The organism is Synechococcus sp. UW179B, from assembly GCF_900474245.1.
In the GTDB taxonomy this organism is placed as follows: domain Bacteria; phylum Cyanobacteriota; class Cyanobacteriia; order PCC-6307; family Cyanobiaceae; genus Synechococcus_C.
In genome coordinates this window covers 56946-112184 of record NZ_UCNZ01000009.1, presented here as the reverse complement: position 1 = coordinate 112184, position 55239 = coordinate 56946, and the positions used below count along the sequence as shown (strand labels likewise).

The 55239-nt window shown below is 56.0% G+C and carries 64 protein-coding genes and 3 tRNA genes (2 of these 67 running past the window's edge); 42 read left to right on the top strand and 25 right to left on the bottom strand.

Annotated elements, in window-relative coordinates:
* Both DXY38_RS05205 and DXY38_RS05200 read right to left on the bottom strand, forming a co-directional pair.
* Positions 1-70: the 5' end (the start) of a bifunctional pantoate--beta-alanine ligase/(d)CMP kinase gene (locus tag DXY38_RS05205; RefSeq protein ID WP_244279017.1), read on the bottom strand. It extends 1415 nt beyond the left edge of the window; only the first 70 of its 1485 coding nucleotides appear in the window; its start codon is at positions 68-70; its stop codon lies off the left edge, out of view.
* A gap of 62 nt (positions 71-132) precedes the next feature.
* On the bottom strand, positions 133-642 hold the full coding sequence (locus DXY38_RS05200; protein WP_115070731.1) for a septal ring lytic transglycosylase RlpA family protein: 510 nt from the start codon (positions 640-642) through the stop codon (positions 133-135).
* Between the two features lie 337 nt (positions 643-979).
* Here DXY38_RS05200 and purM point away from each other — a divergent pair, with 337 nt between their 5' ends.
* The gene (gene purM / locus DXY38_RS05195; protein WP_115070730.1) at positions 980-2020 is read left to right on the top strand and encodes a phosphoribosylformylglycinamidine cyclo-ligase; all 1041 of its coding nucleotides are present in this window, start codon (positions 980-982) and stop codon (positions 2018-2020) included.
* Between the two features lie 137 nt (positions 2021-2157).
* A complete protein-coding gene (locus tag DXY38_RS05190; protein WP_115070729.1) occupies positions 2158-2784 on the top strand; it encodes a 2-hydroxyacyl-CoA dehydratase in 627 nt (208 codons plus the stop codon).
* Here DXY38_RS05190 and DXY38_RS05185 read toward each other — a convergent pair.
* A complete protein-coding gene (locus DXY38_RS05185; RefSeq protein WP_115070728.1) occupies positions 2772-3731 on the bottom strand; it encodes an aldo/keto reductase in 960 nt (319 codons plus the stop codon). The two genes, DXY38_RS05190 and DXY38_RS05185, sit on opposite strands and share 13 nt — an antisense overlap.
* Positions 3732-3780: 49 nt before the next feature.
* Here DXY38_RS05185 and DXY38_RS05180 point away from each other — a divergent pair, with 49 nt between their 5' ends.
* Complete coding sequence (locus DXY38_RS05180) at positions 3781-3960, top strand: hypothetical protein (RefSeq protein WP_115070727.1); 180 nt, start codon at positions 3781-3783, stop codon at positions 3958-3960.
* 22 nt (positions 3961-3982) lie between these two features.
* Complete coding sequence (locus DXY38_RS05175; protein WP_115070786.1) at positions 3983-4492, top strand: hypothetical protein; 510 nt, start codon at positions 3983-3985, stop codon at positions 4490-4492.
* Positions 4493-4579: 87 nt separating this feature from the next.
* Here DXY38_RS05175 and DXY38_RS05170 read toward each other — a convergent pair whose 3' ends face one another.
* Entirely contained in the window at positions 4580-5323 is a 744-nt protein-coding gene (locus DXY38_RS05170) for an ion transporter (RefSeq protein ID WP_244279016.1), read from the bottom strand.
* A gap of 752 nt (positions 5324-6075) precedes the next feature.
* On the opposite strand from DXY38_RS05170, the gene DXY38_RS05165 reads away from it, so the two are divergent.
* Complete coding sequence (locus DXY38_RS05165) at positions 6076-7494, top strand: hypothetical protein (protein WP_244279015.1); 1419 nt, start codon at positions 6076-6078, stop codon at positions 7492-7494.
* A 233-nt stretch (positions 7495-7727) separates the two neighbouring features.
* Here DXY38_RS05165 and DXY38_RS05160 read toward each other — a convergent pair whose 3' ends face one another.
* The 4 genes from DXY38_RS05160 to DXY38_RS05135 form a co-directional block, all read right to left on the bottom strand.
* The gene (locus DXY38_RS05160; protein ID WP_115070726.1) at positions 7728-8261 is read right to left on the bottom strand and encodes a hypothetical protein; all 534 of its coding nucleotides are present in this window, start codon (positions 8259-8261) and stop codon (positions 7728-7730) included.
* Positions 8261-8668: a hypothetical protein gene (locus tag DXY38_RS05155; RefSeq protein WP_136988030.1), complete on the bottom strand. Its 408-nt coding sequence runs from the start codon at positions 8666-8668 to the stop codon at positions 8261-8263. The genes DXY38_RS05160 and DXY38_RS05155 overlap by 1 nt, the downstream gene beginning before the upstream one ends.
* Positions 8669-9969: 1301 nt before the next feature.
* Positions 9970-10152, bottom strand: coding sequence for a hypothetical protein (locus DXY38_RS05140; protein ID WP_115070723.1), 183 nt, complete (start codon positions 10150-10152; stop codon positions 9970-9972).
* Positions 10146-10814, bottom strand: coding sequence for a recombinase family protein (locus DXY38_RS05135; protein WP_115070722.1), 669 nt, complete (start codon positions 10812-10814; stop codon positions 10146-10148). Before DXY38_RS05135 ends, DXY38_RS05140 begins: the two co-directional genes overlap by 7 nt.
* Positions 10815-10985: 171 nt before the next feature.
* On the opposite strand from DXY38_RS05135, the gene DXY38_RS05130 reads away from it, so the two are divergent.
* Both DXY38_RS05130 and DXY38_RS05125 read left to right on the top strand, forming a co-directional pair.
* Positions 10986-11231, top strand: a complete 246-nt coding sequence (locus DXY38_RS05130; RefSeq protein WP_115070721.1) for a DUF1651 domain-containing protein — start codon at positions 10986-10988, stop codon at positions 11229-11231.
* 276 nt (positions 11232-11507) lie between these two features.
* Positions 11508-11891: a hypothetical protein gene (locus tag DXY38_RS05125; RefSeq protein WP_136988027.1), complete on the top strand. Its 384-nt coding sequence runs from the start codon at positions 11508-11510 to the stop codon at positions 11889-11891.
* Positions 11892-12022: 131 nt separating this feature from the next.
* On the opposite strand, the gene DXY38_RS05120 is transcribed toward DXY38_RS05125, so the two are convergent.
* On the bottom strand, positions 12023-13144 hold the full coding sequence (locus tag DXY38_RS05120; protein ID WP_115070719.1) for a sulfotransferase family 2 domain-containing protein: 1122 nt from the start codon (positions 13142-13144) through the stop codon (positions 12023-12025).
* 346 nt (positions 13145-13490) lie between these two features.
* Here DXY38_RS05120 and DXY38_RS05115 point away from each other — a divergent pair, with 346 nt between their 5' ends.
* Positions 13491-14246, top strand: a complete 756-nt coding sequence (locus DXY38_RS05115) for a DNA N-6-adenine-methyltransferase (RefSeq protein ID WP_115070718.1) — start codon at positions 13491-13493, stop codon at positions 14244-14246.
* A 183-nt stretch (positions 14247-14429) separates the two neighbouring features.
* Here DXY38_RS05115 and DXY38_RS05110 read toward each other — a convergent pair.
* Positions 14430-14500: transfer RNA gene (locus tag DXY38_RS05110), tRNA-Cys, on the bottom strand.
* 54 nt (positions 14501-14554) lie between these two features.
* Here DXY38_RS05110 and DXY38_RS05105 point away from each other — a divergent pair.
* Entirely contained in the window at positions 14555-15784 is a 1230-nt protein-coding gene (locus DXY38_RS05105) for a lipid-A-disaccharide synthase-related protein (RefSeq protein WP_115070783.1), read from the top strand.
* Between the two features lie 20 nt (positions 15785-15804).
* Entirely contained in the window at positions 15805-16074 is a 270-nt protein-coding gene (locus DXY38_RS05100; protein WP_115070717.1) for a hypothetical protein, read from the top strand.
* A 35-nt stretch (positions 16075-16109) separates the two neighbouring features.
* Here DXY38_RS05100 and DXY38_RS05095 read toward each other — a convergent pair whose 3' ends face one another.
* A complete protein-coding gene (locus DXY38_RS05095) occupies positions 16110-16754 on the bottom strand; it encodes a ribonuclease D (RefSeq protein WP_115070782.1) in 645 nt (214 codons plus the stop codon).
* 126 nt (positions 16755-16880) lie between these two features.
* Between DXY38_RS05095 and DXY38_RS05090 the strand changes: the two genes are divergently transcribed.
* The 3 genes from DXY38_RS05090 to DXY38_RS05080 are packed head-to-tail and all read left to right on the top strand — an operon-like array spanning position 16881 to position 18755.
* On the top strand, positions 16881-17264 hold the full coding sequence (locus DXY38_RS05090; RefSeq protein ID WP_115070716.1) for a PadR family transcriptional regulator: 384 nt from the start codon (positions 16881-16883) through the stop codon (positions 17262-17264).
* A 31-nt stretch (positions 17265-17295) separates the two neighbouring features.
* Entirely contained in the window at positions 17296-17850 is a 555-nt protein-coding gene (locus DXY38_RS05085; protein ID WP_115070715.1) for a cofactor assembly of complex C subunit B, read from the top strand.
* A 5-nt stretch (positions 17851-17855) separates the two neighbouring features.
* Complete coding sequence (locus DXY38_RS05080) at positions 17856-18755, top strand: N-acetylmuramoyl-L-alanine amidase (protein WP_115070714.1); 900 nt, start codon at positions 17856-17858, stop codon at positions 18753-18755.
* Here DXY38_RS05080 and hemF read toward each other — a convergent pair.
* Positions 18682-19767, bottom strand: a complete 1086-nt coding sequence (gene hemF, locus DXY38_RS05075) for an oxygen-dependent coproporphyrinogen oxidase (RefSeq protein WP_115070713.1) — start codon at positions 19765-19767, stop codon at positions 18682-18684. The genes DXY38_RS05080 and hemF overlap by 74 nt on opposite strands.
* 114 nt (positions 19768-19881) lie before the next feature.
* On the opposite strand from hemF, the gene DXY38_RS05070 reads away from it, so the two are divergent.
* From DXY38_RS05070 to DXY38_RS05035, 8 genes are all read left to right on the top strand, one after another.
* The gene (locus DXY38_RS05070; protein ID WP_115070712.1) at positions 19882-20958 is read left to right on the top strand and encodes an Mrp/NBP35 family ATP-binding protein; all 1077 of its coding nucleotides are present in this window, start codon (positions 19882-19884) and stop codon (positions 20956-20958) included.
* A 2-nt stretch (positions 20959-20960) separates the two neighbouring features.
* The gene (gene rodA / locus DXY38_RS05065; RefSeq protein ID WP_170952859.1) at positions 20961-22232 is read left to right on the top strand and encodes a rod shape-determining protein RodA; all 1272 of its coding nucleotides are present in this window, start codon (positions 20961-20963) and stop codon (positions 22230-22232) included.
* A gap of 7 nt (positions 22233-22239) precedes the next feature.
* Positions 22240-23649 carry a sensor histidine kinase KdpD gene (locus DXY38_RS05060; RefSeq protein WP_115070711.1) on the top strand — a complete coding sequence of 470 codons (1410 nt, stop codon included), beginning with the start codon at positions 22240-22242 and terminating at the stop codon, positions 23647-23649.
* 93 nt (positions 23650-23742) lie between these two features.
* Positions 23743-24174, top strand: a complete 432-nt coding sequence (locus DXY38_RS05055) for a photosystem I reaction center subunit II PsaD (protein ID WP_038014855.1) — start codon at positions 23743-23745, stop codon at positions 24172-24174.
* Between the two features lie 47 nt (positions 24175-24221).
* Entirely contained in the window at positions 24222-25754 is a 1533-nt protein-coding gene (locus DXY38_RS05050) for an anthranilate synthase component I family protein (RefSeq protein WP_115070710.1), read from the top strand.
* Complete coding sequence (gene gshA, locus DXY38_RS05045; RefSeq protein WP_115070709.1) at positions 25751-26896, top strand: glutamate--cysteine ligase; 1146 nt, start codon at positions 25751-25753, stop codon at positions 26894-26896. Before DXY38_RS05050 ends, gshA begins: the two co-directional genes overlap by 4 nt.
* Positions 26893-29904 (top strand): phosphoenolpyruvate carboxylase, encoded by a 3012-nt coding sequence (gene ppc / locus DXY38_RS05040; protein ID WP_170952858.1) that lies wholly within the window; start codon positions 26893-26895, stop codon positions 29902-29904. Before gshA ends, ppc begins: the two co-directional genes overlap by 4 nt.
* On the top strand, positions 29905-30366 hold the full coding sequence (locus DXY38_RS05035) for an N-acetyltransferase (RefSeq protein ID WP_115070707.1): 462 nt from the start codon (positions 29905-29907) through the stop codon (positions 30364-30366). It abuts the gene before it with no gap.
* Between the two features lie 21 nt (positions 30367-30387).
* On the opposite strand, the gene DXY38_RS05030 is transcribed toward DXY38_RS05035, so the two are convergent.
* Positions 30388-30461 (bottom strand) — tRNA-Arg (locus DXY38_RS05030).
* A 104-nt stretch (positions 30462-30565) separates the two neighbouring features.
* Between DXY38_RS05030 and recF the strand changes: the two genes are divergently transcribed.
* Together recF and speD are read left to right on the top strand one after the other, a co-directional pair.
* Positions 30566-31663 (top strand): DNA replication/repair protein RecF, encoded by a 1098-nt coding sequence (gene recF / locus DXY38_RS05025; protein WP_244279020.1) that lies wholly within the window; start codon positions 30566-30568, stop codon positions 31661-31663.
* A 30-nt stretch (positions 31664-31693) separates the two neighbouring features.
* Positions 31694-32200 carry an adenosylmethionine decarboxylase gene (gene speD, locus DXY38_RS05020; RefSeq protein WP_115070705.1) on the top strand — a complete coding sequence of 169 codons (507 nt, stop codon included), beginning with the start codon at positions 31694-31696 and terminating at the stop codon, positions 32198-32200.
* Between the two features lie 15 nt (positions 32201-32215).
* On the opposite strand, the gene DXY38_RS05015 is transcribed toward speD, so the two are convergent.
* Entirely contained in the window at positions 32216-33610 is a 1395-nt protein-coding gene (locus tag DXY38_RS05015) for a glutamate decarboxylase (RefSeq protein WP_115070704.1), read from the bottom strand.
* A gap of 79 nt (positions 33611-33689) precedes the next feature.
* A complete protein-coding gene (gene larE / locus DXY38_RS05010; protein ID WP_115070780.1) occupies positions 33690-34517 on the bottom strand; it encodes an ATP-dependent sacrificial sulfur transferase LarE in 828 nt (275 codons plus the stop codon).
* A gap of 72 nt (positions 34518-34589) precedes the next feature.
* Here larE and DXY38_RS05005 point away from each other — a divergent pair, with 72 nt between their 5' ends.
* A complete protein-coding gene (locus DXY38_RS05005) occupies positions 34590-35783 on the top strand; it encodes a cob(I)yrinic acid a,c-diamide adenosyltransferase (RefSeq protein ID WP_006854843.1) in 1194 nt (397 codons plus the stop codon).
* 6 nt (positions 35784-35789) lie between these two features.
* Here DXY38_RS05005 and moeB read toward each other — a convergent pair whose 3' ends face one another.
* Both moeB and DXY38_RS04995 read right to left on the bottom strand, forming a co-directional pair.
* Positions 35790-36953, bottom strand: a complete 1164-nt coding sequence (gene moeB, locus DXY38_RS05000) for a molybdopterin-synthase adenylyltransferase MoeB (protein WP_115070703.1) — start codon at positions 36951-36953, stop codon at positions 35790-35792.
* Positions 36946-37410: a M67 family metallopeptidase gene (locus tag DXY38_RS04995; RefSeq protein ID WP_244279014.1), complete on the bottom strand. Its 465-nt coding sequence runs from the start codon at positions 37408-37410 to the stop codon at positions 36946-36948. Before DXY38_RS04995 ends, moeB begins: the two co-directional genes overlap by 8 nt.
* Positions 37411-37499: 89 nt before the next feature.
* Between DXY38_RS04995 and DXY38_RS04990 the strand changes: the two genes are divergently transcribed.
* Positions 37500-37886 (top strand): CAAD domain-containing protein, encoded by a 387-nt coding sequence (locus DXY38_RS04990; RefSeq protein ID WP_006854840.1) that lies wholly within the window; start codon positions 37500-37502, stop codon positions 37884-37886.
* A gap of 24 nt (positions 37887-37910) precedes the next feature.
* On the opposite strand, the gene DXY38_RS04985 is transcribed toward DXY38_RS04990, so the two are convergent.
* A complete protein-coding gene (locus tag DXY38_RS04985) occupies positions 37911-38783 on the bottom strand; it encodes a fructosamine kinase family protein (RefSeq protein WP_115070701.1) in 873 nt (290 codons plus the stop codon).
* 36 nt (positions 38784-38819) lie between these two features.
* Here DXY38_RS04985 and crtD point away from each other — a divergent pair, with 36 nt between their 5' ends.
* Positions 38820-40349 carry a C-3',4' desaturase CrtD gene (gene crtD, locus DXY38_RS04980; protein WP_115070700.1) on the top strand — a complete coding sequence of 510 codons (1530 nt, stop codon included), beginning with the start codon at positions 38820-38822 and terminating at the stop codon, positions 40347-40349.
* Positions 40350-40358: 9 nt separating this feature from the next.
* Here crtD and DXY38_RS04975 read toward each other — a convergent pair whose 3' ends face one another.
* A complete protein-coding gene (locus tag DXY38_RS04975) occupies positions 40359-41255 on the bottom strand; it encodes a prephenate/arogenate dehydrogenase (RefSeq protein ID WP_371410989.1) in 897 nt (298 codons plus the stop codon).
* A 66-nt stretch (positions 41256-41321) separates the two neighbouring features.
* Here DXY38_RS04975 and DXY38_RS04970 point away from each other — a divergent pair, with 66 nt between their 5' ends.
* The 3 genes from DXY38_RS04970 (at position 41322) to DXY38_RS04960 (ending at position 43497) form a co-directional block, all read left to right on the top strand.
* Positions 41322-42776 carry a helicase gene (locus DXY38_RS04970; RefSeq protein ID WP_115070699.1) on the top strand — a complete coding sequence of 485 codons (1455 nt, stop codon included), beginning with the start codon at positions 41322-41324 and terminating at the stop codon, positions 42774-42776.
* A 41-nt stretch (positions 42777-42817) separates the two neighbouring features.
* Positions 42818-43057 (top strand): DUF2839 domain-containing protein, encoded by a 240-nt coding sequence (locus tag DXY38_RS04965; RefSeq protein WP_115070698.1) that lies wholly within the window; start codon positions 42818-42820, stop codon positions 43055-43057.
* Between the two features lie 89 nt (positions 43058-43146).
* Complete coding sequence (locus tag DXY38_RS04960; RefSeq protein WP_115070697.1) at positions 43147-43497, top strand: DUF1815 family protein; 351 nt, start codon at positions 43147-43149, stop codon at positions 43495-43497.
* Here the strand turns inward: DXY38_RS04960 and recA are convergent.
* The 6 genes from recA to DXY38_RS04930 form a co-directional block, all read right to left on the bottom strand.
* The gene (gene recA, locus DXY38_RS04955) at positions 43494-44642 is read right to left on the bottom strand and encodes a recombinase RecA (RefSeq protein WP_006854833.1); all 1149 of its coding nucleotides are present in this window, start codon (positions 44640-44642) and stop codon (positions 43494-43496) included. The two genes, DXY38_RS04960 and recA, sit on opposite strands and share 4 nt — an antisense overlap.
* A gap of 153 nt (positions 44643-44795) precedes the next feature.
* Positions 44796-45560, bottom strand: coding sequence for an HAD family hydrolase (locus DXY38_RS04950; RefSeq protein ID WP_115070696.1), 765 nt, complete (start codon positions 45558-45560; stop codon positions 44796-44798).
* 16 nt (positions 45561-45576) lie between these two features.
* Positions 45577-45648, bottom strand: a tRNA-Gln gene (locus DXY38_RS04945).
* A 107-nt stretch (positions 45649-45755) separates the two neighbouring features.
* Entirely contained in the window at positions 45756-47387 is a 1632-nt protein-coding gene (locus DXY38_RS04940; RefSeq protein WP_115070695.1) for an AAA family ATPase, read from the bottom strand.
* A 66-nt stretch (positions 47388-47453) separates the two neighbouring features.
* Positions 47454-48485 (bottom strand): LdpA C-terminal domain-containing domain, encoded by a 1032-nt coding sequence (locus tag DXY38_RS04935; RefSeq protein ID WP_115070694.1) that lies wholly within the window; start codon positions 48483-48485, stop codon positions 47454-47456.
* Between the two features lie 8 nt (positions 48486-48493).
* On the bottom strand, positions 48494-48955 hold the full coding sequence (locus DXY38_RS04930; protein WP_006854829.1) for an NAD(P)H-quinone oxidoreductase subunit N: 462 nt from the start codon (positions 48953-48955) through the stop codon (positions 48494-48496).
* A 389-nt stretch (positions 48956-49344) separates the two neighbouring features.
* Between DXY38_RS04930 and rplC the strand changes: the two genes are divergently transcribed.
* The 13 genes in view from rplC to rplE are tightly spaced (at most 49 nt apart) and all read left to right on the top strand, a layout consistent with a single transcriptional unit that may run on beyond the window.
* The gene (rplC, locus tag DXY38_RS04925; protein ID WP_115070693.1) at positions 49345-50001 is read left to right on the top strand and encodes a 50S ribosomal protein L3; all 657 of its coding nucleotides are present in this window, start codon (positions 49345-49347) and stop codon (positions 49999-50001) included.
* The gene (gene rplD, locus DXY38_RS04920) at positions 50001-50636 is read left to right on the top strand and encodes a 50S ribosomal protein L4 (RefSeq protein ID WP_115070692.1); all 636 of its coding nucleotides are present in this window, start codon (positions 50001-50003) and stop codon (positions 50634-50636) included. The genes rplC and rplD overlap by 1 nt, the downstream gene beginning before the upstream one ends.
* Entirely contained in the window at positions 50629-50931 is a 303-nt protein-coding gene (locus DXY38_RS04915; RefSeq protein WP_006854826.1) for a 50S ribosomal protein L23, read from the top strand. Before rplD ends, DXY38_RS04915 begins: the two co-directional genes overlap by 8 nt.
* 15 nt (positions 50932-50946) lie before the next feature.
* The gene (gene rplB / locus DXY38_RS04910) at positions 50947-51810 is read left to right on the top strand and encodes a 50S ribosomal protein L2 (RefSeq protein ID WP_006854825.1); all 864 of its coding nucleotides are present in this window, start codon (positions 50947-50949) and stop codon (positions 51808-51810) included.
* A 35-nt stretch (positions 51811-51845) separates the two neighbouring features.
* Entirely contained in the window at positions 51846-52121 is a 276-nt protein-coding gene (gene rpsS / locus DXY38_RS04905) for a 30S ribosomal protein S19 (RefSeq protein WP_006854824.1), read from the top strand.
* A gap of 4 nt (positions 52122-52125) precedes the next feature.
* Positions 52126-52491, top strand: coding sequence for a 50S ribosomal protein L22 (gene rplV, locus DXY38_RS04900; RefSeq protein WP_115070691.1), 366 nt, complete (start codon positions 52126-52128; stop codon positions 52489-52491).
* A 21-nt stretch (positions 52492-52512) separates the two neighbouring features.
* Positions 52513-53244 (top strand): 30S ribosomal protein S3, encoded by a 732-nt coding sequence (gene rpsC / locus DXY38_RS04895; protein WP_006854822.1) that lies wholly within the window; start codon positions 52513-52515, stop codon positions 53242-53244.
* A gap of 16 nt (positions 53245-53260) precedes the next feature.
* Positions 53261-53728, top strand: coding sequence for a 50S ribosomal protein L16 (gene rplP, locus DXY38_RS04890; RefSeq protein ID WP_006854821.1), 468 nt, complete (start codon positions 53261-53263; stop codon positions 53726-53728).
* Between the two features lie 2 nt (positions 53729-53730).
* Positions 53731-53940, top strand: a complete 210-nt coding sequence (gene rpmC / locus DXY38_RS04885; RefSeq protein ID WP_006854820.1) for a 50S ribosomal protein L29 — start codon at positions 53731-53733, stop codon at positions 53938-53940.
* A 19-nt stretch (positions 53941-53959) separates the two neighbouring features.
* Entirely contained in the window at positions 53960-54226 is a 267-nt protein-coding gene (gene rpsQ, locus DXY38_RS04880) for a 30S ribosomal protein S17 (RefSeq protein WP_006854819.1), read from the top strand.
* Positions 54223-54588, top strand: a complete 366-nt coding sequence (rplN, locus tag DXY38_RS04875) for a 50S ribosomal protein L14 (RefSeq protein WP_006854818.1) — start codon at positions 54223-54225, stop codon at positions 54586-54588. The genes rpsQ and rplN overlap by 4 nt, the downstream gene beginning before the upstream one ends.
* A 1-nt stretch (position 54589) precedes the next feature.
* Entirely contained in the window at positions 54590-54946 is a 357-nt protein-coding gene (gene rplX / locus DXY38_RS04870; RefSeq protein ID WP_115070690.1) for a 50S ribosomal protein L24, read from the top strand.
* A 49-nt stretch (positions 54947-54995) separates the two neighbouring features.
* Positions 54996-55239, top strand: partial view of a 50S ribosomal protein L5 gene (rplE, locus tag DXY38_RS04865; RefSeq protein ID WP_006854816.1) — the beginning only. The gene runs 296 nt beyond the window's last position; only the first 244 of its 540 coding nucleotides appear in the window; its start codon is at positions 54996-54998; its stop codon lies off the right edge, out of view.

Below are 55239 nucleotides of genomic sequence, written 5' to 3'. Positions count from 1 at the left end.
AGCGGGAGGCCGCCGCAATCAGGCTTGCGTGGCCGTGATGAAGCCCCCCCATCGTTGGGACAAAATGCACGTTGGCGTCACAGGATTGACGCCAACGTTGAAGTTCATGCAGGGATTGACAAACCTGAATGCTCAGCGGAGCACCTCGAGGCGCACTTGAGCAATGCCGCTTGACACCAACCCAAGGTGCTGAGCGGCGCCATGGGCGATATCGATGACGCGATGGCCACTGAATGGGCCCCTGTCATTGATTCGAACGATCGTTTCTTTGCCGTTTCTGAGATTCGTCACCTTCACTTTCGTTCCAAAAGGCAACGTGCGATGCGCTGCGGTCATGGTTCCTGGCCTGAACACCTCTCCATTGGCGGTGCGATTGCCAAAAAAGCCAGGTCCGTACCAACTGGCTTCTCCCGTTGAGGTGGAAACAACCAACGTTTTGGCAGGTTTCGGCGGAGCGACGACAGGGGGAGGTGCCACCGCCGGGGTTGTTGGAGCAGAGGCCTGAACGGACTCCGAGCTCAAGGGTTCGAAAGGGTCGTAGAGATCAAGGGTGGGTACATCGCGCGCCAACACTGGAAACAGGGCAAAGCCTGTAGCGAAGAGCCCAGTGGCGAGCGTTGCTAAGGGGAAAGATCGGTGCATGCAAGTCGATGGTTCGGACTTCTTAGAGCGACCCTTGCCCGAAAACAAAGCGGAAAAGGTCGTCTGGTCCGAACGATCTCTCGTTTCAAACTTTGAGCAAGCTAAAAACCTTTTTCAATCTTGCTCAGGAACGCTGAGACATCTCGCTTGGACGAAATCGTTGACGCAACCCTGAGATCTCACACCCGCACAGGGCTGCACAACACAACAGAACGAATAACGCATTAGGGAGCCTGATCTCAGAGAAAAGCCACACTCATCAATGGCTCGGACGATCTCAGATCAGGCACAGCACGAGCCATGAAAGAGGAGGATCATTGCAGTGAAGCATTTTTGAATGGACTACAAAACCGCTGGGGTCGATGTGGAGGCGGGGCGCGCCTTCGTCAACAGAATCCGCAAGAGCGTGGAAGCCACGCACCGGCCAGAGGTCGTAGGCGGACTCGGTGGTTTTGGCGGCCTGATGCGCCTTCCCGCAGGACTCAAGAAACCCCTGTTGGTGTCAGGGACTGACGGCGTTGGCACCAAGCTTGAACTCGCTCAAGACCATGGCCGGCATCACGACGTGGGGATCGACCTTGTCGCCATGTGCGTCAACGACGTGATCACCAGTGGGGCAGAACCCCTCTTTTTCCTCGACTACATGGCCACTGGAGCTTTGAGCCCTGAAGCGATGGCCACGGTGGTGGAGGGCATTGCCGAGGGATGTCGCATGAGTGGCTGCGCTTTGTTGGGTGGTGAAACCGCTGAAATGCCAGGGTTCTATCCACCAGGGCGTTACGACCTAGCAGGCTTCTGCGTCGCTGTTGTTGAAGAAGAGCAGCTGATCGACGGGCGGCAGATCCGCGCGGGCGATCGCATTCTGGGCATTGCCAGCAGCGGCATTCACAGCAATGGCTTCAGCCTGGTGCGCAGGGTGCTCACCCAAGCTGGCGCCAATGCTGAAACCAGATTCGGTCCCGACGATCAACCTCTGATCGAGACCTTGCTCACCCCCACACAGCTCTATGGACGTCTTGTGAAAACCCTGCTCGAAGCAGGAACACCCCTTCACGGAATGGCTCACATCACAGGAGGCGGGCTTCCAGAAAACCTGCCTCGTTGCCTACCGAACGGTTTACAAGCAAGCGTGGACCCTTCGAGCTGGGTACGCCCGGCTGTCTATGACTGGCTGCAATCCCATGGCGACATCCCCGAACGAGACCTCTGGCATACCTTTAATCTCGGCATTGGTTACTGCTTAATCGTCCCCGAGGAAGGGGTTGCGGTCGCTGAGAAAGCATGCGAATCGCAGGGGCTTCAGGCCTGGGCCATCGGACGGATCGAACGTTCAACAGGCGGGGATGGAAACGGACCCGTGTTGGGACTTCCAACATGAATTCAGCCCCCTATTCGATAGAAGACGTCAGCTCATAAAACTGGCTGCGCTCTCAAACCCATTTGGGGTATGAATCGTTAGTGTTGTTATGGCACTTCGGCATTTGCCGCAGCAGAGCGTTAAATCTTTAACTAGAAATGGCTTTCGATAGAATTCAGAGAACGACCCGTAGACGATCTTCTGCTGGTCCTACGCCTCCACGGAGGCCCCTAGGCGGGAATTATGACCGTGAATCAAACCATCGACAAGGGGCCAGGCCTACTTTTCTAGCCCTCAAAGATCATGGAAAGGTCTTTGTGGCCGATATGCCCTTCCTGTCGGACGGACAACTCGCGAACATCACCAAAGAAGCTGCTGAAGTTCTCGAGAGCCTCGAGCGCAGGATTGTTGAACTTGAAGAGATTGCGGATCAGCCAATTGCCGACCGCGACACCCTGATTAAGGCCTGCACCAAGCGAGACGTGACCCATCGTTTCCTTCGTGCCATTGAAGAGGAGCAACAGCAGCGCCGTGAAAACCCAGCTGTCCTAAGCGCTGCAGGGGAGTCCCTACCGAGAACATTTCTTGAAATCGCCCGGCATCGTCTGCCAGGAGCCACATTCGATTCTCTTCTTCAAGAAGCTTTGAATGCCTGTGAACAATCCAAGGCGCAGGAAGAGACGTCCAATCCATCTCCGGTCAAGGTCATACCATTCCAGGGCAAAGCTTCATCTTTGCCAGTGGTTGTAAGTCCTGATCCTGATCCTGCTGATCAGGCACTCTGAAATGGATTAGCTGGCATGCGTACCACTGTTTTTTTACTGGCTTGATCCAAAGCCTGCCTCTCGGCTTCACTCAGCGTCCATTGCAAAGCTTGAGTGACGTCAATCGCTTGGCCTGGGCGACGCAATCCTGGAATCGGGCAAGCACCATGGGCCCGGCACCAATTCAAAGCCACTTGGGCCATCGAAGAGCTTCGGCTTGCAGCGATCTCAACCATGACGGCACGCAAGTCCTCACTGGCTGGGAGCAGACGCTGAAACAACCTTGAACGCAACATCGTTGCGGTGGTGCCTTGCACTCCTGGAGGAATCGCCAAAATTCCGAGGGCTAGGGGGCTATAGGCCAACAACTCAACACCAAGCTCCCGGCACACATCCGCCAACTCGCCATGGAGAACCGGTTCAGGAGCAAGCAGAGACAGCTGAACTTGCACGCTTTTTAGGGAGATGCCTCTGTTCAAGAGATGTTCATGGAGGAAGCGAAGACGCTTGGGCCCCACGTTGGACAAGCCCAGTTCTGGCACCAAGCCTTGCTCGACGAGGTCCCCAAGCCCATCGAGCAAAGGCAACTCTTGCCAAGGGGCATAGCGAGCCGTGCTCCAGTGCAATTGGATTCGATCCAAACGTCCTCCCAAACGCTCTTTACTGGCATCAAACGCACGCTTAAACCCGCTGCGTCCCAGCCTCCAAGGGAATGGAGCCAACTTGGTTGCCACCTTGAGCTTTTGGGACTGAACAGGATCCATGGCACGCAGAAACTGACCCAGCAACCGTTCGCTACGCCCATTGAGGCGTCCTGTGCCATAGGAATCGGCGGTGTCCACAAGCGACAATCCGCCTTGAACAGCTGCGCTCAGAGTGGCCGCAAGATCGGGATCATCACGCTCCGGCTGGTAACCCCACAGCAATTGATTGCCCCAGGCCCAAGTCCCAAATCCGATTCCCGTCACGCCGGCCTTTCACTGTTCACGCCATGATCGTCGTAAAGCAGCGCTCGCCATGGCATCGATCGCAGAACCCATCATGCAAACGAGCAAACCATCCGGCTCCGAAGCCGATCGCGCAGGAGATGGGGTCACAACAGGCCAAAGTGAAAAGGTCCTTTGTCCCCACTGCCGTCGCACCCCCACCAATGGCATCCGATGCATGGGGATTTGCGTCGCTGATAACGACTACTGAACAAAGGATTACTGAACAGATGATGGATCGCTCTCTTGCTTTGCGCCTCAGCACCTTGCTGCTGCTGAGCAGCGCGATGAGCTTTCCCTTAAAAGGGGCTGCCGATCCGAATCTCAAAATTGGCCGCTATGAAACGAACACGAAGGAGTGTTCCTTCACCGGCAGCAAACAAGAAAGCTCTGCTTGCATCACCTTGCAGCTCAAAGGACGCAGTGCCTCCGTCGTAGCGGTCCGCTTGATTGGTCACGGCAGCACCAAAAATTCCCGTAGGCAGCTCACGTTCGTCACCCTGACAACACAGGAAGAATCACCTTTGAAATGCAGCGCTGGAACCTGTCGCTTAGAAGCCCAGTCGTGGCAAAGCGCAGTCTCAAGCGTGGCAGAAGCATCATTCAACTCCAATGGAATTGCAACGGGCTTACCCAAGGCTTGGGCCGCTAACAACGGAGAATGCAGCTTGAAAAACAGAGTTTTACGCTGCAGCGCTGTGCACATCAATGGTGAGATATACAAAGCAGAGGCTCATTTCTAGATTTCAAAATTTTTCATTTGACTGTATTAAACAAAGAGAACACATGCCAACCAAGAGATCAGTTCTTCTAGTGGTTGGACTGGAATCTCAACCACTCTTGGAATCTAAATCCGTTTTTTCTAGACTCAGAGAATCTGTGAATCCAGAAGAAATAATACCAATAGGGATTGCGATCACAGCAATCCCAAACAATGCCGTCATCGCAGCAACAATCTTTCCAGCTGCCGTTTCTGGAGATACATCTCCATAGCCAACCGTCGTTACGGTAATCACTGACCACCATAAGCACCGAGGGATGGAGCCAAATTGCTCGGCTTGCACGCTTCCTTCAACCACATACATCAATGCACTACTGATACAAATCACGACAGCCGAATAGATGGCAGAAATTTGCAGTTCTTCCTTTTTCGACGTAATAGCGTGATTAAAGTGCTTTACACTTTTCTGAAAGCGCTTAGAACGCCCTATCTTGCCAATTCGCACAAGACGAATCAGTCGAAGCAGATAGAGCTCAGGACTAATAAATCCAAGGATCGTTGGCGCAATCGCAACAAGATCAAGAATCGCCATTGGAGTGATCGCGAAATCCAAGGCGCCTCTCACTCCTTTTCGCGCCCCATCTCGGAGCGGCGCAATCCATAAACGGGAAAGGTATTCCACAAGAAACAAGATTGCGACGACCAGGTCTAATTTTGCCAAAAGCTCAAGATGAGGGCCACGAACCACAGGCTCCGTCGCAAGAATTGCCAGCAGAATGGAGAAGACAATTAAAAGCCCAATAGCCTTAACAACAAACGTGCTTTTTCGACCAGTTTGCTCTTCTTCAAGCAAAACACAAACCCTATTTCTAATATTTTTCACCTGATCTTCCTCGCAAATAACTTGTATTTTGCTGCTGAACCCCCTCCATCGCCACCCAGGCACAAAGGCAGTTCAGGCGCGAGTGAACGGGAGCTGCCACGGAGAACCGAACCTCAACTGCCGGCATTCCGTAAGCACAAATACTCAGCAATTCGGATAGAACGGTGCGGTCGCATGAGAACGACTCAGGCCTCAGGAGATCGAACGCTCCTGGGGCTTTTTTTCGCTTAACCCTCAACTCTCCAACGCGTCATTCACAAGAGCCAACGCCTCAAGGCTCAACCTTCATCCCCAACAACCAAGCACCCCTTTAAGAGCCACGAACCCAAATGCACGATCAAGCGTTGCCCTAACGAAGATCTGGGAAGATGCCTAAGGGGGACAAGCGCAAGCCCCATGAGAGCCCTTAAACGCAGAGCCCACAACCCATCTCAAATGAGACAGATTCTGAGCAAGACATTCGAGGATTTTGCGTAGCGTGGAGATACGCCAAATCATGAAAAGATCTCGTTCGGGTCTTTTGAGATCAAAGGCGGCACCCAGATTCGAACTGGGGATCGCTTGCTTAAAAGCACGTTTCAGTCGCTTATTCGTTGCTCTGGCGATACAGATAGAGCACCAGCAGGAAGAGTCCGCTACACCTCCGCTACACCTCCGCTACACCGCTACCCTTGAGACCTCAGTAAAAACGCGGCACCCTTTGCGTCCTGGGGTAGCGGACATTGCCCAAGAAGAAACCACCACAGACGCTGCCCGAAGACTGGGTGCGCGGGGAGCGCAAGTCGCTTCGAGTAGTGGAGGACCTCGGGTTCCCAAGCAGAGGCGTCCCTGACGGTCTGGTGGTTCAGAAGATCACCAAGTCCAAGAACCTGGAGGCGACATATCTCCCACTGGCAGAAGACGACCCCAGAGACGCAGGAGGAGGCGCTAGAGGCGGCAAGAAGCGCCGTGTGAGGCGTAGAGCGTCAACAGGCACCCAAGACCCGTGGGAGGCAGCACAGAAAGCAATTCTTTGGGCAAAGGCAGATCTGCAGCGATTACGCACTCGCCGCGAAGAAACCGAAGAGCAGAAGCACCACTCACTTCACGCGTATTGGGAGAGGTGGTTGGTGAAAGAAACCAAACGCAGAGCAGGGACCAGAAGCGCCTCCCGCATCAGAGACGACATCCTCAAGTGGGAAGGCGAGGGATATGGGATCAAGCACCAACCCTGGTCCAACAAACCCGTGGATCGGATCAACACCCTCGACCTTGAGGACTACTGGTCAGTGCTGGATCAGAGACGGACCCCCACCAACGACATGAGTGGGACCAAGAAGCAGCAGAAGACCCTGATACGAAAACTGCTGACCGAGGCAAGACAACAGGACTTCCCGCACTTGGTAATCCCCGACTTCCCAGAGATCAGCAGTCAGAAGAAACAAGTTCGGCACCTCACCAGGAAGGAATGGGACCTGCTCCTGAAGAAGGTGGTGGAACTCTCTGAAGGAGCAGCACGAAAGGACCTTTCGGTCTCGGACTACCAGGACCTTCAGTTCTCCAAAGCGAACAACCAGAACCAGAGGAACTGGGTTGATCTCTACGACTGCCTGAACCTCATGTGGTTCTTCTATCTGCGGGCAGAAGACCTCCCACGGATCAGAGCGGAATGGTTCCAGGACAGAGGAGAGGAGATCGTCTGCGTCCTTGAGATCACCAAGGGGGACAGAAACAAGCAGGAGACCAGGCACTACAGGTCTGACGCCTTGAAGAACTGGAGGCGGATGAACCAGAGAAGACCCAAAGGATTCCTGGTCTTCCCTCACACGAAGAGATCAGCAGGCGAGACCAACTCCACCCTCAAGCGGACATGGAACCTGCTGCTTCAGAAGGCACTGGATGCATGTGAGATCCCTTCAGAGGGGATGACGATGACGAACATTCGCCACACCGCCTTCCGCTTGACCCTGGAGGAAGCACCTGAACTGGGACAAGCACCAGCGATCCATTCCTTCGCCGAGAACGGCATGACCTCGGCAAAGATGCTCCAGGAGACCTACCTGCGGTTTATCGAGCAGGAATCAACTGCCAAGAAGGTCAGGGCAAAGATCAAACCAGGTCCCTGGTCGATGGTTCGGGGACGAATAGAAGACCCCGACTAACCCTCTACGACTCAAATTTTTGGCGGCGGATTTTTTTGAGAAAATGGATTCGGGATAACTCTTGGACTGGGAACTGTTTCCCTATAGATTAAAAACCTAGGATTCCTTTAAGTACTGCATATAAAAAACACCACCCCTAAAAAGAGATGGTGCAGCAGTACGGGTTTAGAGAGATGAAAGGTTGGTAGAAAAACCTTTTACATGGAAGTCATCAGCAAGCATCATCTATACAACTATTTATTCCCATATTGATTACACCAGAAAATCTGTTCCTCCATCTCTTCTCCTGTTTTCTCCAAGAAGGGTTCCACCCTGCAAAACACCTTGTAGTCAATTGCTTCCCTTATCGCTTCCATTGCTTCGTCAGAAGTTCCATGCACTAATGCTTCCATCACTCTGGATGCATTCTCCTTGGATACTTTTTTGTATCGCTTGCGCTCTGCCTTGTATATCTCATCATCTAAAATCTCTTTTTCTGCTGGCGTTGCGTCAACTCTTTCTTTGTACTCGTAGAGAGTTGACAACAGATCATCCAACTTTCCTTTGAGTTTGTTGAGTGCCTCTGGACTGGCACCACGTTCCTGGAAGTAGGTAGTGGGAGTCCTTACGTCGAATGACTCCAGGTTCTTCCATGACCTGGGATTTGACATAAGCGAGTCCAATTTCTTCTGCCTCTTCTCCTTTGCCGATTTTGCGTCCTGCTTTCTGATTCTGTTCGCCTGCTTGTTCTTGCCGATATCCCCCTTAAACCCCTTGCCCTCTTGCATCAGTCCCTCCTGAGTTGCTGCCTATGCAGTGGAGACACCACATCAGTACCTGTGACGGTCCGTGAGGGCGCTGCAGTTCCTCTGAAAGGGAATGCCTGGTAGTTGGTTCCAGCACCATCTCCATTCAGTTCTCGGAACTGCTTGAACACCTGCTCCTGCGAGACCACATCCATCCCTGGCGGTGGGTCTCCATAAACAGGGAACTGACTGACCACCTTCCTGAATCCGCCTGAGTAAGGATTGGGTTGGATGGTGATCGTGAAGTAGTAGTCAGGGTTATCGGTTGCCCTGACGGCATAGACCTCACCCACACGCAGTCGAATATCCAATGGTCTGTTGTCTTGCCTCGCCGCCTTACCCCCCGATGACTGACTCACAAAGTCCAGGGTCCTGAGGTATTGGTCCATTGGATTTTTCATTACTTCCTAAATGCAGTTTTGTAGTTTTCTTCAATCCATTCCTTTAGGATTTCCTCTTGCTTCATATTCCATTTTCTTGAGATTGAAGCAAGCATCTCCTTATAAGGTTTTGGCACTCTGTGTGACAAAGTGACTAATGTTTCTGTGCTCATTTTTACCTCAGATAAAATGTAGTGTTGATTGCTGACGCCTGTTGTGCATTTCACGAATAGCAATTTTGTGCAGATCGCTTCTGCTGCAACCAATCTCTTTCATCATTTGATATTCAACTGGGACTAAAACTGGTGCCTCAGCATCCTTATAGGTGCATTTAAACTGCTTAGAGTTTGGTTTCATCATTGGTTCTATTTAGGTTAAATCCTGGTGACATTGATTCAGTGGTCTTTAAAAGCGTCTTGTGAGACTTTAGATTTATCGTTAGAAAACAGTCTTAGATACAAAACGCACCTATATTTTTAGGAACATTTTTAATGGAATCTGCTACGCAGATTGCGAACTTCGTTCGCCATCTCGTCAATTATTTATTCGTTTTCTCTACTTCAAGACATAGTTGTCCTTATCAACCTCTACAAAGGTAGTTATGCATTTAGTGATTTTCAGGTGCTTATTTGGTTAGCATTCCGTAACAATAGACCTTAAAGTACACCCACTCTTGAACCTCGACAAAGGTATTTTAATGGGATATAGATACACTGTCAAGTTGACAAGTCAACGCCTTCTTGATGCAATAGTCAGAGAAAAGAGAAGAAATGATTTCATGCAATGCCCAGTATTTGCAGGCAGTTGTCCAGTATTTGAGCGTACTTGAGGAGCAACATTTAGAGACTGAAGAACTCAACGGGAAAGAGACCTATCGCTTTAGGTGTCCCTTCTGTTCTCATTACTCAGTTAGTGAAAAAAGCAAGAAGAGCAAACATGGTCGATTGGTTCGCACTTCTGGGAACTCTTGGATCTACACCTGCTCTAAGGGTTTCAGCAACGAATGTCGGGGTGGTGCCAGATCGTTCCACAATTTTCTGGCAATGCTCCACCCAGGACTTTTTAGGGAGTACCAGCAGAGTTTGAGTCAGGGATAGAGCAGGTCCACCAGGTTCCCGTCCTCATCAATGATTCGGTGCTGCTTCCCCGTCTGCTCTGCTCGCTTCTAGAAGCAGAGGGGAGGTGGTGAACCGTTGTGTATGGGTTCCACCCACCAAACTGATTCCGGACCTGTATTCGGTACTTAGGTGATGCCATGGCAGGTACGGAGGTGAGGAGCAGGGAGAGGAGCAGGGAGAGGAGCAGTGCTCTCATTGCTCCTCCATGACTTTCTCCACCACGGCATCCTTCACCCTGTCTTGAAAGGTCTTGCCGTCTTGCTCAGGAGCAATTGCATTCGCAGTTGATCTCAGCAGGTCTGCGGTGATCTGTCTTGCTTCTGGGTTGGTGAAGAGCAGGAACCCCAGTCCGACTCCGACAAGGATCTTCAGCACGCTTCCTTCCCCAACCGTTTCAGCATCCGCCCAACCAGGCGTTCATTGAAGGATGCCCCTCTTGATGTCCTGATGCCACTGGCGTTGAGGACTTCGCAGATGCTTCGGATGCTCTTGCCTGATTCCCTCAAAGGAACGATGACTCCAGCAACCTTCTGGGCATCTTGGAGTGCCTTCTGCTTCCTCGCAGCAGCAAGGTCATCAATGTGATGGACGGGTGCTCCTAAACGCACTCCACGTCTCTTCGCTTCCTCCAATGCTGCCTTTGTTCTCTGGGAGATGAACTGTCGTTCTTGCTCCGCCAGTGCTGCATAGATGTGGAGTTGAAAGGCGTCTGCGTAAGGCATCTGGGCGACCTTGAAGTTCAGACCCTTCTCTTCCATCAGAGAAGCGATGAAGGAGACCTTTCGGGATAGGCGATCCAACTTGGCAACGACAAGCGTTGCCTGGTGCTGCTTTGCGAGAGCAATGGCGGCACGGAGTTGGGGGCGTTCGTTATCCGTGCCCGTCTGGACCTCTACGAACTCCGCCAGCACCTCAAAGGGCGTCTCTGAATAATTCTCCAGGAAGAGTTGGATGTCTCGTTCTTGGGCATCAAGACCCAAACCACTCTTCTGGTTTTCGCCTCCGCTGACCCGTTTGTAGGTGATGTATTTCCGCATCGGACTTTTTGAAACGTGCGTTTGATGTGTCTGAAAAGCACCGGATCACCTTCTGTTTGCCCGGTCAGCACATAGGGGACAGTCCGGAACTGGTCCGGTTTTTCACCATTTCTCCCCTTCCCAATCCCACCTGACCTCGACTAGTACTGCAGTATCACTAATGGAGGGTTCATGGCAGAGGGTTGGTTGATCGACGCCAACAACCATTGGGTATGGCGGTTCCACAGGGACAACTCCGCTTGGGTTCGGGATCCGAAGGTCTTCATTGATCGCGGGCGGTCAATGCCTGACGGTCCTCCATTACTCAAGGAGCGCCGATACCTGAGGAAAGACACCGCAGAACAATTGTGGAAGTCGCTTCAGACCCAGGGGTGGAAGAAGACGAGACCGTTATGGGGTGCGACTGCCGAACCATGAACGGTCGTCACCACCTCTTCTGACGGTTCTCCTACTCCTCACAGGAGAGCAACAGGAGGAAGGTGATGGGGCGTCAAACGAGGGGACGGAACCTCTGAGGGAATGCACCTCTCAGAGGTCTTTTTTTGCCTAGCGGGGCGCTTACGTACTTATTCTTCACCCAACGCCAAACCAACGCTAAGGGTGGCACTAACTAAGCGAACTTGGAACAGGATCGCCAACAGGGATCCAGCAGAGATCGACGAGAGATACACCCCCTCTTGGTTGATCGACCTGGTGAGCGAAGTACTTGGAGAAATTGACGTAGATCCTGACTTCATTAAAAAAGGAGATGACGATAACGACCTATACGACATACAATATGCTCTCCTAAAAGAAAGCGACGTCTTTACGCCTATCAAATGGCAGGATGAAGCAAAGGGGATGAGCAAAGTTGTCGGATTTTCTGTTGATGGATATCCGCAATACCTGCTCGCAGACGCGCAATACAGTTATTCAGGTAGTGATGACGACTCCAAGTCAGTCGAAGAAAAGAGTCCTGAATGCTTTGCTTTATTTGAATATGCAATGGACAAGCATATGAAGACGGGCGTAAAGGTTGAATTCCTCCTCTACGTCGGTTTGGGACATGCTTTCATTGCTAACACAATAACGAAATAACAATGCCTTGCATTACTTACAAACGCTTCAAGCGGATCCGTCGTGGTGACTTTTCTGCCAATATGACCAACGCATAAAAGAGAGAGATTTGTCATTATCTCTCGTACAACGGCGACATCACTAACAACTGCTTAAATATCTCTAAGCAATATTCCTGGCGAGGGAGCATATGCTCTATCTTTATCCTTGAATGCAAGTGAAATAGTATTGCCTAGTTCTCTAAAATTCAGATATTGGGTCTCATACTTGAAGAGATAATAATATTTCTTGACGGTTTTCAGTGTATTCAAGAAGTGACAGAATCCATTATTCTCGCACCATTGAATGACTATATCTATATCCTCAGACTGCAGATTGCTATCAAAATCGATGGGTTCAACTAAGGATAATATTATTTGAGAAAGTCTACCATTAAAGGCATTTCCTGAGAGAATCATAATGACTACAATGGGATTTAACATCTCAGGGAAGATCTCCAAAGACGCTTTAATCGGTAAAGCGAACAACTCATAAAGATTGTTGATAGAAAAAGCAGGCAAAGAGTTGACTAATTTTTTATATTCCTCGTCTTCATTGAACATATGGAGAGATTCGATTAAAACTTTGATCCTGAAAGTTTGCCCGAAACTGACTTTATTCGGAGAAGCGTAAATGTATTTGACTTCACATGAAGAATCTAAATCATATGAATACTTAAATGCCTCAAAGTCTTTTTCGAAGATTTTCTGGATGCGGGAGCATTGGTCACTATCAAGTGACTTTTTGTAGGTATCTACTGCGCCAGTTCGGTGATCATTCTTAGTTTTGATATCCTTGTAACCAAAAGATGAAATATAATCTAATACTCCTTTCAGATGTTCAAGTTTTCCAATGAAATCGTAGTTTATGTCGTCAATACATAGATTGTACGACTGCGGTCGCTGATGAGGGTCGAACCTTCTAAAGTTATCTTCCTTGCTATGATACTCCAGGAAAGTTAAATAATTATCGATCGTACAATCCGAGGGGGACCAATTTATAAAATAATCCTGAGAACGATGCCGGCAATTGTATAGAAATGAACTCATGAATCTTGAATATGGATTCCTTACAACAGAAAATATTGGAACTGCATGAAGATTGAAATATTTTTCATGAGGGATTCTCTTCGCGCCTATGGTTTTTCCTATAGTTGAGCATGCTGACTTGTTATTTTCGGAATAAAAAAGCAATCCATTGCTCGAAATATGAATATTTGCGTATGGATAGTACATTCTGCGAGAATTTTAAGTAGTATTTTACTATAAGTAAGCAAAGTTGTCAATGTGCTTGAATTTATCTTGCTGTTAATCCTCCGATGCCTAACTTTGTGGCAAGTAGAATTAATATCGATTTTCAGTCTTTTGCGGAATATTGACAATTCTAATTGCAAATACCGCTAAGAGTCGGGGGTGGTATGTAGCGAAGACTCCTCATATCAATTTGGATCTTCTGGCACGCCATCGTTCTGAAACGTTGTGACCTGGTTCAACGACGAGGAGGCGTATCGATACTCCTCACAGGAGAGCAACAGGAGGAAGGTGATGGGGCGTCAAACGAGGGGACGGAACCTCTGAGGGAATGCACCTCTCAGAGGTCTTTTTTTGCCTAGCGGGGCGCTTACGTACTTATTCTTCACCCAACGCCAAACCAACGCTAAGGGTGGCACTAACTAAGCGAACTTGGAACAGGATCGCCAACAGGGATCCAGCAGAGATCGACGAGAGATACACCCCCTCTTGGTTGATCGACCTGGTGAGCGAAGTACTTGGAGAAATTGACGTAGATCCTGCGGCAGACCCCAAGAAGCGGGTGCCAGCAAAAAACCACTTCACCCTGGAAGACGACGGTCTCTCTCAACCATGGAGTGGCAGCGTCTACCTCAACCCCCCATACAGCGGCAGAAGCATCGCTCCATGGGTGAAGCACTTCTGCGTCTATTTCCATAGCGGTGCAATCACGGAAGGTCTGCTGCTGTTGCCGTTGACCTCAATCGGCAATGTCTCATCACGCCTTCTGATGCAGAACACCGCCTCTGCCTTCTGCGTCCTTGAAAGGTCGGTGATTTTCCTCGACGACACCTACGCCGACATGCGATCTGCATGTCCCTTCCCACTGGCACTCGTCTACGCAGGACCTCACACCAACAAATTTTTGGAGACGACCTCCAGTGCTGGGTTGGGTTGCTTGATCAGATCACCTCTCACAGGGAAGAGACAGGTTCATTGCCAGCAGTGCGGAAAGTCTTTCCTCGCTCGTCGGTCCACTGCCAAGTTCTGCAGCACCACCTGTCGCGTAGAGGCACACAGGAGCAGCAAGACCGCACATCGCATGTAGCGGGTATCTGGGAGACTTTGCGTGAACGCGGGATTACAAGTTTTCCGCTACACCTCCGATACACTAAGAGGCGATAAAGCAATCTCAAATGAGACGCAACCTAAGCACTAAATCTGGGGTGTTTCCGTAGCGTGGAGATACAGAACACACTAAAAAAGACCCTTTCGGGTCTCAATCAGATGAAGGCGGCACCCAGATTCGAACTGGGGATAAAGGATTTGCAATCCTCTGCCTTACCACTTGGCCATGCCGCCATTCAGGGAGCCTCAGCTCCACTAGCGGATCGTATCAGCGAGGGTTCAGGTGCCCTGCTGCTCATCAGCAATGGGCACGGGGAAGACCTCATCGCCTTAAAGATCATCGAGGCACTTCGGACCCAACGTCCGCAACTAACCCTGAAGGTGTTGCCACTGGTTGGGACGGGGGGGGGCTTCAGGCCAGCCATCGAAAAAGGCTGGGTCCAACAAGTTGGGCCCGCTGCGCCGCTCCCAAGTGGCGGATTTAGCAACCAAAGCCTGAGTGGCCTCTTTGCGGATTTAATCGCTGGGCTACCCCTGCTCACATGGCAGCAGTGGCGATGCCTGCGCAAACTCCGCACTGAGATTGACGCCGTCCTTGCCGTGGGAGACCTGCTCCCGCTCTTGATGGCTTGGGGTTCGGGACGGCCCTTCGCCTTTGTGGGCACCCCAAAAAGCGATTACACCTGGTCCAGCGGCCCTGGTCGTGACCTCAGCGATCGCTATCACGCCCTCAAAGGGAGCGAATGGGATCCGTGGGAATGGCTGCTCATGCGCAACAAACGCTGCCGTTTAGTGGTCACCCGTGACCGATTAACAGCGCGAGGGCTGCGAAAGCATGGGGTCCGCGCGGAAGCCCCTGGCAATCCGATGATGGATGGGCTGAGCAACGCAACCGCCCCTGCCAGCCTGAGTCGCTGCAGGCGCATCCTGCTGCTGTGCGGAAGCCGCATGCCAGAAGCGGAGCGCAACTTCAGCCGCTTACTGCTCGGGTTGGCACCGTTGCCTAGCGACCGACCGATTGCCGTGCTGGTAGCGCTTGGCAGCACGCCAAGCCTTCAAGCCCTTGGCTCAGAACTCAAGCGCCAAGGATTTCGATCCAGTCCACCTCCCAGTGATGCCTTGCAGGCAGGAGCCTGCTGGCTAAGGGGACAGGTCCTTGTCCTCTTAGGGACCGGACAGTTCGAGCTTTGGGCTCCATGGGCTGAAGTGGGCGTCGCCACGGCAGGAACAGCCACCGAGCAACTCGTCGGCCTGGGCATTCCCGCTCTCTCCCTTCCAGGGAAAGGACCTCAATTCACCCAAGGGTTCGCAAAACGCCAAAGTCGCTTGCTCGGTGGAGCGGTGCGTTCTTGCCAATCGAGCCATGAGCTCAACACACGCCTGAAACAGCTCCTCGAGGACCCGTCTTTGAGATTGCAAATGGGTCGAAGAGGTCGGCAACGCATGGGGCCTGCCGGTGGCAGTGAAGCCATCGCTAAGCGAGTTCTGATCCAACTGCCGCTCGGCCACGGATACTGAGAGGCAATCGTCCTTCAGCCATGCCCGCGATTCAGGACCATGACTACCTCAGGCTCTGCGCGGAACTGGCCACCCAACTTGGCATCAGCCAGTCGTCAGCCCGCCGAAGGGTTGAACTTGCTGCCAGCAAGATAGGCGCCAAGGATTTGATGTCTCGCAAAGAGGTGGCCACAACCCTGCTTGCAGACGCTCAAAACGAACGCTCACAAGGAGAACACGATCAGGGGCAAGTCCTCGACCGCTTGCTCGAAGCAGAGCCCCTGGATGAGAAATTCATGCTGGAGGATTGAAGTCCAGGCCACCAGCACGGCAGAGACCTAGGGCCTCAATGCTCAAAGGTCTGGGTGAAGCGAAAGCGATCGAGATCAGACATCACCGGAATGCAACCAAAGCAACGCTCGGCAAGGTCCCAGCGCCCCTCACGCTGCAACATCTCCTTGAGGCGGTCTCGGGCGGGGAGTAAGTAGCGCGCATCGTTCGCCGCATAGGCGAGTTGGGTGTGGCTGAGTTCATCCACACGACCCCAATCACTGCTTTGGGCCTGCTTATCCAGCTCCACACCCACCAGCTCCATCACCACCTCCTTGAGTCCATGGCGAGGGCTGTAGGTGCGGGCTAACCGACTCCCAACCTTGGTGCAGAAAATGGGGTTCACCCTGATGCCCAGCCCGGTCGCAAGCGCCGCCACATCAAAGCGGGCGAAATGGAACACTTTCTCGATCGAGGCCTGTTCCATCAACGCTTTCAGGCGTGGGGCCTCGGTTTGCCCCAGGGCGATGCGAACGCAAGACACCTGATCTTCGGCATCACAGATTTGAACCAGACAGAGACGATCCCGTCCATGAATCAAACCCATCGCTTCCGTATCCACGGCGAGAGCGGTGGCATGGCTGTAACGCTCCGCCCAGTCCGCATCAAGATCGCCATCGAAAACAGCAAACGCTCGAGGCTGTGCAGTGATGTCAGTCATGGCAACAGAGAAGTGGGGACCCAGCTCACCACTTTGACCTCCTGTCCGCACGCGGAATGTTTTCCCATTCGCGGCTTGAAAATCAAACCGAGACCGAGCTAGACCAAATTGAGATCAATCGGCTTTATGCTCCACCGTCGCAGCGCCACTCACAACTGCCTGGCCGATATCGAACATTATTTTCAGCAACCACCACCACTGTTTTTAGATCTCGAACTGGCGGTGTGCTGGATCTTGGCCTGCCTTCTCCAGCACGACAGCTATCCCTCTGGACTGCTCCAGAGACTTCAACGGGAACATCCACAGTTGCGCGTGTCTGAAACCGTCCTGCACCAGGCCGTTGACTTTTTAAATCAGCAAGAACTGCTTGAGTGCTACAGCAAGCGCTGTCCAAGCCGCGGCCGTCCTCGCCGCATGCTCCATCTCCATGAGGAGGCCAGAGCCGAGGCTGAGCGGTTGATGGAACCATGGCAGCGCTGGCTCCTCGAACATGACCCCGTGACCACCTAGAACAGGTGGACCAAAAGACCAAGCGCGGCGGATGCCAACCACACAGACATCCACATTGTTGCTAACTCTGCTGTTGGCCATTGGACTCGTGTTCTTCTTGCGAGCCGCCAGCAAAGATCGCACCACCGTGGTGGAGGTGCACTCCCCCAGGCCCGCGCTTGAAGTCATGGAAGGACTCTGCACATGGCTCGAGAGTCGCGGTTGGATTCGCGATGGCGGCGATGCAGAGCGATGTTTGCTCGAATATCGCGGGCGCGTGGCCTCCAGCAACCCATTGGCGGTGTTGCTCTCCATTCTCGGCGGGGTTGGCGCAGGCTGCCTCGGACTCGTGTTGCGTGAGCTCAACCCATCGCTTGGCTGGTGGCCGCTCTCGCTCATCCTGTTTGGGCCCCTCGCCGGTTGGGTTTACAGCCGACGGGCAGCCCGTCAGGAAGGCATCCAAATCCGTTTGATCGAACCAGCACCCCAAGAAGGAAGCACCCTCAGGCTTCGTGCGCACCGCGACGAATTGATCGCCCTCGAGCTGGCTTTAGGCGAACCCCTTGAACTCGCCAGCGATGGCTCTTTGCTCTCCTCCCCCATCTGAAACCCATGCCCCCCATTCCGGCCTGGCTGCAGCGCAAACGGGTCACCATCCCGATCGGCGTCACCGTGCTGACCATGGCCGCCCTGGTGCTCACGCAGGCAAAAGAGCAAAACCTTTGGAGTCCAGACAGCGCCGCTGCGAAGACAGACAGCACGCTTGTTAAGCCATCAGCATGCCCAGCTCCAGCCAACCCTGACCCGTTGCTGGGAGCGAGGACCCGTAAGCCTGGCCGTTGGGTGGGGACGACCCTTACAGCAAAAGACGCCCCCATTGTCGTCATGGCGGGGCATGCCGACTCCCAGGGGATGAACAGTGCAGGCACGCCTGGATTTGCTGTTGGAGTGAAGAAGCAAGCTCCGATGGATGCACGCATGCGCGACGAGCTGTACTGGAATTTGAAAGTTCAGAAGGCCGTGGTTCGCCAAGGGAAGGCCCGAGCTCTCAATATCAGCGACTACAACCCACCCGCACTCACGATCCGGAATGACAATCACCCCAAGACCAATTGGTCGCAGGCGAGGGTGCGTTCAGCCAAAGGCGAATACATCCTCGAAATTCATTTCGATGCCTATAGCCCCTATGGATTCGGCTCAGGCCTCATCCCAGCCATCAACAGACCCCTCAACACGATTGACGAAAGCCTGGGCAAGGCCTTTGGGCGCTTCCCGAGACTGTTCCGAGGTGGTTTAGGCGGGCCACGGCGGGGAATTGGCATTCTCGAAATTGGAATGCTGGAACCGCCCTTAGAGCAAAAGCTCCGCGACCCCAACACGCAACTCCAAACGATCGAATGCTTGGCGCTACGTGTGGTGGATGCCTTGGAGCAAGGCGTTAATCAATCGCCTGATGAGGGCGGCAACGGTCCTCAAGGGTCGAATCTCCAAACCAATCCTGCGGACGGGTAAACAGGTCTGTGAGTAATTCCTCCCGGGATCCTTCAGGGGCTCGATAGCCGTACTGCCAGCGTGCCATCGGAGGAAGAGACATCAAGATCGATTCCGTACGACCGTTGGTCTGCAGTCCAAAAATCGTGCCCCGATCCCAGACCAGATTGAATTCCACGTAGCGGCCACGCCGGTAGAGCTGAAATTGACGTTCTCTCTCTCCATAGGGGAGTGGATTGCGCTTCTCCACAATCGGGGTGTAGGCAGGCAAGAAGGCTTGTCCACAAGCGCGCGCCAGGTCGTGCAACTGGTCCCAACCCAGTGGGCACACGCCGATTTCTGCGGCTTGCCGCGCCGCAGGTCCCTCTGCATCCTGCCCTCGATACAGGCGACCACTTCCATCTTGGTAGTCGTAGAAAATCCCCCCGATCCCCCGTGTCTCCTGGCGGTGCTTCAGGAAGAAATATTCATCGCACCAAGGCTTAAACACGGTGTAGAGCTTGGGGTCAATGGAATCACAGGCCCGCTGGTGCTCTCGATGGAAATGGCGGGCATCCTCGAGGAACGGATAAAAAGGCGTGAGATCGGCACCCCCTCCAAACCACCAAACAGGGCCCGCCTCGAAGTAGCGATAGTTCAAATGAACCGTCGGAATGAAGGGATTGCGAGGGTGCAACACCATCGACGTTCCGGTTGCGAACCAGGGATGCCCTTTGGCCTCAGGACGCTGCTTGAGGATCGATGGTGGCAATTCTTTGCCGTGTACCTCGGAAAAGTTCACCCCTCCCTGCTCAAACACCCGCCCCTCGGTCATCACCCGCGAACGTCCACCACCTCCTTCCGGACGATCCCAACTCTCCTCCTGAAAATGGGCGCTGCCATCCAGTTGCTCGAGACCAGCGCAAATTTCATCTTGGAGGCCCTGCACCAGCGCCCTGGCTCGCGTGCGGGAATCGGAAGGTGGTCGCTCCCCCGTGGCATCCGAGGAGAGCAAGATCTTGCCCTTGAGGCGCTTAAGGAGAGAGCGAACCATGAAATGGCGATGAACGATCAAACGACCATTTCAGCCTGACAGCGGTCCCGACAAGCATGTGTGAAGGACTGTCATGGGCGGCGCCCCTAGGATCCACCCCAACGCAACAGATGCATGGCCATAGCAGAACAGGCAGCTGAGTTGCTGAAAGGGATTTTGGATGCAGGGAGCAATCGCTCTGTTGTGGATCTCGGCTGGCTGGATCGCGTGCGAGTGGATCCCCCCCGAGCGGTGCTCCGTCTCAATCTGCCTGGCTTTGCCCAAGGCCAACGGGACAGGATCGTCGCTGAGGCACGGGAACGACTTTTAGCCCTTGAAACCATTCAAGAAGTCCAAATTGAAGTAGGCACCCCTCCTTCTCAAGGAGGCATTGGTCAAGCCGGCCATGGCCAAGCAGCCGAACGCCAGCCCATCCCAGGGGTCAAACAAGTCATTGCCGTTAGCAGTGGGAAAGGAGGCGTGGGCAAAAGCACCGTGGCGGTCAATCTTGCTTGCTCCCTGGCAAAACAGGGACTTCGTGTTGGCTTACTCGATGCTGATATTTACGGCCCTAATGCGCCGATCATGCTTGGCGTTGCCGATCAAAGCCCCGAGGTCAATGGCTCTGGTGATGAGCAGCGGATGATCCCACTGGAGAGCTGCGGGGTCGCCGTGGTCTCGATGGGGTTGTTGATCGAAGAAAACCAACCAGTCATCTGGCGTGGACCGATGCTGAACGGAATTATTCGACAGTTTCTCTATCAGGTGGACTGGAGCGAGCGCGATGTGCTGGTTGTCGATCTTCCACCTGGAACTGGCGATGCCCAACTTTCCCTGGCCCAGGCCGTTCCCATGGCAGGAGTGGTGATCGTGACCACGCCGCAAAAAGTGGCGTTGCAAGATGCCAGGCGAGGCTTGGCCATGTTCCTTCAGATGGGCGTCCCGGTTCTTGGTGTCGTTGAGAACATGAGCGCCTTCATCCCACCTGATCAGCCCGACAGGAGCTACGCCCTGTTTGGATCCGGGGGCGGACAAACATTGGCGGACGCCTTCGACGTTCCCCTCTTAGCCCAGATCCCGATGGAAATGTCCGTGCAAGAGGGAGGCGATCAAGGCCGGCCTATCAGCATCAGCCACCCCAGCTCCGTGAGTGCACAGGCCTTCAAAGAGCTGGCTGAAACAGTTGCCAACAGCCTTCAAGCGATCAGCTGAGCATGAAAATGGGCCCGATGAGTCGTGAACACAGCCTGTTCGCTCTCAACCGCCGACGCAAAGGCTGGCGACTCAAGGAGCCGGTTTTGTGGGGTGTCCCCCTCGCCATGGTCATGGTGGCGGGTCTCTTGATCGCAAGCACCCAGCGCCAAGCTGATTACGCCGACTGGTATCACCACTGGATCACAGCTGCTGTGGGAGTTGTGATCGCGCTGGTGCTCGCCCGGCTTCCCTTGCTTCGGCTGAAACCACTGCTGATTCCGATCTACGCCATCACGGTGATCAGCCTGGTGGCCGTTCGCCTGATCGGCACCACTGCGCTTGGCGCTCAACGCTGGATCAGCATCGGCGGAGTGCACGTGCAGCCGTCCGAGTTCGCAAAATTGTCGGCGATTCTTTTGCTGGCGGCCGTGCTCGATCGGCACCCTGTCGAACGGCCCGTCGATCTGCTGCGGCCGCTGGGAATCATCTCGATTCCTTGGTTGCTGGTGTTCATCCAACCTGACCTCGGAACATCGCTCGTTTTTGGAGCGCTGCTTCTCACGATGCTCTATTGGTCTGGCATGCCGATTGAGTGGCTCGTGCTGCTGCTCTCACCCTTGGCGACGGCCCTGCTCGCAGGCCTGTTCCCCTGGGGACTCGCGGCCTGGATCCCTTTAACCATGATCATTGCCTACCGATCATTGCCCTGGAAACGGGTGGCGCTCGCACTCGTGATGATCGTGCAATCGACGGCGGCCCTCGTCACCCCTTGGATGTGGATGCACGGCTTACAGGACTATCAGCGCGATCGCCTCGTGCTGTTTCTGGACCCGGCCAAAGACCCCCTCGGGGGTGGCTATCACCTGTTGCAAAGCACCGTTGGCATTGGATCGGGTGGCTTGTTTGGGATGGGGCTGCTTCAAGGGCAACTCACGAAATTGCGCTTTATTCCTGAACAACACACCGACTTCATCTTCAGTGCCCTTGGAGAAGAGACTGGATTCTTAGGAACGCTGCTCGTTGTGATCGGATTTGCCCTCTTAATGGGGCGCCTCCTGCAGGTGGCCGGGCAAAGCCGTTCTGATTTCGAATCACTCGTGGTGATTGGTGTCGCCACCATGCTGATGTTTCAAGTGGTCGTGAACATCTTCATGACCATTGGCCTGGGTCCTGTAACTGGCATCCCCCTTCCGTTTATGAGTTACGGCCGAAGCGCCATGGTCGTGAATTTCCTCGCCTTAGGCCTATGTCTTTCGGTGTCAAGGCGCTCCAAGCGGTCCCTGAACCGATGAGCCAGTGATGTTGCTCCAGAGCATTCACCAACAGATGGCCCAAGGCGTGAGCGCGGGATGCTCCGATGACTCAACGGCGCGGCGGATGTGGTGGGCTGCGTTGGAAACGCTTCAGGAAACGCTTCTACAGAACGAACAAGCTCCAGCTGGCGTTTGGCTTGCGGCCCCCTTGCCCGCGCTGTATTCACCCCAGCTCTTGAACAGCCTGCAGGGATGGGTCTGGGCACCGCAGGCACTCGGAGCTCTCACCTCGCCCACCACAAGCCTCCTGCCTCCAGACCTCTTGAGAGCTGGCAAAAGCCAGGGAGGAGCCACCCAGTCGCTCCAGGCATCGACCTTCAGGCACCTGCCCCTTCATGAGGGGGACAGCCACGACCCGCTGTTGGTTGTGATCACAGCCAAGGTGCAAATTGCCTTAGCCCTCCATGGAGAACCAAACCAACGGCAGCTGCTCATGCGCAGTGAGCCTGAAACCCTTGGCACCGTGCTTGGGCTGATTGAACAAAGGCTGAAACAGGATGCCCCCGATCAAGCACTGGCTCTTCATCAAGCCCTCGAAGCGCTCGGCCCTCTGCAAAGCAGCTGTGCCCTCGGGCAAACCTTCTGGCCAAGCCTGGCGGTGCGACTCGCGAGCATGGCTCCCACCGTGACCTTGCAGGCATCGGCATCAGCTCCTGTCAAGAGCCAACAGCACCCACAAAAAGCGAGTGAACAAGACTCAGCGGCGAACAAGGTGGATAAGGAGTTGTCCTTGCTTGAGGCCATCGCCCATGAAGTGCGAACACCTCTTTCAACGATTCGCACCTTGATCCGCTCCTTGTTGAGGCGCAATGACTTGCCCGAAACCGTGATCAAGCGCCTTCAGATGATCGACACCGAATGCAGCGAACAAATTGACCGCTTTGGCCTGATCTTTCAGGCGGCAGAGCTACAACGCCAGCCAGAAAGCCCCTCCGTGCTGGCTCAAACTGATCTCGGCAGCATGATCAGCCTCTTAACGCCCTCCTGGGAACAGCAGCTCCAGCGGCGCGGCATCGAGCTCAGTCTTTCCATCGCCAGCAACCTGCCGTCCGTTCTCAGCGATCCAAGTCGCCTGGAGCCGATGCTGGGAGGCCTGGTCGACCGTTGCAGTCGAGGTCTTCCCAGTGGAAGCCAGCTCATGCTGACCCTGCAACCCGCTGGAGCTCGTCTCAAGTTGCAACTGCATGGCCAGAGTCCTGCAGAACGTGGAGAAGAGGGCGCCAGTCCAGAACCCATCGCCCAACTTGGCCCCGTACTGAGCTGGAATCCAGATACGGGAAGTTTGCAGCTCAGTCAGACCGCTACGCGGCGTCTACTCGCCCGACTAGGCGGCCGCCTCACCCAGCGAAGAGATCGTGGTTTAACTGTATTTTTCCCTTTAGCCCCGCATTGTTGACGGGTGTGAAGCTTCCAGGCCAGAAGAGCGATCAGGCCCGAACCGCGATGCTAATTTTTTGACATCACGGCATGCCGAATTCCGAGGAAAGCTATGACAGCATCCGCTTTAACCGGTCAGCTCCCCCAGTACATCGGAAGCACCGGCGGGCTGCTCAATTCCGCTGAAACGGAAGAGAAGTACGCGATCACCTGGACCAGCAAAAGCGCGCAAGCCTTTGAACTGCCCACAGGCGGAGCCGCGATGATGGTTTCTGGCGAAAACATCATGTATTTCGCCCGCAAGGAACAGTGCTTGGCGTTGGGCACCCAACTCCGCACAAAGTTCAAGCCTCGGATCGAAGACTTCAAGATCTATCGGATCTTCCCTGGTGGTGACACCGAGTTCCTCCATCCATTGGATGGTGTCTTCTCTGAGAAGGTCAACGAGGGACGGCCCATGGTGGGACACAACCCCAGGAGAATCGGAGCGAATCCCAATCCCGCAAACATCAAGTTCAGCGGCCGCAACACGTTCGACTCCTGACCAGCGTTCGGCCATGATGCCCAGCGGTCGGTTGCGACAATCTCCTCATGCTCTGCCCCGACCGCTCCGCCTTTTTTGAAGCAGCACGCTGCGGGGCAACATTCATTCCCGTAGCCCATAGCTGGCCCGCTGATCTGGAAACCCCTCTCACCACCTGGCTTAAGGTCGGTGAAGGCCACCCGCCCGGGGTCCTACTCGAATCTGTCGAAGGTGGCGAGAACCTTGGACGTTGGAGTGTGATTGCCTGTGATCCTTTATGGACCCTCTCAGCCAGAGGGAATGCCCTAACCCGCCGCTGGCGAGACGGCTACGAAGAGAGCTTTCAAGGCAATCCTCTCGACGTTCTTCGTGAATGCACGAATGCCTACAAGCCTGTCTCCCTCCCAGGGCTGCCACCCCTTGGGCAGTTGTATGGGATGTGGGGATATGAGCTGATCCGCTGGATTGAACCCAGCGTTCCCGTGCATCAAGCCGACGAGGACGCCCCTCCTGACGGCATTTGGATGCTGATGGACAGCATCTTGATCATCGATCAAGTGAAGCGTTTGATCACGGCTGTGGCTTACGGAGATTTGAGCAGCACGAGGGCCGCGGCCAAAACCGCAGATCAGGCCTGGGACGAAGCCATGGCTCGCATCGATGGGCTTGAAAGCAGGATGGCATCACCTCTCCCCCAGGTGCGTCCCCTGCGCTGGAAGCCGGATGCGAGGCCTACTCCTGAAACAGAGAGCAATCGATCCCCAGAGAATTATCAACAAGCCGTTGCCACGGCCCAAGAACACATCGCCGCAGGAGACGCCTTCCAGCTCGTGATCAGCCAACGGCTGGAAACACGCGTCTCGCAACCACCCTTAGAGATCTACCGGAGCTTGAGGATGGTCAATCCATCCCCTTACATGGCCTTCTTTGATTTCGGGGACTGGTACCTGATCGGCTCAAGCCCTGAAGTGATGGTCAAGGCAGAACCAGACCAGGGAGGCATTCGTGCCAGCCTGAGGCCCATCGCTGGCACGCGCCCACGCGGGCGCAATGAGCTGGAAGACCGAAATTTTGAAGTGGATCTCCTTGCTGATCCCAAAGAACGGGCTGAGCATGTGATGTTGGTTGACCTTGGCCGCAATGACCTAGGCCGGGTTTGCGCCGCTGGCACGGTGGATGTCAAGGAGCTGATGGTGATCGAGCGCTACTCCCATGTGATGCACATCGTCAGCCAGGTGGAAGGACGATTAGCTCAAGGACGTGACGTCTGGGACTTGCTGATGGCCTCGTTCCCGGCGGGAACGGTGAGCGGCGCTCCAAAGATCAGGGCCATGCAGCTCATTAACCAGTTGGAGCCCGATGCTCGAGGGCCCTACTCCGGCGTCTACGGTTCTGTAGATCTGGCCGGCGCTCTGAATACGGCTATCACCATCCGCACCATGGTGGTCCGTCCTCATCCTGATGGGGGGTGGAACATTCAAGTGCAAGCCGGCGCTGGCGTCGTCGCCGATTCCGACCCCGCTTCTGAGTACCAAGAAACCCTGAACAAGGCCCGCGCCATGCTCACCGCTCTCGCTTGCCTTGAGGATGCAGAGTCATGATCCAAAAGCTCAGACTCAAAGGGTTTGAAGTGGAGCTATTCACCGGTCGGAGCGACGGTGAAAATGTTGGTGTTGCCGAGCTGGTCAAGCAGGACCTCTCTGAATTTTGCGTTGAGCCAGACCACCGCAATCTGGAGTACATCACAGAGCCTGAGTCCGATTACGGGAAGCTCAAGGAGGCCCTGCTCGCGCCGCGCCGCCGCCTCCGGACGTGGCTGGCAGAACGTGATCTCACCTTGCTCCCAGGCAGCACTCTCACCTTGGGTGATGCCTCGCGATTTGAACGATCGAATCCAAACGACCCGTATCACGACCTCATCGAAGCCACCTACGGCACCACGGTCGTCACAGCCAGCATTCATATCAACCTGGGGATCAGTGACCCGGCCGATTTATTCCCCGCGCTTCGGCTTGTGCGTTGTGAAGCAGCCCTTCTGCTTGCACTGAGCGCCAGTTCACCCTTTCTCAACCGCCAGATCACCGGCGCCCATTCACAACGTTGGCTGCAATTCCCCCTCACTCCCAAACAGGTCCCCCTGTTTCGCGATCTCGAGCATTTCGTGGAATGGACGGACACCCAGCTGGTGGAGGGGCGCATGCATAACGTGCGCCATCTATGGACCTCAGTCCGTCCCAATGGTCCTCAACGGCCCTTTGATCTCAATCGGATCGAACTGCGGATCTGCGATTTAGTCACCAATCCAGATCTGCTTCTGGCGATTACAGCCCTGATGGAACTGCGCGTGTTGATGTTGCTTCAGGAGCCCGATCAACTCGACCCCTTCAAGGCGAGTGAACTGAACGCCGAACAACTGATGGTGCTCAGCGATACCAATGACGCCGCTGCCGCCAGGCATAGCCTTGATGCACAGCTGCATGATTGGCGTGATGGTCGCCAACGCTTATGTCGCGACTGGCTGCGGGAGATGATCAATGCCGTGATGCCTCTAGCGCACGACCTGGAACTGGCCTCCTCTCTGCTCCCTCTCGAATCCGTTCTTGCGGAAGGGAATCAAGCCATGCGTTGGCTCAAAGGAATCGACGATGGACGCAGCCTTGAAGAGGAATTCCGCACTGGCATCCTCGAGATGGAACGGGAAGAACAGCCGATCGACCAATCCCTTGCTGACGCTTTGGGATGATCATGACTCCATCTGATAGCGGTTTCCCATCGATGCATTCGTCCTCAGCCCTGATTCCTGAGAGCACACAGCCCAGGGCTGATGGCCACGAAACAGGCGGTGGACAGCTCCTGCAGCAACGGCTTGCTCTTGTTGAAGACCTGTGGCAAACCGTTCTGCGCAGCGAATGTCCACCGGAGCAGGCCGAGCGACTGCTGCGCATGAAGCAGCTCAGTGATCCGGTGCTTCCTGGTGAACATCCAGCGGGAACCGATGCCCTGATCGATCTGATCAAGGAGATGGATCTTGCCGAGGCCATCGCTGCCGCAAGAGCGTTCTCGTTGTATTTCCAACTCGTCAACATCCTCGAACAACGCATCGAAGAGGACACCTATCTCGAGAGCATTAATCGATCCCAGGACCAGGCAGAGCACGTCGATCCATTTGCTCCGCCTCTGGCCACCCAGACCGAACCAGCAACATTTCGAGAATTATTTGAGCGCCTCAGACGTCTCAACGTTCCCCCAGCCAAGCTTGAGGCCCTGCTCCAAGAACTCGATATCCGTTTGGTCTTCACGGCCCACCCCACGGAAATCGTGCGCCATACCGTGCGCCACAAACAGCGACGCGTGGCCAGTCTCCTTCAGCAACTTGAAACGCAGCCGCTGACACCCTCAGGGGCAACGGACAGCGTGCGACTGCAGCTGGAAGAAGAGATTCGGCTTTGGTGGCGAACCGATGAGCTCCATCAGTTCAAGCCATCGGTTTTGGATGAAGTGGACTACGCCCTTCATTACTTCCAACAGGTTCTGTTCAATGCCATGCCGCAGCTGCGGCGGCGGATCGTCGCGTCCCTTGCGGCGAGCTATCCAGACGTCAGGGTTCCTTCGTCATCGTTTTGCACGTTTGGATCATGGGTGGGGTCCGACCGGGATGGAAACCCCTCCGTCACCACTGAAATCACCTGGCGTACAGCCTGTTATCAGCGCCAGTTAATGCTTGACCGGTACGTGAGCGCCGTTCAACACCTTCGCAATCAACTCAGCATTTCCATGCAATGGAGCCAGGTGAGTGCTCCCCTGCTCGAATCGTTGGAAATGGACCGACTGCGCTTCCCAGACGTATACGAGGAGCGCGCCACCCGATACCGGCTTGAGCCCTATCGGCTCAAGCTCAGCTTTGTGCTGGAGCGCCTGCGACTCACGCAATTGCGCAACCAGCAACTGGCTGATGCTGGCTGGAGAACCCCTCCTGAAGGATTGCCATCTTGTGCTCCAGGAAACACCCCAGGTGATGCTCTGCACTACGGCTCCATCGCTGAGTTCCGCAGCGAACTGGAACTGATCCGCACCAGTTTGGTCAACACAGATCTGAGCTGTGAACCCCTCGACACACTGCTTACCCAAGTGCACATCTTTGGGTTTTCACTCGCAGGTCTCGACATCCGGCAAGAGAGCACGCGACACAGTGATGCCATTGACGAACTGAGCCGGTACATCAATCCAGATCGTGCTTACGGAGAAATGGACGAAACGGAGCGTGTGGCCTGGTTGATGGAGGAATTACAAACGCGTCGTCCCTTGATTCCTCCGGCGGTTAGCTGGTCCGCAGCCACAGCTGAAACGGTGGATGTGTTCAGGATGCTGCACCGTTTGCAGGATGAATTCGGCAGCCGTATTTGCGGCACCTACGTGATCTCGATGAGTCACAGCGTCTCCGATTTGCTCGAGGTGCTGCTGCTCGCCAAAGAAGCGGGATTGGTGGATCCTTCGGCCCGCCATGCCGACCTGCTTGTCGTTCCACTGTTCGAGACCGTGGAGGATCTGCAAAGGGCCCCTGAGGTGATGGAACAACTGTTCCAGACCCCGCTCTATCGAGATTTGCTGCCCCAGGTCGGCACCCAGGGGCTGCTTCTGCAGGAGCTCATGCTCGGTTACTCCGATAGCAATAAGGATTCGGGATTCCTCTCCAGCAACTGGGAAATCCATCAAGCCCAAATCGCCTTGCAAGATTTGGCCTCTCGTCAGGGCATTGCCCTGCGTCTATTCCACGGGCGTGGTGGCTCTGTAGGACGTGGTGGAGGCCCGGCCTACCAAGCGATCTTGGCTCAGCCCAGTGGGACCCTGCAGGGACGCATCAAGATCACGGAGCAGGGCGAAGTTCTGGCCTCGAAGTACAGCCTGCCGGAGCTGGCTCTGTACAACCTGGAGACCGTGACCACCGCGGTGATCCAAAACAGCCTGGTGACCAACCAACTCGATGCGACACCGAGCTGGAATGAATTGATGTCCAGGCTCGCCAAAAGCTCTCGCCGCCATTACCGAGCCTTGGTGCACGACAACCCTGATCTAGTGGCCTTTTTTCAACAGGTCACGCCCATTGAAGAAATCAGCAAACTGCAGATTTCCAGTCGCCCCGCACGCAGGAAAACAGGCGCCCGAGACCTTTCCAGCCTGCGGGCCATTCCCTGGGTGTTCGGCTGGACCCAGAGCCGCTTCTTGCTTCCCAGCTGGTTTGGGGTGGGTTCAGCCCTGAGTGAAGAGCTTGAGGCGGATCCAGACCAACTCACCTTGTTGCGCACCTTGCATCAGCGCTGGCCTTTCTTCCGCATGCTGATCTCCAAAGTGGAGATGACTCTCTCCAAGGTGGATCTCGATTTAGCGCGTCATTACGTGACCAGTTTGGGCAGTGCCGAACACCATGATGCGTTTGAGAAGATTTACGCCACGGTGGCCGATGAATATGCCCGAACCAAGGGGCTTGTGTTGGCCATCACAGGCCAAGAGAGACTTCTTGACGCCGATCCAGCCCTACAGCTCTCGGTTGACCTACGCAATCGCACGATCGTTCCGCTTGGTTTTCTACAAGTGGCGTTGTTGCGCCGCCTGAGAGATCAAAACCGTCAACCACCGATGAGTGAATCGCCCAGCAGCGATGGAGACGGGCGCACCTACAGCCGCAGTGAGCTCCTGCGCGGTGCGCTTCTCACCATCAACGGAATCGCGGCAGGCATGCGCAATACAGGCTGAGTGTCACCGCTTCCGTTCCGACAGCAGGCCGCGGCACCACGACTGCCTGCCCATTACCGGCTGCAGACCGAGCCCCATCCGAGCGGTGAGGCGATCAATGCGCTGCTGATGTCCTGCGGTGAGCCAGCGCATCCAGTGGAGCGTTGGCCCTTGGCGCTCAGTCGCAGCCTCTGGCAACTCAGCATCATCGACGAGCGCGATCAAGCGCTGGTTGGCTTTATCCGAGCCACAAGCGATCTGGCCTTGAATGCCAATCTCTGGAACCTCGCCGCCTCTCCTGGCGACGATCAGAACTCGCTGCTGAACGCGTTAGTGCATCACGCCCTTGCACGCTTGAAAAAAGAATTACCAGGCTGCAGCATCTCGATCTCCGCTCCCGCCATTGCACTGGAGGGATTGAAGAAACAAGGTTTCATCCTTGACCCTGGCGGAATTCGCGCCATGGGCTTAAGGCTCCGATGAAGGCTGGAGCCTGATTGATGACGAGCATGGAGGGACTCGAACCCCCGACCCTCAGAACCGGAATCTGATGCTCTATCCAACTGAGCTACATGCCCCTGCGGCTGTCGCAACAGCTGCGGGTATTGATCGGCAAAACCGGCCGATCCAAGTACCTTAGCGACACGACGCATTCGGACCAATTCGGCTTCTCCAGCTTCAACTGCAGGGCTTTCGCAACCACAGCAACCTGCAGCTGGAGATCAAGGCACCACGCCTCCTGGTGATCGGTAGCAACGGTGTGGGCAAATCAAACCTGCTGGAATCCGTGGAGCTCCTCGGCAGCCTGCGCTCGCACCGAGCCAGCCAGGATGGGGATCTCATCCATTGGGACGCCAGCCGTGCCCTGCTAAAGGCAACCTGCGCAGACCAGCAGATCCTTGAACTGGAGCTGCGTCGCCGCGGCGGACGCCAAGCCAAGCGCAACGGGAAACCACTGCAACGACAGCTGGACTTGATTGGTCCTCTGCGCTGCGTGGGCTTCAGCGCCCTCGACCTGCATCTCGTGAGAGGCGAGCCCGCCCTGCGCCGCCAGTGGCTCGATCGTGTTGTGCTTCAGCTGGAGCCTGTTTATGCCGATCTCATCAGTCGCTACGGGCGCTTGCTGAGACAGCGGGCCCAATTCTGGCGACGGGGAGGGTTATCCACAGGCATGGAACCGCAAGCGCTCCTCGAAAGCTTTGATAGCCAAATGGCTCTTGTGAGCACACGCATTCATCGCAGGCGTCTGCGAGCCCTTGCCCGACTAGAGCCCCTCGCCGCTGTATGGCAAGACAGGCTGAGTGAAGGCCGGGAGCAACTTCAGCTTTGCTACACCCCTGGCAGTGCCTTGATCGGAGAAGAACAGGAGGAATCCTGGCGACTGGCGATTGAGCAACAGCTCCGAGACCAACGCAAGGAAGAAGAACGTTTAGGCAGCTGCCGAGTTGGACCTCATCGCGACGAAATCGAAATGCGGATCAATGGAACCGCGGCAAGACGGTTCGGCTCATCTGGCCAACAACGCACCCTGGTGCTGGCCTTGAAGATGGCGGAGTTACAACTGGTCGGGGAACTCTGTGGCGAACCTCCCCTTCTTTTGCTGGATGACGTTTTGGCAGAACTCGACCACACACGGCAGCTGGCCCTCCTCGAGGCCGTTGGAGAAAACCATCAATGCCTTGTTAGTGCCACCCATCTCGACGCCTTTGAAGGCGGATGGCGTGAGCAGTCGCAGATTCTCGAGGCAGACAGCTTGAGATCACAGTCCGAGACGCGGTAGGGTCGCGGGCCATTTACATGAAGATTCTTGATGGAGCAGTCCTTGTTCAGCCTGCATCCCAACCCGGGATGGGCGACGAAAGAGAGCACTACAGACCTCAGCTCCGACGCGACCACGCGCAGTGCAACCGACACCAGTGCAACCGACATGGTTGGTAAACACTGCATTCTCGAGCTCTACGACTGCGACCCTTCAAAGCTCGACGACGAAACTTTTCTCAGACACACCATCACGACAGCAGCCCAGCGTGCTGGTGCAACTCTGCTCAACCTGATCACCCACCGCTTCGAACCCCAAGGGGTGACAGGTCTGGCACTCCTGGCTGAATCCCACATCTCCATTCACACCTGGCCTGAAAACGGATACGCGGCCGTGGATGTTTTTACCTGTGGTGACCACACCATGCCGGAGAAAGCCTGTGAGGTGCTGTGCGAAGACCTAGGGGCTGGTCGTCACGCCCTACGCAGCTTCTTACGGGAAACACCGGCAGCGCTTGGAACAACCGAGCGCATGCCGGCCGTTCCGATCGCGGCCTGAGTGCAAGACCTGGGCTCAGAGGTGGTTGTAAGACGCCGCCTCTGCGGCGAGCAGATTGTTCGTAATCGGGTGCTTCTGAAAATGTTCAATGGCTTGCCTGATGTCTTGCAGAAGCAAGTCCGCCATGTCGCGAGTGAAGTCTCGCTTCACCAAAATTCGTTGGAAGGCTTTTGATTCCAGTTCTCCCGTAAAGGGATAGGCAGGCACCTGCCAGCCACGCATCCGCAACCGATCGGCAAAGTCATAGAGGTTGAAGCCATGATCCGGATTCTCATCAAGAGTCCAAACCACGGTGGGAATGCCCTGGTCGGGAGCACCGTCATGGATGATTTTGAAAAGGTCCATCTCCCGTAATTTTTCGGCGAAGTACTGCGCATTGGCATGACTGGCCATATGAAGCATGCGATAGCCCTCTCGACCCAAGCGCACAAATTCGTGATATTGAGCGATCACCTGACCTGCCGGCCTTGAAAAATTAATCTGGAATGTCGGCATGTCTCCACCCAGATAGGTCACGTGAAAGACCAGCTCATCGGGCAGATCATCCTGACTACGCCAGAGAACCCAGCCCACGCCCAGGGGTGCCAGACCAAATTTATGGCCTGAAGCGTTAATCGATTTCACGCGTTCTAAGCGAAAGTCCCACAGGGGGAGATCCGGCGCACAGAACGGTGCAAGAAAGCCACCACTGGCCGCATCCACGTGAATCGGCACATCAAGGCCCGTACGAGCCTGAAGGTCATCCAAAGCCTTGCTGATGGACTCAATGTCCTCATAAAGGCCGTGATACGTCACCCCCAGCGTGGGTACAACAAAAATCGTGTTCTCATCCACAGCCTCAATAACACGCTCAGGACTGATACATAATTCACCAGTAAGCATCTCTAATTCACGCATTTCAATATCCCAATAGCGCGCAAATTTCTTCCAGCAGATCTGCACACTGCCACACACCATGTTGGGCTTATCTGTTGGCAAGCCAGCCGCCTCGCGACGCTTTCGCCAACGCCACTTCGCGGCCATCCCGCCGAGCATGGCAGCTTCGCTGCTCCCAATGGTGGAGCATCCAACGGCAGCGCCAGGAGCATTCCACAAGTCGGCCATCATCGAAACACAGCGACTCTCAAGCTCAGCCGTCTGCGGATATTCATCTTTATCGATGAGATTTTTATCCACTCCCAGAGCCATCAACTCCATCGCGCTTTGCGCCTGATAAGTCTGACAAAACGTGGCTAAGTTCTGCTTACTATTCCCATCGAGGAGCAACTCTTCTTTTAAAAGTTGAACTGTGGAGCTTCCTTCCCTCCCTTCTCCAGGAAAGTGATGTTTTGGCAGAGGAGAGAGCATGGCATCAACCAACGCCTGCTCCTCACTGTCACGGAGATGATGACGGGATTGATGCAGTGCCACAAGAAGAATTCATCTTGATAAAAACTATTCAAAGTGGGGAACCAGCGCCACAGTCGTAACGAAGTGAGCGTTTGATCACCTAGCCGCGATTGAGCTTGCCGCTCACAAGCCCTTCCACATCCACACTCACCGAGGTGAAGCCAAGGCTGAGAAGGGTTTTCACGAGCTCACGCCGCAGCGAAGGCTGCAACAAATCGGTAATGCGTTCCTCTGGAACCTCCACACGCGCGGCGAGTCCGTGACTACGGACCCGAACCTGATCGAAGTCCTGCTCAATCAGCCAGGCCTCAGCCTGCCCAACCCGCTGGAGACGCTCACTGCTGATGGCTTCTCCGTAGGGAAAACGGGAGGCCAGGCAAGGCTGCGCAGGCTTATCCCACCAAGGAAAACCAAGAGCCCAAGACAAGCGTCGAACAGTCGCCTTTGTGATCCCAAGCTCAGCCAGAGGAGAGCGAACACCGGCCTCCTTCGCCGCTGCAATCCCAGGACGATGATCTCCCAGATCGTCCTGATTCACCCCATCAAGAACGAGAGCGCCGTTGGCTTCCGCAGCAATCGGAGCCAGATGGCGATGCAGCTCTCGCTTGCAGGCATAGCAACGATCCTGCGGGTTACTGGTGTAACTCGGATCCTCAAGCTCAAGGGTGGAGACCTCCTGGTGCCGCATCCCAAGCCAGGCCGCCTGCTGGCGCGCTTCCAACAGGAGATGGGGAGCGAGGGAGGGCGAAACGCCCGTAATCGCTAAGGCCTGGTCACCAAGCTGCTCATGGGCGATGGCTGCGACGAGGCTGCTGTCAACACCACCTGAGTAAGCCACACACACATGCTTCTGAGCGGCCAAGAAATCACGCAACCGCTCCAAGACGTCACATTCCAGCTCTGACAAAGCTTCGAGCTGGCGGAACATCACGTTGGTCAATGCCTTCGCTTCAAATCTCTGTATGCTCCCAGCGTAAGAAGACTCATCCTTTTGCTGCCAATGGATGCAGTCTCATCCAATACGTCTCAAGCCAACCGTGCTCGCAGCAATCGCGGCGTTGGAATCGTCACAGCTGCTGACAGCCGTGAGCGGAGCCTCGGTCAACTCCACGTGTATGACGGCGAAGGCAAAGGCAAAAGCCAAGCAGCCTTAGGCGTTGTCCTGCGAACGATTGGGCTCGGGATCTGCGAGCAAAGGCGCACCAGAGTTCTGCTGCTTCGATTCTTAAAAGGTCCAGGTCGGGCTTATGACGAAGACGCCGCGATCGAAGCTCTGCAACAGGGCTTCCCCCACTTGATCGATCAGGTGCGAACCGGCCGGGGAGACTATTTCAGTGTGGACGAAGTCAAACGCTTCGACCGACAGGAAGCTCAACGGGGTTGGGACATCGCCAAAGGGGCCATTGCAAGCGCTTTGTACTCCGTGGTGGTTCTCGATGAACTGAATCCAGTCTTGGATCTTGGCCTCCTCGAAACCGAAGATGTGATCCGGTCTCTGAAGAGCAGACCGGAAGGGATGGAAATCATCGTCACCGGACGTGGCGCTCCACGCCGGTTGGTAGAGATCGCCGATCTGCACTCTGAGATGCGCGCGCACCGACGCCCCGAGGTGGACAACAACGCCGCTCTGTCCTTTGTGACAGCAGGCGGCATCGAGATTTATACCGGTGAAGGGAAGGGAAAATCCACCAGTGCCCTCGGGAAAGCTCTGCAGGCGATCGGCAGAGGCATCAGCCAGGACAAAAGCCATCGCGTTCTGATCCTTCAGTGGCTCAAAGGTGGAAGTGGGTACACCGAAGATGCTGCGATCGCAGCCTTGCGTGAGAGTTACCCCCACTTAGTGGATCACCTCCGTTCAGGACGTGATGCCATCGTTTGGCGAGGCCAGCAACAACCCATCGACTACGTGGAAGCGGAACGGGCCTGGGAAATCGCCAGGGCTGCGATCGCGAGCGGGCTGTACAAAACCGTGATCCTTGATGAGTTAAATCCCACCGTGGATCTCGAACTTCTTCCGGTTGAGCCCATCGTTCAGGCCTTGCTCCGTAAGCCAACAGAGACGGAAGTGATCATTACCGGCCGGTGCAAACACCAGCCGGCCTATTTCGACCTTGCGAGCGTTCATTCAGAGATGGTGTGCCATAAGCATTACGCCGAGCAGGGCGTGGATCTCAAGCGCGGTGTCGATTACTAATCGCGCTCAATAGCGCGGAACGGAAGGGTCAATCTGCTCTGACCAGGCATCAATCCCGCCTTCCACGTTGACCGCATCGATGCCGTGGCTGGTAAGAAGCTCTACCGCCTTAGCCGAACGTCCTCCTAATTTGCAGTGCACATAAACCGTTCGGCTCGCCGCGATGGCCTGGATGCGTTCGATCACCTCCTCACTCTCAAGCGTGGACAACGGGATCAATTCAGAGCCAGCGATTACAGCAACCTCAACTTCTGCTGGATTACGCACATCGATCAACGCCAAGTCTTGGTTCTGATCCAACAGGGCTTTGAGCTCAACCACAGAAATGCTTTTCATCAGATTCGATGTCTCCCCGGAGATCGAACCTCCGGCCGTGCAGAACGCTTGGTAGTCAATCAGCTTTTCGATGGGGGCGCGACTTGGCCTTCTTCGCAAGGTGAGCTCGCGAAACCGCATCGACAAGCCATCCACTAAGAGCAACCGACCATCAAGGGGGGTCCCAATTCCGGTGATCAGCTTGATGACCTCAGCCGCCTGAATCAGGCCAATCAAGCCAGGCATCACACCCATCACTCCGCCATCAGCGCAAGAGGGGACGAGCCCTTGCGGCGGCGGCTCCGGCACCAGGTCTCGATAATCCGGTGATTCACTCCCAAGATTGAACACACTCACTTGCCCTTCAAAGCGCTGGACCGAGCCATAAACGAACGGTCGCTTGGTTAAGACGCAGGCGTCATTAATCAAATAGCGACTGGCGAAATTATCTGTTCCGTCCACCACCACGTCGTACGCAGAAACCAGCTCCAGCGCATTGCTCGCCGACAAGCGGACGCCATGCTCTTCCACTCGACAAAAGGGATTGAGATCTTTTATTCGAGATCGCGCTGATGACGTTTTGGCCTGGCCCACCGTTCCCGTGCCATGGATCACCTGACGTTGCAGGTTGGAGGGCTCAACAAGGTCATCATCCACAACCCCGATGCGACCCACCCCTGCCGCCGCCAAATAAAGCAGGAGCGGCGAACCCAGGCCACCAGCACCAATGCACAACACCGAGCCTGCTTTTAAGCGTTGCTGTCCTGCAACGCCCACTTCGGGGAGGGTGATATGGCGGGCATATCTGGTCTTCTCCTCTCCACTTAGCTGAGGAGAACCCCCCGCTTCAGTCATGGCGAATCCCAGGATCTCCTGGAAGGGACGTCAGAGGAGTCTCCCCCATGACCCGAATCGGCAGAGGATGAACGTCGGCGAGAGCGCAATGGGGAGCCTCGACCTCCAGCCACCAAGCCGCAAGGGCATGGTTGTTTCCCATGATCAGCATCAATCCTGAGCTCCCAGCCCAAAGACGATCTCTTCGACTAGGCACCACCGAAGCTCCCGGATGGGAATGGGCACTCCCAAGCACTTTTAATGAGCGCGATCGCGCCCAACGTTGCGCGGCAATTTGCTCACGGGGGTCGAGCTCAAAACGATCTTTTTCTTGACGACCCACCATGTTTCGGCAAGGCCAGATCAACTGCACGCACCAATCGTCCGCCGCTGAATCCGCCAAGCCATGCTCCTCTCCGAGCAACAGAGCACAGCCTTCTGCAGGTGCGGGAGCCAGAAGATCGTGACGGAGAACCATTAGGCATTCAGCACCAATGATCAACTGGGATGGCGCTTGTGAAAAAAGACCGATAATCTCAGCCAAAATCTGCACTAAGCATTAGTTCCATGAGCGAGGAGTCCACCACCCCGGCGAGTGAGTCAACTTGGACCGCTAACACCAGCGAATCATCCACCAACACTGAAACCGCCAACTTTTCTGAGCGCTACAGCGAAATTCTCGGAAAAGTCAACGAGACCTTAGACAAGGTGGATTGGAGCCAAGCCGGTCGTATCGGCAAAGTGGTTGGAATTTTTGCAGCTGTCATCGTTGCCCAAATTCTGATTAAGGGCATTCTCGACACCATCAATCTTCTTCCTGTCGTCCCAGGGCTCCTCGAGCTTCTCGGCGTTGTGGTGGTGGGCCAATGGAGCTGGAAAAATCTCACCACCAGTGAAAAGCGCACCGCTTTGGTGAATCGCGTTCAGACCCTACGTAGCGAATACCTCGGCTAAAACGGGGCGGATTTCCTCTCTCAATCACAACAACATTGACCTCATGGCATCGATTGCTGTGAGGCATTTTTTTTGGTAGCCACCTCCAAACAGATTGGCGTGATTCAACAGGTGATAGAGGTTGTAAACGACGATCCGATCGTCATGGTTGGGATCTAGCGGCCATTCCTGTTGATAGCCCTCGTAAAAGCGGGCACTGAATCCACCAAACAGATGAGTCATCGCTAGATCCACCTCCCGATCAGCCCACCAACAGGCCGGGTCGATCAAGGCTCCCCGTCCATCGACGAGCACTGACGCGTTTCCTCCCCACAGATCGCCATGCACGAGGCAGGGCTCGGGCTGATGTTGATCCAACCAAACCCTTGTGGCTGCAAGCAACGGTTCGAGTGGATCCAGAGCCAATCCCCAGTTGGATGCCAACTGAAGCTGGGGGATCAGTCGCAAGCTCACAAACGCATCACCCCAAGACGGCAACCAACCAGCTGGTTGCGGCCCCAAGCCAATAAAGCCCTCTTCATCCCAACCAAATCGATCCAACCCAGCGTCAGCAGACGCTCGATGAAGGAGGGCTAACCCTCGCCCTAGCTGATATTGATCCCCTCGCCCGGACTCAAGCCAGGGCAAAATCAACGCCGCTCGCTCTCCCACCGGGACCACTCCAAGCGGATCAGGGATCAACAGCAGCTCAGGGTCAGCCCAATGGTTGAGGGAGCGGAGCCCCCGGGCTTCCACGTGGAGCATGGCTGGTGAAGCCAGCTTCAGGAAGAGGGATCGCCCATCCGATAAGTCAGCACGCCAGGTGGAGGCACTGCCAGCAGGCTCCAGGGTCTTGCACTCACAGCCCTGGAGCTGACCACAATCGTTTTGCAACGCCTCCAGCAGTTGCCTTCGCATTCACGATCCCCCTAACGCAACTGTCAGCATGGCTTGATGCAAAAACGCGACGACGTGATCGTGGTCGGCGGTGGCATCGCTGGACTCACGGCAGCGGCCCTGCTGGCACGCGACGGTGTTTCGGTCACCCTTTTAGAAGCGCATTATCAGCCGGGGGGCTGTGCAGGCACCTTCCGTCGAGGGGCGTACACCTTTGATGTTGGTGCCACCCAAGTGGCAGGGCTCGAACCTGGTGGCAGCCACGCCCGCATCTTTCAACATCTGGATCTGCCCTTACCAGAGGCGGAACTACTAGATCCTGGCTGCGTCATCGACCTGGCCGATGGATCCCCCCCCGTGCACCTTTGGCACGACCCCCTGCGCTGGAAGCAGGAACGGCAACAACAATTTCCAGGCAGCGAAAGGTTCTGGCAGCTCTGCAGCTTTCTTCACCAAAGCAATTGGCTCTTTGCAGCTTCCGACCCGGTCTTACCGATTCGCAATGGCTGGGATTTCAAGCAAACACTGGCAGCGATCAATCCAGGCAATCTGCTCAGCGCCCCTCTGAGTCTCTGCACAGTCAAAGACCTTCTAACGCTGTCTGGCTGCGGCAGTGATCAACGCCTGCGGCGCTTTCTCGATCTACAACTCCGGCTTTACTCCCAACAGCCCGCCGATCAGACCGCAGCGCTTTACGGAGCGACGGTGTTGCAAATGACCCAAGCCCCTCTGGGCCTATGGCACCTTCACGGATCCATGCAAGTGCTCAGTGAACTGCTGGCATCTGGGTTGAAGCGCGATGGAGGGACCATGCTTCTGCGTCACCGCGTCCAGCAACTGCAGCAAAACTCAGATGGGTCAGGCTGGCAACTTCGCGTTGAAGGACCAGGCCGGAAAGAGCAGATCTTTCACGCTGGCGACGTCATCAGCACCCTCCCGCCTCAATGCCTCCCTGAGCTGATCGCTCCTGAACACAGCGCTGACCAGAGGCCGATGCCAGCGCCCTATCGCCAACACCTCACCGAGCTCGAGGCCCCCAGTGGGGCACTGGTGTTTTATGGCGCCATCGACAGGGCCTACCTGCCAAACGACTGTCCAGGCCATTACCAACGGGATGCAAGCGATCCTGGCTCAGTGTTTATCTCGATCAGCAGAGAGGGAGATGGCCGAGCGCCGAAAGGGCAAGCCACCGTGATTGCCAGCGTGTTTACAACCCCTAAGGGTTGGTTCTCGGGTTCAGAAACGGAGTACCAAAGCAAAAAAAAGGCCTGTCAAACCAAGATCCGCAACGAGGTGGAAGCCGCCTTGGGCTTGTCAGATCACACCTGGCGTCATCAGGAGCTGGCTACACCGAGAGGCTTTCTGCGCTGGACCGGTCGGCCCAACGGCATCGTCGGCGGTTTGGGGCAATCCCCCAGCCGTTTCGGACCTTTTGGCCTGGCGAGCCGCACGCCAATGCCTGGGCTCTGGCTCTGTGGAGATTCCATTCATCCAGGTGAGGGAACAGCAGGGGTCACCCTGTCTGCCTTCATGGCTTGCAGACAATTGCTCGCTCAACGCGGCCAAACCCTTGAGCTCAACAGTTAAAACCCTCCGCTACTCCGAAAGGAACTGCGGTCGTAGCGACTGCGTTTTTTCCAGCTCTTTCTCGAGCTGAGCCCAATGCCCCTCAAGGATCGCTTCTTCCAGCTGCTCCAAACTCCAGCGATAAGCCGCTAGGGAGCGAAGCACCGCTTTCGTGTTGTGCGCCGCCATGGCAGTTCCTAAAGCCGGGTTGCCACCCCCCACTCGGCTCGTATCGGCAAAACCGCTCGATGCCAAGGTCCTCGCCAGATCCAGCACAGCAGGATCCCGTTCTTCTCCTACCGCCCGCAATAAAGCAGCACTCACGATGACGGGTAGATGGGAGATCAGCGCCACGGCTTGGTCATGACGGGCCGCATCAGCTGTGAGCCAATGACTACCGAGCCGCAAGGCCAACTGGTGGATCAGCTCAAGCGCCTCTGGATCCGTCGCAGACTCAGGTGTTGACACCCAAGGACGGCCACAAAAAAGTCCTGGAAAACCAGAATCAACCCCTGCTTGAGCCGTTCCCGCCATGGGATGACTCCCCACAAAGCGCGGATGAAGATCGCGCCAAACCGCTAGGACCTCTGCCTTCACAGAGCCCACATCAGTGACCACCGCCTGCTCTGGGAGGGCCTTCAGCAGGCTCTCTTCCGGTGCCAGCAACAAGGCCAAGGGGAGGGCCAGGATCACCAGGTCGCAATCTTGAAGACAGCTGGGATCCGTGCTCACCAGTGGGGCAAGCCCTCTGCTGCGGGCCCGTTCAGCGGTGACTTCACGGTGAACCAGGCCTTGCACCTCAACCCCTTGTTGGCTGAGGTCAAGGGCGATCGAACCACCGATCAAGCCCATCCCCACCACGCCGACGCGCTGGATCGACCACGGCTGCACCGCTTGCCCCTGATCCATCGGATCGATCTCGCTCATTCACCCATGTTGATCGATCGATCCGCATGAACCAAACCCATTCAGGGCACTGCTTAGGCTCCTTGGATGCTGGAAGTCCAAGCCCATCAGCAGCTCAAGCAACTTCTCCATCTCGAGGAGATGCCATGGGAGCACCATCTGACGCTTAGCCGTCTGATCGGTCGCAGCTTGCGCAGACAAGATCGCACCCGCATCCGGTTATCTGCGGGTGAGCGGGATCGCTGGTGGCTGGGGTTGCTCGTTCCTCTTTGCCTGCATTCCGAAGACTGTGTGCTGGTGCTCGATGAACGCCAACGGCAGCGCTTCCTTCAAGTGGAACTGCCCCGTCTTCGCCAGGGTGGCCTAAGGCTTGCCTGTTGGAGAGGCAGCTCTGCTCCCCCCGGGTCACAACTCTGGCTGCTCTCTCCGGCCGAACTGGTCAACGTTCACCGCCAAGGCGGCTTCAAACCTTCGCATCAGTTGATCATTCCTGAAGCGGAATCGTTGGCGCACCACCTGCGCCAAGCGATGGGGCTCACCATCGCAACCCAGGATTGGGATCGGTTGCGTCAGGCCTACCCAACAGCGGGTCCTGCGCTCCTCGACATACACGAGCGCCTCAGCCGCCAATTGTTCGCCGCCTCCAGCCGATCCAGTTGCGAGCTGCCCATGCCAAGCAGCGCATTGGTGAGCCTGCGCGACTTAATCGGTTTGCTTGGGCCTGCGCCAGAGCCCTGGACTGAGTTGTTAACGCTCCAGAGTTCGCAATGGGCCAGCTGGGCGCATCTCGACCACCACCTGCTGCAATGGACTTGGACGCTTCAACCCCTAGAACCGCTGCAAACGCTTCGTTCTCTGCTGGAGCAACACCCTTCGATTCTTCTGCAAACGGATGGTGTATCCCTGGAGCGGCCCAGGCATACCGCTGAACGGACGCCAGAGTCAGAGGCCGTGGTGGACATCCAGCTCCACGATCGAATGCACACGGAACCGCTGCGGTTGTTCGCCCCCAGACGGCAACCGTTACCGAATACGGCGATCTATGCGGAGCATCTGCTCGATCAATGTCGGCGCTTGATTCTTGGGCGTCGCGGACTGACCCTGGTCCTCCTGGACGATCCAGGGCTAAGGCAAAAACTCACCAGCGAGCTCGCTGGAGAATTTGGCAGCAGAGTGATTCATCAAGGCACAGCACCGGAAGCCAATGGAGTGATCTGCTGCAGTTGGTCGTGGTGGATGAACCATCAGAACCAGCTACCGGCCTTGGATCAGCTCATCGTTGCCCTGCTTCCTGTCTCCAGCTTGGAAGATCCGCTCACGGCTGCTCGGGTGGAATCGTTGAAAATGCTCGGGAGGGATTGGTTCCGTGACTTACTTCTGCCGGAAGCGCTAGCAAAGCTGGTTCCAGCGATCGCGCCCTTAAGGCAGAGCGGCGGACGGCTGGCCATTTTGGATGGGAGGGTCCGTGCACGGAGCTGGGGCAAGCAGGTCCTGCGCGCCCTCGAACCCTGGTCTCCCCTCCAGAGGCTGTTGCCGGACTGACACCCTCTCTAGTCTTGATATCTGCCAATCAGCCTGCCTCGATGGGAGAAGCTCGACGTCGCAACAGCCAGGGACTACCTCCCAAGCAACGCAAATCTGACCCCAAGGACAGCGAGCGAATCGTTGCTTGGTTGCCGTTAAACCGCAGCCAATCCCAGCAATTTGTTGCCCTCACAACCCGGGGAGCCTGGATCGGAATTGGAGGGCTGGTGGTGTTTTGGATCGTGGTGCGCTTCATCGGACCGGCGGCGGGCTGGTGGACGCTGGCAGACATGCCCTAACGCTTCAGCCGAAAGCCGCCCAACCAGAAGGCGCTCAACAAAAGCCCGGCCAAAACCTTTAGAATTCCTAAAGGTTTCCTGAACCCGTGATGTTTTCACGCCTTGCCGATCAGTACCGCACCGTCGTTCAAGACTTGGTCATGAGCCTTCATGCCCTTGCTTCAAGTCTTCAAAAGCAAGGGATCGTCGCCACCTGCTACAGCTGCGATGACGGCCAAGGCCACGACGGCCATGGCGCATCGTTCGTAGCCGAACTCGGGGATCAACACCTCGTGCGTTTTCTTGTCTCCGATTTCGGGATCAGCTGGGTTGAATCCCGCAATGGACGAGAACTCGTGAAATTTGAGGGCGCTGAAGCCATTCAGGAGCTTCAACGCATCGCTACCACCATTCAGGAGCGCGCCACCACGGGCAGCACTCCTGAAACCGCCAGCCGTTAAGCAGCCCCATCAACAGCGGACTTTTTATCCGTGTCAGCCGGTTTCGCCGCCGGCTTGGCTGCAGCTGACCGGGCCGCCGCAGCCAAAGGACGCATCGAATTCGCCGTCACTTCCGATCCTTCGGTCAACTTCTGACGCACAAGCACTTCGATGGCCTCCTTGGCATCAGGGTTTTGCTCGAGCCAGCCGATGGTGTTGTCACGACCTTGGCCAATGTTGTCGCCCTCGTAGCTGTACCAGGCCCCTTTGCGCGTCACCACACCCGTTTCCTCGGCCAAGTCGAGAACACATCCGAGCGTGCTGATCCCACGCCCAAACAAAATATCGAACTCAGCAATGCGAAACGGAGGTGCCACCTTGTTTTTCGCCACCTTGACCTTCGCCCGAATGCCGTACTCCTCAGTGCCACGCTTCAGGGTTTGAATCCGGCGAATATCGAGTCTTACCGAGGCGTAAAACTTCAGTGCATTGCCGCCAGTGGTGGTTTCGGGATTGCCGTAGGTCACTCCGATCTTCAAGCGAAGCTGGTTCAGGAAGATCACGGTGCAACCTGACTTGCCAATGTTGCCAGTGATCTTGCGCATGGCTTGGCTCATCAGGCGCGCTTGCGCTCCAACCGCCAAATCCCCCATTTCCCCCTCAATCTCAGCGCGAGGTGTCAGCGCAGCAACCGAGTCGACCACCACAATGTCGACCGCAGCAGAGCGAACCAACTGATCGACGATCTCAAGCGCCATCTCACCCGTATCCGGCTGAGAGACGAGCAGATTTTCGATGTCAACGCCGAGAGAAGCCGCATAGACAGGATCAAGGGCGTGCTCGGCATCGACGAAGGCCGCCACCCCTCCACGCTTTTGCACCTCAGCGATGGCATGAAGCGTGAGCGTGGTTTTTCCTGAACTTTCAGGCCCATAGACCTCTACCACTCGCCCCTTGGGGTACCCACCACCAAGGGCTAGATCCAGAGTGAGAGCCCCCGTGGAGATGGTTTCCACCCGCATTCGGGAGGCATCTCCCAAACGCATGATCGAACCCTTCCCAAAATTTCGCTCGATTTGACCGAGCACAAGGTCCAAGGCCTTGTCCTTTTCCCCTGGACGGGGATTTCCTTGGGAGGACTGAGCGGCTTTCACGTCGGCTGGCATAGCAATGAACAGTTAAGGAGCAAACAGGTGCCGCAGGTCGCCGATTCAGCCGGCGGGAGACCCGCAAACTGAAGTCGACTCAACACTGGACAGATCATCCAGTGCCCCGGCCAACGCCACTTGTCTCATCTAGTACACATGTACGTTATCGAATCAGGGCCAGATCGCCAAGGGGGCTGCGAATTGGCTGGCCGAAAGCAAATCCAGCCCTTCCGGCAACCCCTCTCGGTCCGCCGGACGCAGGTATCCCCAATCGGCCAAAAAGCACTGCAGCCCTTCTAGCCCTGGAGTCTCCAACACCGCTTCAAGGGTGACCCGCCGATCTTCCACAAACCCCCTCAGTGCCCATTCACGGCGCAATCGCACCAATACCTCAGGCTTTGGCCCGGACTCTCTGCCATCAAGGCGTACAGGTCGAAGCTGGAAAGCATCAAGCAACTCGGCCGTGAAATCACGCCCTTTTGTGGTGAGCACTGACCAAGCCACCCCCTCCTCCTCCAAGCGCGACAAACGCTCCGGCACCCCCTCAAACGGCTGATGCAATGCCACCCAGCCGGAACGATCAGCAGACACGGCCTGACGACGAACGCGTTCCAGGGAGTCTTGAAGCAGCGGTGGCTTCCATCCAAACCGATGGAGACCGGCTTGGAGCTGCTGGTCATAATCAGCGGCAAAAGCATCGACACCAAGACGCTGCAACGGTCCATCGGACTCTTGAAGCAAGGCAGCGATCAGGACCATCTCCCAGCCGTGGTGAACCCATGGACGCAACTGACGGAAACTGTTCGGTGTTTGCTCCGGCAGGAGCGCCCCCTGGAGCAAGGATCGGCAAGCTGCTCGGGAACTCGACCAGTATTCGTCCATCCCGTCGAGGATCACCCCGTCGAAATCGAAAACGAGGAGAGGCTGTAGTGACACCGGGAATCCGGAAAAACTGGGCCGCTAGGATTCGAACCTAGGAATGGCGAGACCAAAACCCGCTGCCTTACCGCTTGGCGACGGCCCATTAACCCCAGCTCAGCACCACCAAACTGGTGGTCCCTGCTAGTGCATACATAGTTACCCACAACATAGTGACCTTCGTCAATCCACCTCTCACAACGAATCCCTGATTCAAGGTGGAAACACTCTCAGTCGCCGCTGACCACTGGTGCCATACACATCGCTACGAAGGCGGTAGCGCGTAACGAGCTCTGCCTGCATTTGGCGCACATCGTCGTTGCGGGGAAGCAGCTCCACGGGACGGCCTTGCGGAACCACCACCTGCTCAACGGCCAGACGGCACTCCTCAAGAGCAGCAGAGGCATCGGACTGATCACCAGAGTCCGCAGAGTCTCGATCGCTCACTCCATGATCACGGCGCATCAACAAACGCTCCAAGGCCCTCTCCACTTGAGGGAGGGTGTCGGATTTGATCACCAAGATGGGAACGCCTGCGTCTCTCGCTTGACGACGCAGCTCAGGTTGACGGCCAAGTCCTTGGCGAACGCTCAGCACCACATCGGCCTGCACGAGATCATCCACCGCTTGCACAGCCCAGTCATGTCGGCGAACCGCTTCATCAAGCCGTTGCTCGCTCAGGCCACAACAGAGAACCTGAAGCAGCGCTGACGGCGCCTGAGGCTCCTTTAACGCTGACGGTGCAGACCCCTTCTCCACGGGTTGAAGTGGGTTTGGATCAACAGGATCTGGAAGCGGGACCGGCGCCAAGAAAGGGCGACGCAAGGGCGAAGCAGACACCTGGGGGTCAACGCGCAGAACGCGTCCATCGGAAGCCATCTTCCGCTCTTCAGGGCTGGGAACATGCCCGCGCAGCAAGGCATCAACCGCTCGTCCCACCTCTCGATACACGGCCCAGCAACTACGACTGTGTATCTCAACGGCCATTGAGAAGGTCGGTTCCGCCGCCCGCTCAAGCACCGTTTTCTGACTGCGACGACGACGCGCCTCATCGTCGCCCAGGGTGACGGATTCAATGCCACCAATGAGATCGCACAGGGTTGGATTTTTAATCAGGTTGGACAGGGCATTGCCGTGCGCTGTCGCCACCAACGTCACCCCCCGTTCCGCGATCGTGCGGGCTGCACGCGCTTCCAACTCGGTGCCGATTTCGTCAATCACGATCACCTCAGGCATGTGGTTTTCCACGGCCTCGATCATCACGTGATGCTGAAGCTCTGGGCGTGCCACCTGCATGCGCCGCGCTCGACCAATCGCAGGGTGGGGGATATCGCCATCCCCCGCTATTTCATTGCTGGTGTCGATCACCACAACACGCTTCCCCAGATCATCGGAGAGAACGCGAGCGATCTCGCGCAAAGCCGTTGTCTTCCCGACCCCGGGCCGGCCCATCAGAAGCAAGGACTCACCGCTATCGAGAAGATCGCGCACCATCGCCACCGTCCCGAACACCGCGCGACCAACGCGGCAGGTCAAACCCACCACCTCCCCTCGGCGGTTACGGATGGCACTGATCCGATGCAAGGTTCGCTCAATGCCCGCCCTGTTATCAGAGCCAAACTGGCCGAGACGTTCCACCATCGCCTGCAGATCGGCGCGCGTAATGGTGCTGCTTCCAAGGGGGGTGGACCCACCTGAATATCGAGCTTCTGGAACACGTCCAAGGTCGAGAACCACCTCGAGCAGTTGGTCTCTGGACTCCGGGGAAGCCAACGAGGCTTGAAGCTCTGCTGGAAGCAAAGAAACAAGTCGGTTTAAGTCGTCGGTAATGCGCTCGGTCGTCATGGCTCAGCCGGCCAGCAGTCGGACCGAAAACAGTCATAGCAAGAGGAACAGGAGGTTGGAGTGCGATCAGCTACGCCGCAACCAGGGAGCAATCAACAGGCGAGCAGCTTGCAGAGACTGAGCCCAGCCATCCGGCCAGTCGCGCAAACGACATCCCCGGTCTTGCGCCGCTTGAAAAAAGGGCTGCACCAGCGCCCTCGCCACCCCACCAAAAGCAACACCAGCAGGTCCCATCGCTCCCCCTTGGGATGGCAGCAATCCAACCGTTGCTGTATTGGTCCCACCAGCCAACTGCAAAGGACCAGGCGGCGCCAAGGGCTGAAGCCGCTCCCACAAACCAACGGCGGCACGGGCCGTCCCAACCCCAAGATCACCGCTCATGGGACGACCATCAAGCTGCCAAAGCGGGCGTTGTTGGTGCGCACGCAAGGCTTGATGGCGCTGCCACAGTTCTCTGGAAAGCGACTCCACCGTGACGTGATGGCCTTCCAGTCCACAACTCACTGACAGCCGCCTCAGGGGGACATCCGCGAGACGAACCTGTTCCAGTGTTGCCTCAAAAGCATGCATGCGCCCTGGCGCCGTATGTATTTCCAAAGCATCGGGACGCAAGGATTGAAGAAGGGAAGCCAAGTCATGCAGGCCCACCCGACGATCCAAGGATTGAATGATTTGGGGCGGGCATGCCGGCCAACAGCGACCGCACCCGTAGCAAAGCCGTTCATCAACGCCGACACCTGCCCGGATGGCATCGGCTGGACACACGCGCTCACAAGGCCGTGAGCAATCTGGGGGGCACAGGTCTGGATCAAAAACCGCCTTGCGGAAATGGGCATCATGTCCGTCACTCACACTCACCATCAACCAGGGGCGTCGTCTGGTGCGCTCCCAGGCCCAGTCGAGTCCCTCACGAGCAGCACACACAACGGCAGCGTCTGCAGCCACGTCCACGCAGTGAACGCCTGCAACAGCGAAGAGCGCGCAAAGATCTCCGATCGTGGCCAAATCTTGGTTACTGGCGCCGCAGATCAACTTGACCCAGGATCCATTCGCCAGAGCGAGCTCACCCGGATCCGCTCTCTGCAGAGCAGTGGTCACGGTGGAATTCAGTTGTTCAGAAGCTCATTCATGGGTTGCCAACGAAGGCTTCGCGCGCCTCCCATTTCAACCACCACTTTCAAACGAGGCTCTCGACGACATAGATCACACAGGGCTGACAGTTCTGAGCGCGATAGAACTTGGCCTTCGAGCAGCCATAACGCAACCGGCTTCGTGCCCAACATCGCTTCACCAAGGAGTGGCATCACCTCCTGAACCTCCCCCACAGCGGCACCGCGGCCAACGCTTTGATGCCCGAGGTGGGGCGGACGAATGCCATGTTTTTGGAATAAAAACACCTCTGGATCGCCCAGACCGCGGGCAGAGGAAAGCTGCGTGCGATACCCAGCTCCGCGCAATCGGCGCAACAAACGCGTTTCAGCACCACCCTCGAGGGGCGCAAACACAGCCATGCACCCTGCCGACTCCAGCTCACGGCGGAAACCACGACCAGACAGCAGCAGCGGCATGAAATTGGATCGAATAACAGGATTCTGGCAGTTAAACGCCACCAGTTAGTGACTTGATCGCAATGCTGTAGTGTCTTTGTTTGCACTGTTGAACTGTGCCCGTCCGCTAGCCGGGCCTCCAGATCGCAGAGCAGGTTCGGCGTTTGCGCCGGATCCCTAGGCCAGAGCAGCCTCACCAATTCATTGGTGGCACTGCCGAGAAACTCACCGAGCAAACCATTGCACGGAAAGTCTCAGCCAGCTGATTCGCTCGCTAGCTCCAATCCGCCTTCTTGTTCGCCATTGGCGAGAGGACGACGGTCATGACTGCGTTAATACGATCAGCGCCCTTTTAGGCCTCTTCATTCCTTTGTGAATAAGCGGTTGTTCACGCTGGCGTTCTTACCTCCATGTCTATCGGCATTCTTGGGAAGAAATTGGGCATGTCCCAATTCTTCGACGAGCAAGGAAAAGCCGTTCCGGTCACATTGATCGAAGCGGGTCCTTGCCGCATCACCCAGCTCAAAAGTTCAGACACTGACGGCTACCAAGCCGTACAGATTGGCTTTGGCGACATTCGCGAAAAGCTGATCAATAAGCCTGCGAAAGGCCATCTCGCCAAATCCGGCGAAGATCTCCTTCGCCACCTCTGTGAATACCGCGTCGACGATCTCGACGGGATTCAGGTGGGTGGCGCCATCACCGTTGGTGATTTCGCGGCTGGTCAAAAAGTAGACGTCAGTGGCGACACCATGGGTCGTGGCTTTGCTGGTCTGCAAAAGCGCCATGGTTTCAGTCGTGGTCCTATGACGCACGGCTCCAAAAATCATCGCCAACCCGGTTCGATCGGTGCCGGCACAACGCCAGGCAGGATCTATCCAGGCAAGCGGATGTCCGGTCGCTACGGCGGCAAAAAAATCACCACCCGTGGTTTGACGATCCTGAAAATTGACAGCGATCGCAACCTTCTGGTGGTGAAAGGTTCTGTTCCCGGGAAACCAGGTTCATTGCTGAACATCCGTCCCGCAAACCGGGTGGGCGCCAAGCCCGCTAAAGGAGGTAAGTGATGGCTAACTGCATCGTTCGCGATTGGCAAGGGAAAGAAGCTGGCAAGGCAAGCCTTGACTTGAAGGTTGCCAAGGAAACCAGTGCCCTTGACCTGATGCATCGCGCAGTGCTGCGTCAGCAGGCTCATAGCCGCCAAGGCACCGCAAGCACCCTGACCCGATCAGAGGTGAGAGGTGGTGGACGCAAGCCCTACAAACAAAAAGGTACGGGCCGCGCACGCCAGGGATCTGTTCGCACTCCACTGCGTCCAGGTGGCGGCATCATTTTTGGACCGAAGCCCCGGTCCTACAACCTTGCGATGAACCGTAAGGAACGTCGTTCAGCCCTTCGTACCGCCCTCATGGCGCGTATTGAGGATCTTGTGGTGGTGAAGGATTTCGCCACCACGCTGACGACTCCGAAGACCAAAGAGATCATCGATGCTCTGGGGAGACTTGACGTTTCTGCCACGAGCAAGGTTTTGATCATCCTCACCAATCCTTCCGAAGCGGTGCAACGCTCCATTCGGAACTTGGAGACCGTGAAGCTGATCGCAGCCGACCAACTCAACGTCTTCGATCTGCTCCACGCCAACAAACTGGTTGTGGGCGAGGACGCTCTCGCAAAGATTCAGGAGGTCTACGGCGATGACTGAGCGCTTCACCGGACGTCTGGCCGATGTGATCCGCCGCCCGCTGATCACTGAAAAGGCCACCCGTGCATTGGAACAAAACCAATACACGTTTGAGGTGGACCATCGCGCCGCCAAGCCCGACATCAAAGCTGCAATCGAGCAGCTCTTCGATGTCAAGGTCACGGGCATTAGCACCATGAATCCTCCTCGCAGGAGTCGTCGTATCGGCCGTTTTGCCGGTAAGCGCGCTCAAGTGAAGAAAGCCGTGGTGCGCCTGGCCGAGGGCAACTCCATCCAACTCTTCCCTGAGTCCTGAGGGGGCTGAATCGTCATGGCAATTCGTACTTTCCGCCCTTACACCCCCGGTACCAGAACCCGGGTGGTCACAGACTTCAGTGAAGTCACCGGCCGCAAGCCGGAACGCTCCTTGGTGGTCTCCAAACACCGCCGCAAAGGACGCAACAATCGCGGTGTTATCACCTGCCGCCATCGCGGTGGTGGTCACAAACGCCTCTATCGCTTGGTCGACTTCCGTCGCAACAAGCATGGTGTTACCGCCAAAGTGGCCGCGATTCACTACGACCCCCACCGCAATGCGCGGTTGGCCCTGCTCTTTTACGCCGATGGCGAGAAGCGCTACATCCTGGCCCCAGCTGGGATCAGCATCGGCCAAACGGTGGTTTCAGGCACGGATGCACCGATCGAGATCGGCAATGCCATGCCGCTCTCAGCCGTCCCACTCGGTTCCAGTGTTCATTGCGTCGAGCTTTATGCCGGTCGCGGTGGTCAGATGGTTCGTACCGCAGGTGCGAGTGCTCAGGTGATGGCCAAGGAGGGTGATTACGTCGCCCTCAAGCTCCCCTCCACCGAGGTGCGCCTCGTGAGGCGTGAGTGCTTCGCCACTCTTGGCGAAGTCGGCAACGCCGAAATTCGCAACACCAGCTTGGGCAAGGCTGGTCGCCGCCGTTGGCTGGGGCGTCGTCCCCAGGTCCGAGGCAGCGTGATGAACCCTTGCGATCACCCTCATGGTGGTGGTGAAGGCCGTGCTCCTATCGGGCGCTCGGGACCTGTCACTCCATGGGGCAAACCCGCCTTGGGCCTAAAAACCCGCAAGCGGAATAAGCCCAGCAACAAGTTCGTCCTCCGGAAACGTCGCAAGACGTCCAAGCGGAGCCGTGGCGGACGCGATTCCTGATGTCACTCACCGCTTTGCAGTTCGCTTAATCCGCCATGGGACGTTCTCTCAAAAAAGGCCCATTTATTGCTGACAGCCTTCTTCGCAAGGTTGAAAAGCAAAACGCCGCTGACGACAAGTCAGTGATCAAGACGTGGTCCAGGGCCTCCACAATTTTGCCGATGATGATCGGCCATACCATCGCCGTTCACAACGGCAGAACCCACGTTCCAGTCTTCGTGACTGAGCAAATGGTGGGGCACAAGTTGGGTGAATTCGCACCCACACGCACCTTTAAGGGCCACATCAAAGACAAGAAAGGAGGCCGCTGAGACCATGACAACGTCATCCCCAACGGCAACCACTGCCCAAGCGCACGGCCGCTTTATCCGCGGCTCCGTATCCAAGGTGCGCCGTGTTCTCGATCAAATCCGTGGTCGCACTTACCGCGACGCGCTGATCATGCTCGAGTTCATGCCCTACCGCTCCACCGGTCCGATCACGAAAGTGCTTCGTTCCGCTGTAGCCAATGCTGAGCACAACCTCGGACTTGACCCAGCAACCCTGATCATTTCCCAGGCCACCGCTGACATGGGTCCATCCATGAAGCGGTATCGGCCCCGCGCTCAAGGTCGCGCCTACGCGATCAAAAAACAGACCTGCCACATCAGCATTGCTGTGGCAGGTCAGACCGACTCCTGACCCCCCGAGCACACCGTCTGAATGGGACACAAAATCCATCCAACCGGCTTACGCCTGGGGATCACCCAGGAGCACCGGTCACGCTGGTACGCATCCAGCAAAAATTATCCCGCCCTCCTGCAAGAGGACGATCGAATTCGCAAATTCATCCACAAGAAATACGGCTCTGCTGGCATCAGCGATGTGCTGATCGCCCGCAAGGCTGATCAACTTGAGGTTGAGCTCAAAACTGCACGCCCCGGTGTGCTGGTTGGCCGTCAAGGCAGCGGAATCGAAGATCTTCGCAGCGGCATTCAAAAAACCGTCGGTGACTCGAGCCGTCAGGTTCGAATCAACGTGGTTGAAGTCGAGCGCGTGGACGCTGACGCATTCCTTCTCGCTGAGTACATCGCTCAGCAACTCGAGAAACGCGTGGCCTTCCGCCGCACCATCCGCATGGCCGTTCAGCGCGCTCAACGAGCCGGCGTCCTTGGCCTAAAAATCCAAGTCAGCGGCCGTCTCAATGGCGCAGAAATCGCTCGTACTGAATGGACGCGAGAAGGACGTGTGCCCTTGCACACCCTTCGCGCCGAAATTGATTACGCCACCAAAGTGGCCAGCACGACCTATGGCGTTCTGGGCATCAAGGTTTGGGTCTTCAAGGGAGAAGTTTTGAGCGACGACTCCCAACAGCAGATCCCGGTGGGAGCCAATCCCCGCCGTCGGGCCGGTCGTAGGCCCCAACAGTTCGAAGACCGCTCAAACGAGGGTTGAACCGGAGGCCTAAACCATGCTGAGTCCCAAAAGAGTCAAATTCCGCAAACAACAGCGAGGCCGCATGCGCGGTGTCGCCACCAGAGGTAACACCATTGCCTTTGGTGAGTTTGCCTTGCAAGCCCAAGAATGCGGCTGGATCACTTCGCGTCAAATCGAAGCCAGCCGACGTGCCATGACCCGCTACGTCAAACGTGGTGGAAAAATCTGGATTCGAATCTTTCCGGACAAGCCCGTCACCATGCGCCCCGCTGAAACCCGTATGGGTTCCGGTAAGGGCAACCCAGAATTCTGGGTTGCGGTGATCAAGCCCGGCAGGATTCTGTTCGAGATGGGCGGTGAAGAAATCACCCCTGAGATTGCGAAGGAAGCCATGCGCCTAGCGCAATACAAGCTCCCGATCAAAACAAAGTTCATCGCACTCGATGAACAGGAACAGCCAGCCGGCACCAAGGCTGCTGCTACTTCAACCGTGGAGTCCTGACCATGGCACGTCCTACAGCAACAGATCTGCGCCAATTGTCTGACGCAGATGTCACCGAACAAATTGACGGCCTCCGCCGCGAATTGTTCGAACTCCGATTCCAGCAGGCCACCCGCCAGCTGGGCAACACGCACCGCTTCAAGGAGAGCCGTCTCAAACTGGCTCAGTTGCTGACGGTGCAATCGGAGCGCAAGCGCTCCGCTGCTTCCTGATCCTTAAGGAGAACCTTCCATGGCACTCAAAGAAAGGGTCGGCACCGTCGTCAGCGACAAGATGGACAAAACGGTGGTTGTGGCGGTGGAGAACCGCTTCCCCCACCCCATCTATCAAAAGACGGTCAGCCGCACCACCCGCTACAAAGCCCACGATGAAGACAACGCCTGTCGCGTCGGTGACCGTGTCCGAATTACCGAGACACGTCCACTCAGCCGCCACAAGCGCTGGGCCATTGCTGAAGTCCTCAGTCAAAGCCCTAAAGCTGAGGAGGTCTCCAAATGATTCAGCAGGAAACATTCCTCACGGTTGCTGATAACAGTGGCGCCAAACGGATCCAATGCATTCGCGTTCTCGGCACCAATCGCCGCTACGCACACGTTGGTGATGTAATCGTGGCCACGGTGAAGGATGCGATGCCCAACATGGGTGTCAAAAAGTCCGACATCGTCAAAGCCGTTGTGGTTCGGACCAAAGCCACGATGCGTCGCGATACGGGTAACTCCATTCGTTTTGATGACAACGCAGCCGTGATCATCAACGACGACAAAAATCCCAAAGGCACTCGCGTCTTTGGACCTGTCGCCCGTGAATTGCGTGAACGCAGTTTCACCAAAATCGTGTCCCTCGCTCCGGAGGTGATCTGAAATGGCTACCGCAACATCCAAATCAGCCCCAGCTGAGCGCATCAAGATGCGCCTTCGCAAAGGTGACACCGTTCAGGTGATTGCCGGCAAAGACAAAGGCAAAACAGGAGAAGTCCTGCGCACTTTTCCAAACGAAAACCGGGTGATCGTGGAGGGACTCAATATGAGAACCCGTCACGTCAAGCCAACCCAGGAAGGTGAAACTGGACGAATTGTCACTGAAGAAGCATCCCTGCATGCTTCCAACGTGATGTTCTATTCCACAACCAAAAAGGTTGCCAGTCGCATTGAACTGATTACCGAAAAAGACGGCAGCAAAAAGCGCCGCCTTAAGAAAACAGGCGAAGTGATCGACTGATCACCTCAATCGCTCTTCTGACCAAGCCCAGAAGTCCTTTCCCCCAGCCATGTCACTAAAACAGCGCTATCGGGAGACCATTCAGCCAAAATTGCTGAAAGATTTGAGTCTCTCCAACATTCATGAAGTTCCCAAGGTGCTGAAAGTCACCGTTAACCGCGGACTCGGCGAAGCAGCCACCAATGCAAAGTCTCTCGAGGCTTCGGTGAACGAATTGGCCCAAATCACAGGCCAAAAAGTTGTCATCACCAGAGCCAAGAAAGCCATTGCAGCTTTCAAAATCCGCCAGGGAA

Excerpts from the sequence above, each read along its gene's own strand:
- DXY38_RS05200 (WP_115070731.1), bottom strand. The coding sequence starts at position 642 with ATGCACCGATCTTTCCCCTTAGCAACGCTCGCCACTGGGCTCTTCGCT.
- purM (WP_115070730.1), top strand. The coding sequence starts at position 980 with ATGGACTACAAAACCGCTGGGGTCGATGTGGAGGCGGGGCGCGCCTTC.
- DXY38_RS05190 (WP_115070729.1), top strand. The coding sequence starts at position 2,158 with ATGGCTTTCGATAGAATTCAGAGAACGACCCGTAGACGATCTTCTGCT.
- DXY38_RS05180 (WP_115070727.1), top strand. The coding sequence starts at position 3,781 with ATGGCATCGATCGCAGAACCCATCATGCAAACGAGCAAACCATCCGGC.
- DXY38_RS05175 (WP_115070786.1), top strand. The coding sequence starts at position 3,983 with ATGGATCGCTCTCTTGCTTTGCGCCTCAGCACCTTGCTGCTGCTGAGC.
- DXY38_RS05160 (WP_115070726.1), bottom strand. The coding sequence starts at position 8,261 with ATGCAAGAGGGCAAGGGGTTTAAGGGGGATATCGGCAAGAACAAGCAG.
- DXY38_RS05155 (WP_136988030.1), bottom strand. The coding sequence starts at position 8,668 with ATGGACCAATACCTCAGGACCCTGGACTTTGTGAGTCAGTCATCGGGG.
- DXY38_RS05135 (WP_115070722.1), bottom strand. The coding sequence starts at position 10,814 with ATGCGGAAATACATCACCTACAAACGGGTCAGCGGAGGCGAAAACCAG.
- DXY38_RS05130 (WP_115070721.1), top strand. The coding sequence starts at position 10,986 with ATGGCAGAGGGTTGGTTGATCGACGCCAACAACCATTGGGTATGGCGG.
- DXY38_RS05120 (WP_115070719.1), bottom strand. The coding sequence starts at position 13,144 with ATGTACTATCCATACGCAAATATTCATATTTCGAGCAATGGATTGCTT.
- DXY38_RS05115 (WP_115070718.1), top strand. The coding sequence starts at position 13,491 with ATGCACCTCTCAGAGGTCTTTTTTTGCCTAGCGGGGCGCTTACGTACT.
- DXY38_RS05100 (WP_115070717.1), top strand. The coding sequence starts at position 15,805 with ATGCCCGCGATTCAGGACCATGACTACCTCAGGCTCTGCGCGGAACTG.
- DXY38_RS05095 (WP_115070782.1), bottom strand. The coding sequence starts at position 16,754 with ATGACTGACATCACTGCACAGCCTCGAGCGTTTGCTGTTTTCGATGGC.
- DXY38_RS05090 (WP_115070716.1), top strand. The coding sequence starts at position 16,881 with ATGCTCCACCGTCGCAGCGCCACTCACAACTGCCTGGCCGATATCGAA.
- DXY38_RS05085 (WP_115070715.1), top strand. The coding sequence starts at position 17,296 with ATGCCAACCACACAGACATCCACATTGTTGCTAACTCTGCTGTTGGCC.
- DXY38_RS05080 (WP_115070714.1), top strand. The coding sequence starts at position 17,856 with ATGCCCCCCATTCCGGCCTGGCTGCAGCGCAAACGGGTCACCATCCCG.
- hemF (WP_115070713.1), bottom strand. The coding sequence starts at position 19,767 with ATGGTTCGCTCTCTCCTTAAGCGCCTCAAGGGCAAGATCTTGCTCTCC.
- DXY38_RS05070 (WP_115070712.1), top strand. The coding sequence starts at position 19,882 with ATGGCCATAGCAGAACAGGCAGCTGAGTTGCTGAAAGGGATTTTGGAT.
- rodA (WP_170952859.1), top strand. The coding sequence starts at position 20,961 with ATGAAAATGGGCCCGATGAGTCGTGAACACAGCCTGTTCGCTCTCAAC.
- DXY38_RS05060 (WP_115070711.1), top strand. The coding sequence starts at position 22,240 with ATGTTGCTCCAGAGCATTCACCAACAGATGGCCCAAGGCGTGAGCGCG.
- DXY38_RS05055 (WP_038014855.1), top strand. The coding sequence starts at position 23,743 with ATGACAGCATCCGCTTTAACCGGTCAGCTCCCCCAGTACATCGGAAGC.
- DXY38_RS05050 (WP_115070710.1), top strand. The coding sequence starts at position 24,222 with ATGCTCTGCCCCGACCGCTCCGCCTTTTTTGAAGCAGCACGCTGCGGG.
- gshA (WP_115070709.1), top strand. The coding sequence starts at position 25,751 with ATGATCCAAAAGCTCAGACTCAAAGGGTTTGAAGTGGAGCTATTCACC.
- ppc (WP_170952858.1), top strand. The coding sequence starts at position 26,893 with ATGATCATGACTCCATCTGATAGCGGTTTCCCATCGATGCATTCGTCC.
- speD (WP_115070705.1), top strand. The coding sequence starts at position 31,694 with ATGGAGCAGTCCTTGTTCAGCCTGCATCCCAACCCGGGATGGGCGACG.
- larE (WP_115070780.1), bottom strand. The coding sequence starts at position 34,517 with ATGTTCCGCCAGCTCGAAGCTTTGTCAGAGCTGGAATGTGACGTCTTG.
- DXY38_RS05005 (WP_006854843.1), top strand. The coding sequence starts at position 34,590 with ATGGATGCAGTCTCATCCAATACGTCTCAAGCCAACCGTGCTCGCAGC.
- moeB (WP_115070703.1), bottom strand. The coding sequence starts at position 36,953 with ATGACTGAAGCGGGGGGTTCTCCTCAGCTAAGTGGAGAGGAGAAGACC.
- DXY38_RS04995 (WP_244279014.1), bottom strand. The coding sequence starts at position 37,410 with ATGGTTCTCCGTCACGATCTTCTGGCTCCCGCACCTGCAGAAGGCTGT.
- DXY38_RS04990 (WP_006854840.1), top strand. The coding sequence starts at position 37,500 with ATGAGCGAGGAGTCCACCACCCCGGCGAGTGAGTCAACTTGGACCGCT.
- DXY38_RS04985 (WP_115070701.1), bottom strand. The coding sequence starts at position 38,783 with ATGCGAAGGCAACTGCTGGAGGCGTTGCAAAACGATTGTGGTCAGCTC.
- crtD (WP_115070700.1), top strand. The coding sequence starts at position 38,820 with ATGCAAAAACGCGACGACGTGATCGTGGTCGGCGGTGGCATCGCTGGA.
- DXY38_RS04975 (WP_371410989.1), bottom strand. The coding sequence starts at position 41,255 with ATGAGCGAGATCGATCCGATGGATCAGGGGCAAGCGGTGCAGCCGTGG.
- DXY38_RS04970 (WP_115070699.1), top strand. The coding sequence starts at position 41,322 with ATGCTGGAAGTCCAAGCCCATCAGCAGCTCAAGCAACTTCTCCATCTC.
- DXY38_RS04965 (WP_115070698.1), top strand. The coding sequence starts at position 42,818 with ATGGGAGAAGCTCGACGTCGCAACAGCCAGGGACTACCTCCCAAGCAA.
- DXY38_RS04960 (WP_115070697.1), top strand. The coding sequence starts at position 43,147 with ATGTTTTCACGCCTTGCCGATCAGTACCGCACCGTCGTTCAAGACTTG.
- recA (WP_006854833.1), bottom strand. The coding sequence starts at position 44,642 with ATGCCAGCCGACGTGAAAGCCGCTCAGTCCTCCCAAGGAAATCCCCGT.
- DXY38_RS04940 (WP_115070695.1), bottom strand. The coding sequence starts at position 47,387 with ATGACGACCGAGCGCATTACCGACGACTTAAACCGACTTGTTTCTTTG.
- DXY38_RS04930 (WP_006854829.1), bottom strand. The coding sequence starts at position 48,955 with ATGCCGCTGCTGCTGTCTGGTCGTGGTTTCCGCCGTGAGCTGGAGTCG.
- rplC (WP_115070693.1), top strand. The coding sequence starts at position 49,345 with ATGTCTATCGGCATTCTTGGGAAGAAATTGGGCATGTCCCAATTCTTC.
- rplD (WP_115070692.1), top strand. The coding sequence starts at position 50,001 with ATGGCTAACTGCATCGTTCGCGATTGGCAAGGGAAAGAAGCTGGCAAG.
- DXY38_RS04915 (WP_006854826.1), top strand. The coding sequence starts at position 50,629 with ATGACTGAGCGCTTCACCGGACGTCTGGCCGATGTGATCCGCCGCCCG.
- rplB (WP_006854825.1), top strand. The coding sequence starts at position 50,947 with ATGGCAATTCGTACTTTCCGCCCTTACACCCCCGGTACCAGAACCCGG.
- rpsS (WP_006854824.1), top strand. The coding sequence starts at position 51,846 with ATGGGACGTTCTCTCAAAAAAGGCCCATTTATTGCTGACAGCCTTCTT.
- rplV (WP_115070691.1), top strand. The coding sequence starts at position 52,126 with ATGACAACGTCATCCCCAACGGCAACCACTGCCCAAGCGCACGGCCGC.
- rpsC (WP_006854822.1), top strand. The coding sequence starts at position 52,513 with ATGGGACACAAAATCCATCCAACCGGCTTACGCCTGGGGATCACCCAG.
- rplP (WP_006854821.1), top strand. The coding sequence starts at position 53,261 with ATGCTGAGTCCCAAAAGAGTCAAATTCCGCAAACAACAGCGAGGCCGC.
- rpmC (WP_006854820.1), top strand. The coding sequence starts at position 53,731 with ATGGCACGTCCTACAGCAACAGATCTGCGCCAATTGTCTGACGCAGAT.
- rpsQ (WP_006854819.1), top strand. The coding sequence starts at position 53,960 with ATGGCACTCAAAGAAAGGGTCGGCACCGTCGTCAGCGACAAGATGGAC.
- rplN (WP_006854818.1), top strand. The coding sequence starts at position 54,223 with ATGATTCAGCAGGAAACATTCCTCACGGTTGCTGATAACAGTGGCGCC.
- rplX (WP_115070690.1), top strand. The coding sequence starts at position 54,590 with ATGGCTACCGCAACATCCAAATCAGCCCCAGCTGAGCGCATCAAGATG.